Genomic DNA, 57,159 nt, shown 5'->3' on the forward strand with positions numbered 1-57,159 from the left:
CAGGTCGGACGCGCCTTCGTCGGTCGTCGCGGCACCCACCACGTGCTGGACGACGTCACCCTGCGGATCGAGGCCGGTGAGGTGGTCGCGCTGCTCGGCGCCTCCGGATGCGGCAAGTCGACGTTGCTGCGCCTCGTCGGCGGGCTGGACCGACCGAGCGCCGGTGAGATCACCGTGGACGGTCGACCGGTACGCGGGGTGGCGGCGCGTACCGCGATGGTCTTCCAGGACCCCCGCCTGCTGCCGTGGCGGACCCTGGCCGGCAACGTGGCCTTCGGTCTCGCGCCCCGCCACGACCGGACGACCGCCCGCGCCGACATCCGGGCCTGGTTGGAGGTGGTCGGGCTGGGCGCCTTCGCCGAGCATCGCCCCCGGCAGGTCTCCGGCGGGATGGCCCAGCGCACCGCGCTCGCCCGTGCGCTCGCCCGGCGACCCGGTGTCCTGCTGCTGGACGAGCCGTTCGCCGCCCTGGACGCGCTGACCCGGTTGCGCATGCAGGACCTGGTCGACCAGGTCCAGCGCGCCGCCGGCAGCACGGTGTTGCTGGTCACCCACGACGTCGACGAGGCGCTGCGGCTGGCCGACCGGATCGTCGTCCTCGGCCCTGCCGGTCCGGCCGGGCGGGGCTCCACCATCCAGCACGTCACCGCCGTACCGGGGGCGCGACCCCGGGACCTCGGCTCGCCGGCCTCGGCCACCCTGCGCACCGAACTACTCGACCGTCTCGGTGTCTCACCCGAAGGAAGCAGGAGTTCATGAGAAAGACAGTCGCCGTCGTGCTGGCCGCCGCCCTGCTGCTCACCGGCTGTGTCGCCGGGGAGGACAGCGGCGGCTCGGCAGCCGGCGGCACCACCGGATTGCGTCTGGACTACGCGTACTGGAACCCGGCGAGCCTGGTGCTGCGCGAGCAGCGCTGGCTGGAGGAGGAATTGGCCGACGAGGGGGTGTCGGTGAGCTGGTTGCAGTCGGCCGGCAGCAACAAGGCCAACGAGAACCTGCGGGCCGGCGCGCTCGACATCGGCTCGACCGCTGGTGTCGCCGCCCTGGTGGCCCGGGCCAACGGTTCGCCGATCAAGACCGTCGGCGTGTTCAGCCAGCCGGAGTGGGCCGCGGTCGTGGTCGCCAAGGACTCCCCGCTCACCTCGGTCGCACAGCTCAGGGGACGCAAGGTCGCCGCGACGAAGGGCACCGACCCGTACTTCTTCCTGTTGCAGGCGCTCGACGAGGCCGGGCTGGCGCCGGGCGACGTCACCGTGGTCAACCTCCAGCATGCCGACGGCAAGACCGCGCTGGAGCGCGGCGACGTGGACGCCTGGGCCGGCCTCGACCCGCACATGGCCCAGACCCAGGTGGACGCCGGCTCCACCCTGCTCTACCGCAACGTCGCCTTCAACACCTACGGCGTGCTCAACGCCCGCGAGGAGTTCGTCTCCACCCACCCCGAGCTGGTGCAGCGGGTGGTGAACGCCTACGAGCGGGCCCGCCAGTGGATCGTCGCGAACCCGGACCAGGCGGTGGAACTGCTGGCCCGCGAGTCGAAGGTCTCCCCCGCCGTGGCCCGGGTGGTGCTCGCCGAACGCACCCGGTTCGACGTCGACCCGGTGCCCGGCCCGGCGCAACGACAGGTCTTCGAGCGGGTGCTGCCCATCCTGGTCGCCGACGGCAACGTCCGCACCGACACCGAGGTCCGCGCCGCGCTGGACAGCATCTTCGAGCCCCGCTTCGCCCAGGCGCGGGCGCAGCCGTGAGCGCGGGCAGCCCGGTGGCGGTGCAGCCGCCACCGGCCCGCCCGGCCGCACCGCCGGTCCCGGCCACCGCTGGAACCGGTCGGGCCTGGACCTCCCGGGTGGGGTACGCCGTCGCCGGCCTGCTGCTCCCGATGGCACTGCTCGTCGGCTGGCACCTGCTGGCCACCTCCGGCGGTTACTCGCGCGCGCAACTGCCGCCCCCGTACGACGTGCTGCTGGCGCTGCGGGAACTCTTCGCCCGAGGTGAGCTGTGGCAGCACCTGGCGATCAGCGTGCAGCGGGTCCTGCTCGGGTTCACCGCCGGATCCGTCGCCGGACTGGTGCTGGGCGCCCTGGTGGGGCTCTCCCGGGCGGTCCGCTCGCTGGTCGGCCCGACCATCCAGGCGGTCCGCGCCATCCCGTCGCTGGCCTGGGTGCCGCTGCTGCTGCTCTGGTTCGGCATCGGCGAGACTCCGAAGATCACCCTGGTCGCGATCGGGGCGTTCTTCCCGGTCTTCACCACCGTGGCCGCTGCGCTCCGGCACGTCGACCCGCACCTGGTCGAGTTGGGCCGGGCGTACGGCCGCTCCGGCGTACGGCTGCTCGGCACGGTGCTGCTGCCCGCCGCCACGCCGCCGGTGCTGGCCGGGCTGCGCCTGGCCATGGCGCAGTCCTGGCTCTTCCTGGTCGCGGCCGAGTTGATCGCCTCGTCGATGGGGTTGGGTTTCCTGCTCATCGACAGCCAGAACACCGGCCGCACCGACGTGATCCTGCTCGCGATCGTGCTGCTGGCGGTGTTGGGCAAGCTCGCCGACACCCTGCTCGGGCTGTTGGAACGGCGCGTCCTCGCGGTCTGGACGTGACCGGGTGACCCGTCGGCCCGCCAACGACGCGCCGGGCCGGTCAGAGCTGACCGTGACGCGGCGGCGGGGTGCCGTCGAGCAGCCAGCGACCGATGTGCTGGACCTTCCACCGGCTGGGATCGTGCAGCGTGTGGGTACGCGCGTCGCGCCAGTACCGGGAGAGGTTCAGCGCGTCGGCGGCGGAGCGGGTGCCGCCGAGGTCGAACAGCGCCGAGGAGACCTCCACCGAGGCGCGGGCGCCGGCCACCTTCGCCACCGCCGTCGCCACCGAGGCGCGAGCCGCGCTGTCGTCGGTCAGGTCCACCTCGGCCGCGTCGATCGCGGTCGCCGCCTCGCGCAGCAGCGACTCCGCGCCGCGTACCAGGATCTCCAGTTCACCGGCCTGCTGGATGAGCAGCGGCTCGTCGGCGGCCCGCTCGACACCGGACTCGAACCACGGCCGGGCCCGGGCCACCTGCGCCACCGCGGCGTCCAGCGCGCCCCGGGCGATCCCGGTGTCCAGCGCGGCGTGCAGCACCTGGGCCCGCGCTCCGTAGGTGGTCGCCGCACCGAAGATCGACGTGTACGGCACCACCTGCGTCTCGTCCACCGCCACCTGCTCCAGCAGCACCGTCCCGCTGGCCGTGGTGCGCTGCCCCATCCCGTCCCAGTCGTCGCGCACCGTCACCCCCGGGGTGTCCCGGGGCAGGTAGGCCAACACCTTCACGGGTGGGCCGCCGCTCGCAGCCGGGCCGCCGAACGCAGCGGGGCCGTCGGACGCAGCGGGGCCGTCGGACGCAGCGGGGCCGTCGGGCTCGGCCGGGTCGGCCAGTACGGCACGGACCACCAGCCAGTCGGCGAACAGCGCACCGGTGCAGTAGAACTTCTCGCCGTCCAGCACGTACCCGCCGTCGGTCCGGCGGCGCAGCGTGGTGGCGTCGTCGGCGACGGTCCGTCCACCGCGCTCGGACTGGGCGTTGGCGAACCGCTGCCCGGCCAGCGCGGCGGCGAAGTAGCGCCGTTGCTGCTCCTCGGTGCCCTGCAGGCGCAGCGCCTGGAGGAAGACGACGTGGCTGTGCGGGATCTGGGCGAGGCTGGCATCGGCCGCCGCCAGCGTCCGGAACACCTCGGTCAGCGTGGCGACCGAGACCTCGGCACCCCCGAACTCGGCGGGCACCGTGATGCCCAGCAGACCGGAGGCGGACAGCTCGGCCACCTCGGGCTCGGGCAGTCGACGCTCCCGGTCTCGGACGCCGGCCTCGTCGGCGAGGGCGGCCGCCAGTTTCCGGGCGACCTCGACGGCCTCCTCGTCCGTCCGGATCACACGCGTCATCCCGCCGACCACCTTCCCACCGAAGACCGCGAATCCTATCGGTTGAATAGGGTTAGTCTCACCCCCGGCGGCACCCAGCGTCAATTCCGCCGCACCACCGGACCACGCTGCCGTTCCGACGCGATCTCACCGCCGGCCCGGCCGGCGCTCGATCCTGGATCGAGTGGTCTCGTGGTCGCGAGAATGCCACTCGATCCGGGATCGAGCACGATCTTGCGGTGGGCGTGATCTTCAGGGGCGTGATCGGGCGGTTGGCGTGGTCGGGCGGTGGTGCGCGTCGGGGTCGACGAGGCGCTCGCTAGTGCGACGGCGCGAGGGTCGGTTCCTCCGCGCGCTGGACGGGCGCGGTGACAGTGGTGGTGGGGCTGCCCGGGGTGATGCGGATCCGCACCGGCGAGTCGACCTGGATCCCGAGCGCGTGGAACTCGTTGCGGGTGAGGGTCACGATCACCGGCTGGCCGCCGGAGGTGGTCACCTCGACCCGGATCTCGAAGCCGATCCGGGTGACCCGGGTGACCCGGCCGACCACGCCGGCGCTGTCCGCGCCGTCGGCGGAGAGCTGGAGGTCGTGCGGGCGCACCAATTCGTCGCCGAGCTGGGTGACCGGGCCGAGGAAACGCATCACGAACTCGTTGGCCGGGCGGTCGTACAGGTCGTCGGGCGAGCCGATCTGCTCCACCCGGCCCTCGTTGATCACCACGATCTCGTCGGCGACCTCCAGGGCCTCCTCCTGGTCGTGGGTGACGAAGACGGTGGTGACGTGCACCTCGTCGTGCAGCCGGCGCAGCCAGTCGCGCAGTTCCTTGCGGACCTTGGCGTCCAGCGCGCCGAACGGCTCGTCGAGCAGCAGCACCGTGGGCTCGACGGCCAGCGCGCGGGCCAGTGCCATCCGCTGGCGCTGGCCGCCGGAGAGCTGCGACGGCAACCGCTCGGCGAACTGTCCCAGGTGGACGAGGGACAGCAACTCGTCGACCCGGCGGGTGATCTCGTCCTTGGCGCGCTTGCGGATCTCCAGCCCGAAGGCCACGTTGCGCCGGACCGTCAGGTGCTTGAACGCCGCGTAGTGCTGGAACACGAAACCGACGTTGCGCTTCTGCGGCGGCAGGTGGGTGGCGTCCACACCGTCGATCTCGACCCGCCCGGTGTCGGCGCGTTCCAGCCCCGCGACGATCCGCAGCAGCGTGGACTTTCCGCCGCCGGAGGGGCCGAGCAGCGCCGTGAGCCGACCGGCGGGGATGCTGACCGACACGTCGTCGAGCGCGACGAAGTCTCCGAAACGCTTGCCGACCTGGGAAATCTCGATGCTCAACGGTCTTCCTTCGGCCTAAGGACGGATACGACGATGATGCAGGCCACGGCGACGAGGGCGAGGAGGAAGGCGGTGGCGTACGAGCCGCCCTTGTCGAAGTTCAGGTACTTCTCCTCGACCACGAGGGTGGCCGTCCGGGTCGCGCCGAGCACGTTGCCGGAGACGATCTTGACAGCGCCGAACTCGCCGAGCGAGCGGGCCAGGCTGAGCACGACGCCGTAGATCACGCCCCACTTGATCGACGGCAGCGTGATCCGGCGGAACGTCTGCACGGCGTTCGCGCCGAGACTGCGGGCGGCCTGTTCCTGCTCGTCGCCGACCTCCTGGAGGACCGGGACGACCTCCCGGATGACCAGCGGGAGCGCCACGAACACGGTGGCCATCACCATGCCCGGCACCGCGAAGATGATCTGGAATCCGGCCGCTTCGAGCGTCGGGCCGAACCAGCCCTCCCGGCCGCCGTAGACCAGGATCAGCGCGAGTCCGACGACGATCGGTGACACCGACAACGGCATGTCGAGCAGGGCGTTCAGCGTCCGCTTGCCGGGGAAGTCGTAGCGGACCAGCAGCAGCGAGATGCCAACGCCGAAGATGGTGTTGATGACCACCGCGACCACCGCGACGAGCACGGTGAGTTGCAGGGCGTGGGTCACGTCGGGGTCGGTCAGGATGTCGTTGAGGTTGACGAAGCCGTCCGCGAACGCGTTGCGTCCGACCAGGTACAACGGCCAGGCCACCAGGAAGAAGAGGTACGTCGTCACGACGAACCGCAGGACGTACCGGCCGGGACGGCGGCCGACCTGGGTCCGCGCGACGGTGGAACGTTCAGCCACGGCGCATCACCCTCCGCTGAATGACGTCGAGTACGACGATGACGGCCAACGAGACGGCCAGCAGCACCACGGCGACCGCTGCCGCGCTGTCGGGGTTGTCGTTCTCGATGCTGCTGAGGATGCGGACCGAGGCCACCTCGGTACGCATCGGCAGGTTGCCGGAGAGCAGGACCAGCGAGCCGTACTCGCCGACCGCGCGGGCGAACGACAGGGTGGCGCCCGCCGCGATGGCCGGCGTGAGACTGGGCAGGATGATCCGCCGGAAGGTGGTGAACCGGCTCGCGCCCAGCGACGCCGCCGCCTCCTCCGCGTCCGGGTCCAGTTCGGAGAGCACCGGTTGCACGGTGCGCACGATGAACGGCAGCGTGACGAAGAGGAAGGCGAGGAAGACCGCGATCCGGGTGTTGGCGATGTTGACGCCGAGCGGGCTGTCCGGCCCGTACAGCGACAGCAGCACCAGGCCCGCGACGATCGTCGGCAGGGCGAACGGGACGTCGATGAGGATCTCCAGCGCCCGCTTGCCGAAGAACCGGTCCCGCACCAGCACCCAGGCGATCAGCGTGCCCATCACGACGTTGACCAGCGTGACCAGCAGCGCGGTGCCGATGGTCAACCGGAGGGTGGCGGCGGTCTGCTCGTTGGTCACCGTCCGCCAGAACCCGCCCCAGCCGCCCTCGCTGGCGGTGACCACGACGGCGGCGAGCGGGATGAGGACCAGCAGGCTGAACCACACCATCGCCACGCCGAGCCCGAGACCGGAGACCCAGGTGAGCGGGAGGCCGGCCCGGGCCGACCGGCGGTTGCCCGCCGGCCGGTCCGGAACCAGGGTCGCCGAGGTCACTTGGCCTTCCCGGAGGCCGCGATGATCTTGGTCACGATGCCGTCACTCTCGTCGAAGAACTTCTCCGACAGCGCCGACCAGCTCTCGAAGTCCTTCTCCACGGTCAGCAGCTTCTGCGGGGCCGGGAACGGGTTGTTCGGGTCGATCGCGCCCTCGACGCCGCTGGTGTCGACGCCGTCGATGATCGGCCGGAAGCCGGTCAGCGCGAACTGCCGCTGCCCCTGCGGGCCGAGCACGAAGTCCAGCCACTCCTTCGCCTTCGGGTCGGCATCCTTGAGGATCGCACCCGGGTTCTCGATCAGCATGGTGGTCTCCGGCAGGACCCAGTCCAGCTTCTCGCCGTTCTGCCGGGCGAGGATCGTCTCGTTCTCGTACGCGAGCAGCACGTCACCGGTGCCGCCGAGGAACGTGGTGGTGGCGTCCCGTCCGCTGTTCGGCAGTGACACGACGTTGCCGAAGAGCTTGGTCACGTACTCCTGCGCCTGGGCGTCGGTGCCGCCGTTCGCGGCGATGTGGCCCCAGGCGGCCAGGGCGTTCCACCGGGCCGCACCCGAGGACGCCGGGTTCGGGGTGACGATGCCGATGCCGGGCTTGATCAGGTCGTCCCAGCCCTGGATGTTCTTCGGGTTGCCCTCGCGGACCGCGAGCACCACCACCGACGACGAGACGATGCCCTTGGTCGGGCCGTCGTCCCAGGTCTCCTCGACCAGCCCGGCGTCGACCAGACGGGTCACGTCGCTGCTCACCGAGAAGTGCACGTAGTCGGTCTTCAGGCCGGCCACCACGGCACGGCTCTGGTCGCCGGAGGCGCCGTACGAGGTCCGGAACCGGACCCCCTCGCCCGCCTCGGTCTTGTTCCACTCGGCGGCGATGGCCTTGTTGGCCGCCTCGGGTACCGCGAAGCCGACGATGCTCAACGTGGCGGAGCTGCCGCCGGCCGCGTCACCGCCGCCGCAGCCCGACAGCGCCACGCCGGTGACCATGGCGAGAGCGATGGCCGCTCTGATCCGGTGCCTCATCGGAACCCGTCCTCCTCCAGTGCGTGACCGCACTATATAAATCCGACCGATTAGATAGGGAATATGCCCGTTTTGGGCTGCCGTGTACCGAATGCAGTGGTGGACGCGGTCACGAACTGGGCGCCGATGCCCGACCGGCACGACGCCGATCTCCCCGTCGCGCCCGACTCCACATCGGACGCGGCAGATCTGATCGTCCGCGCCGACCGCGCACCGAATATCCCACTAACTCGACAGGTTTTCAAGCCTTGCCGAACGGGGCTGCCCGACCGGCTCGCCGCGCCGATCCGTCACGCCACCCGGGGCGGCCGATCAACGACTTTCCGCCCCCGCCCATCTGCGGGCGCGAGCAGATCGGCCAGAGTGGCGTGGTCGACCACGTCCTCGATCGCCCGGTGCACCGACAGCCACACCTCCCCCAGCCCGACGGCCACGCCGTGATAGGTGGCCACGTCGGCGGGCGCGCCACGAACCGTCGTCAACGCCCCGCCGGTGGCGCGCAGCACGTCTCCCACGGTGATCCCGTCCGGCGCGCGGGTCAACGCGTAGCCGCCGTCCGCGCCGCGCAGACTGTGCAGCAGGCCGGCCCGGCGCAGGTCCAGCAGGATGCCCTGGAGGAACGAGTACGGGATGTCCTGGCTCGCGGCCAGCACCGCCGCCTTCACCACCGCTGGGTGGTGCTGCGCCACCGCCAGCATCGCCCGTACGGCGTAGTCCGATCGCGCTGAGACGTACACGTCACCCCACCCGCACCCTACATAATCCATCAAACATATAGGAATGGTGGACAGTTAGGCGCGGCCCGTCAAGGTGTCGGGCCGGGTGGACTACTCGCCGCGCATCGCCCGTACCGCCTCCCCGGCGAACAGGCAGGCGGCCCGGTGCCCCGGGGCGACCTCGACCAGCGGCGGATCGGTCCCGGCGCACTCCGGCCGGGCCTGCGGGCACCGGGTCCGGAAGCGGCAGCCCTCCGGCGGGTCCACCGGGCTCGGGATGTCGCCGCCGAGGATGACCCGCCGACGGTCCCGCTCGACCTGCGGATCCGCCACCGGGATTGCCGACAGCAGCGCCGCAGTGTACGGATGCGCCGGCTGCTGCCAGATCCGGGCCGGCGTGCCGGACTCCACGATCCGACCCAGGTACATCACCGCCATCCGATCGCTCATGTGCTCCACGGCGGCCAGGTCGTGCGCGATGAACAGGTAGGTCAGCCCCAGGTCCCGTTGCAGTCCCCGCAGCAGGTTCATGATCTGGGCCTGCACGCTGAGGTCCAGCGAGGCGATCGGCTCGTCCAACACGATCAGGTCGGGCTCGCCGGCCAGCGCGCGGGCGATCCCGACCCGCTGCCGCTGACCGCCGGAGAGCTCGTGCGGATGCCGGTCGGCGACGTCCCGGCGCAACCCGACCATGTCGAGCAGCTCCTCGACCCGCTGCCGCCGGGCCGCACCGCGATCGGTGAGCCGGTGCACCACCAGCGGTTCGGCGATGCTCGCGCCCACCGTCCGGCGAGGGTCGAGCGACGCCTGCGGATCCTGGAAGACCATGGCCACCCGGCGACGCAGCGCGCGCAACCGCCGCCGCGACCAGTGGGTCACGTCCTGCCCGGCCACCCGCACCGTGCCCGAGGTCGGATCGACCAGCCGCAGCAACGCCAACCCGGTGGTCGACTTGCCGCTGCCCGACTCGCCCACCAGACCCAGCGTCTCACCCCGGCGTACCCGCAGCGACACCCCGTCCACCGCGCGGACCACACCCGCCGGGGTCGGGAACCACACCGTCAGGTCGTCGAGTGCGGCGACCACGTCGGCCGGCTCGCCGGGACGGTGACCGGTCAGGTGCGGCTCGGTCCGCTCGGCCGTCATCGGGCCTCCCCGTCGTGCCGCTGCGGATAGAACGTGCGGACCTCGTGCCCGGCCGACACCGGCCCCAGCGGCGGCGACTCGTGCTCACAGCGGGCGTCACCCCGCACCGGGCAGCGGGGCCAGAAGGCACACCCGGGCGGCAGGTCCAGCGGGCTCGGCGGGGCACCCCGAATGGTGACCAGCTCGCCGCCGCCCGCCGCCGGGTCCGGCCGCGCCGCCAGCAGCGCGCTGGTGTACGGGTGCGCCGGCCGGCCGAAGACCGCGTCGACCGACCCCTGCTCGACGATGCGACCGGCGTACATGACCGCCACCCGGTCCGCGATGCCGGCGACCACGCCCAGGTCATGGGTGATCCAGACGACCGCCGTGCCGAGTCGCCGCCGCAGATCCGCCACCAGCTCGACGATCTGGGCCTGCGTGGTGACGTCCAGCGCGGTGGTCGGCTCGTCGGCGATCAGCAGGTCCGGCTCGCAGGACAACGCCATCGCGATCACCACCCGCTGCCGCATACCGCCGGAGAACTGATGCGGGTACGCGTCCACCCGCCGCGCCGCCGACGGGATCCCGACCAGGTCGAGCAGCTCGATGGCGCGGGTCCGGGCCGCCCGCCGACTCAGGCCGAGGTGCTCCTCGCTCGCCTCGGCGACCTGCCGGCCCACGGTCAACACCGGGTTGAGCGAGGTCATCGGATCCTGGAACACGAAACCCACGTGCCGCCCACGCATCCGTCGGCGCTCCGCCTCCCGCAACCCGGTGAGTTCCGTACCCAGCAGGTGCACCCGCCCGGTCACCCGGGCCGAGCGCGGCGCGAGCCCGGTCGCCGCCAACACGCTCATGCTCTTGCCGGAGCCCGACTCGCCGACCAGGGCCAGCGTCTCCCCCGCCCGGACCGACCAGTCCACCCCGACGACCGCCCGCGCCGGCCCCCGCCGGGTCCCGATGGTCACGGCGAGGTCCTCGATCCGCAACACCTCGCCCCGCTCGCCCACGCCGGCACTTCGCTCGCTCATGCCGGCACTCCGCTGCGCTCCGCGCCGCCATGAGGCACCACCGCACCGCATTGATGATTCGCTCGCTGACGCTCGCTCATGCCGGCACTCCGCTGCGCTCCGCGCCGCCATGAGGCACCACCGCGCTGAACCTGATGATTCGCTCGCTGACGCTCGCTCATGACGTGCTCCTTCGGGCCTCGGCGACGGTGAGCTGGCGGGGGTCGAGCACGTCCCGAAGCGCGTCGCCGACCAGGTTGAACGCCAGGACGGTGAGGAAGATGGCGGCCCCCGGGAAGACGCCCAGCCACCACGCGTCGGTGACGAACTCCCGGCCGTCGTCGAGCATCCGGCCCCAGGCCGGTTCCGGTGGCTGCACGCCGAGACCGAGGAAGGAGAGTGCCGCCTCGGAGAGGATCGCGAAGGCCAGCGACAGCGAGGTCTGCACGATCAGCGGCGCCGCGATGTTCGGCAGCACGTGCTGACCCATGATGCGCAGGTCCGACGCGCCGATGGAGACCGCCGCCCGGACGAAGACCTGTTCCCGCACCGACAGCACCCCGGCTCGGGTGACCCGGGCGAAGATCGGCGTGTAGACCACCCCGATCGCGATCATCGCGGTGAGCAGCCCGGGGCCGAGCACGGCCACGATCGCCACCGCGAGCAGCAGCACCGGGAACGCGAACAGCACGTCCATGCAGCGCATCAGGATGTTGTCCAGCCAGCCGCCGTAGTAGCCGGCGAGCAGCCCGAGGGTCACCCCGACGGCCAGGGCGATGCCGACGCTGACCAACCCGACCTGGAGCGAGACCCGGGCCGCGATCATGACCCGGCTGAGCACGTCGCGGCCCAGCTCGTCGGTGCCGAACGGGTGCGACCAGCTCGGCGGCTGGAGCATCCGGTCGGTGTCCACGTCGTTGACGCCCGACGGCGCCAGCCAGGGACCGGCCACCCCCACCACGAGCAGCAGCACGAGCACCGCGCTGCCGCTCAGGGCCAGCGGATCGCGCCACAGCGCCGACAGCGCGCGGCGTACCTGCCCGTCGCCGCCGCCCCGCGGGCGGACGCCGGCCCAGGGCGGGACGAGTCGTCCAAGCCGGCCGCTCATCGGACCCTGATCCTCGGGTCGAGGCGGGCGTAGAGGACGTCCACCAACAGGTTGACCAGCAGGAACAGGGCAGCGACCAGCAGCACCACGCCTTGCAGCACCGGGTAGTCCCGGGCCCGGACCGCGTCGAAGGTGAGCCGGCCGATGCCGGGCCAGGCGAACAGCACCTCGATCACGATCACGCCGCCGAGCAGGCTGGCCAGTTGCACCGCCACCACGGTCACCACCGGTATGAGCGCGTTGCGCAGGACGTGCCGCAGCACCACCACCCGCGCGCGTAGTCCCTTCGCCTCGGCGGTGCGGACGTAGTCCTCGGAGAGCACCTCCAGCATCGAGGAACGGATGAAGCGGGTCAGGATCGAGGCGGTGACCAGGCCGATCGTGGCGGCCGGCAGAGCCACGTGCGAGGCCCATCGGGCCGGGTCCTCGGTCAGCGCGACGTACCCCGACGGCGGGAGCCACCCGAGCACCCCGGCGAAGAGCAGGATGCCCATGATGCCCATCCAGAAGTCGGGCACCGAGACCCCGAACTGGCTGAACACGCGTACCGCGTGGTCGACCAGCGAGCCGCTGCGGATGGCCGAGACGATCCCGAGCGGGAACGCCACGAGCACCGCGAACAGCACCGCGGTGAGCGCCAGCGACAGTGTCGCCGGCAGCCGTTCCAGCAGGATCGCGGTGACCGGCCGACCGCTGCGGAAACTGACGCCGAGGTCGCCGGTCAGCGCCCGGAAGAGATAGTCGAAGTACTGCGGGACCAGCGGCTGGTCCAGCCCGGACCGGGCCCGCAGCGCCTCGTACGTCTCCTGGTCGAACCGGGTGCCGAGGGCGACGCGTACCGGGTCACCCGGCACCAGTTGGATCAGCAGGAACACCACCAGGGTCACGCCGATCAGCACGACACCGGACTGCACCAGCCGGCGGATCACGAAGCGGGCCACCTGCGGTCCCCGCCCCGGTCACTTCGCCAGCGCCGCGTCGCGGAACCGGATCGCCCGGTCGGTTCGTACCTCGTAACCGGTCAGACCGCTGGACCAGCCCTGCGCCACGTCCGGGTTGTAGAGGTAGATGTAGCTGGCGTCGTCGACGATCTGCTTGGCCACCTGCTCGTACCGCTGCTTGCGGACGCCCTGGTCGGTCTCGGTGCGGGCCTGGTCGAGCAGCCGGTCCACAGTAGGGTTGGCGTACTTGTGGAAGTTGAAGGTGCCGCCACTGTGGTGCTGGGCGTAGTAGAACTCGTCCGGGTCGATGTTGCCCAGCCAGCCGAGCATGAACGCGTCGAAGTTGCCGTTGCCCTGCTCGTCGAGCCACTGCGCGAAGTCCAGCGTACGGATCTTGACGGTGACGCCGATGCCGGCCAACTGCGAGGCGATCACCTGTGCGGCGGTGACGGTCTCCGGATACTCGGTGGTGACCATCAGGTCCAGGGTCAGCCCGCTGACACCGGCCTGGTCCAGCAGTTGCCGGGCCTGGTTCACATCGTGCGTGTACGGCGCGTACTCGTAGTGGTAGGCGCTGTTCTGCGGGATGGCGGTCTGGTTGACGGTGGCCAGCCCGAACTTGGCGGCCTTGGTGATCGCCTCCCGGTCCAGGGCGAACGCGATCGCCCGGCGCACGGCGACGTTGTCGTACGGCTTACGGGCCTGGTTGAGGGCGAGGTACCAGTAGTCGGTGGACGGCACCGACCGCACGGTCAGGTCGTCGGCGTCGAGCAACCCGGGCACCTGCTGCGGGGGCAGGTTGTCGGTCCAGTGGACCTCGCCGCCGCGCAGGTTCTGCAGGGCCACGGTGGGATCGCTGACGAAGGTGAAGGTGACTCCGTCCACCTTGGGCTTCTCGCCCCAGTAGTTGTCGTTGCGGACCAGCCGGATGCTGTCGCCGCTGCGGTAGGAACCGATCGCGAACGGGCCGCTGCCGACCGGTTTGGTGGTCACCTCACCGGACTCGATGTTGGCCTTCTGCACGATCGCCACGCCCTTGAAGCCGCCCAGGTTGGCGAGCAGGTTCGGGGTGGGCGCGGTCAGCGCGACGACCACGGTGGTGGGGTCGGGCGCGGTCACCGACTTGACGGTGGAGAACTTGTACGCGGTGTTCAGCTTCTCGTCGATGATGCGGGTGTACGAGTAGACGACGTCCTCGGCGGTCAGCGGTGACCCGTCGGAGAACCTGACGCCCTCGCGGAGGGTGAACGTCCAGGTGAGCTGGTCGTCGCTGGTGGTCCATTCGGTGGCCAGCGCGGGCTGCATCTCCAGGTTCGCGTCCGGCTCGACCAGGGTGTCGTAGACGTTCTCCAGGACCTGGAAGCTGTAGTAGGCGGAGGTCTTGTGCGGGTCGAGCTGGTCGGGCTCACCGCCGATGGCGGCGTTGAGGACACCGCCCGCGCTCGCCCCGTCGGCCCCGTCGACGTCGACCCCCTCGCCCGTGGTGCAGCCCGCGACCGCGACGAGCATCAGGGTGAAGGTGGCGCCGGCCAACCGGAATCTGGTGCTGGACATGGTCCTCCCCTGGATTCTTTCCCGGCTACTACTGAAAGATTTTGGCGAGTCTGGCCTGCTCTCCGGCGGTTGTCAACATAAATCGGGGTATATCTGGCAGGACGTGGTTCCGCCGTCTCCCTCCTGGACCTCACGCTAACCGCAAACGGCCGTGACGGCAGGACGCGTACGGCGGCGGGATCAGAGGCAGGACCAGCAGTAGAGGTGCTCGTCGGCGTCCCGGGCCCGTCGGGCGAGCGCGCTGACCTCCTCGATCACCGGCTGCATCTGGTCGTCGGGGAGCGGCCCGTCCCAGGCGAGTTCCTCGCTGCGTCCCCATTGCGCGGACAGCTCGGGCGTCTGCTCGGCGGTGATCGACGCCAGCGTGTCCCGGGTCGCGTCGTCGAGCGCGGTCAACCAGGGGCCGTCCTCGGCTCCGCTCCACACCAGCCGGTCCTTCACCAGGTCGTCGGCGTCCGCCTCACCGCGCACGAGAGCCACCAACTCCGCCAGCGTCACCGACGGGTCGATGCCCTTGCAGTCGATCGCGTCGACCCCGGGTCGCCCGTCAGCGAGGGCCACCGGCCCGCCGTCGATCTCCGCCATCAGCCGCACCGCCGCGGCGTCGTCGGCCGCGCGAAAGTAGTCGTACAGAACACCCATGCCGGTATCCCAGCAGAGGGGTGCGACACTGCCGTCCTCGCAGCTCGCTCAGGACTGCCCGTCGGGGCAGTTGTTGCTGGTCAGCTTCATCGTGTACTCGGCGTCGTCGCTGGTGATGCCGGACGGCACGCCGTCGAACCAGGTCTCCACCTTCTGCCAGCCCACCCGCTGCTCGTAGTGCAGGTGCGGGGCGCCCGAGTTGCCGGTGCTGCCGATCCGCCCGATCTGCTCGCCCTGGGCGACCCGCTGCCCCTCCTCGACCAACGGCGGTTCGAGCAGGTGCAGGTACTGGGTCTCCCACCGACCGCCGTGGTCGATCTTGACCCAGTAGCCCCCGCCCCGGCCCCGGGGACCCTCCGGGTTCTCCGGGGTACGCCCACCCAGCGACCCGTTGATGCCGGACACCGTGACGGTGCCCGCGTACGAGGCGAGCACCGGCTGCCCCCACTGCTCACCCTGGAGGGGGAAGAAGTCGACGTCGTACTCGCCGTGACCGGGGTAGGTGCCCACCTGCCACGTCTCGCCGCAGCCCACCGGCATCTGGAACAGCGGGCGCGGACCCGGCGGCAGCAGTTGCGGCACCACCACGTAGGCGACCGCGCCCAGGGCCGCGACGGCACCGAGCGCGAGCAGGAGTCGCCAGGGACGGCGGGTACGACGATGGGTGCGGGGATGGCCGGTCGTCACCCTGCCAAGCATGGCAGAGCCCGACGAGCGGCCCCGCCGCCGCCGGCACCGGACCGCGACGGCCACGTTCACCAGGGCCGCGTTCGGGTAACGACCCGGCATGGCGCGGTACACGAAACCGGAACTCCGGGAGCAGATCAAGGCCGAGATCATGGCCTCCGACCGGGGCGGCCGACCCGGGCAGTGGTCGGCCCGCAAGTCGCAACTGCTCACCAAGGAGTACGAGCGGCGCGGCGGCGGCTTCCTGGGGCCGAAGGACTCACGGCAGCGGTCGTTGGAGCGCTGGGGTGCGGAGAAGTGGCAGACCAGCACCGGCTCCACCCGAGCCCGCAAGGGTGACGAAACGGCCCGCTACCTGCCGAAGAAGGCGTGGGAGAAGCTCTCGGACGAGCAGAAGCGCGACACCGACGCCAAGAAGCGACAGGCGTCGCGAACCGGTCGGCAGTTCGTCGCCAACACCGGCCCGGCCAAACGCGCCCGCAAGGAGACGACCTCGCCCCGAGGCCGGGCCGCCACCTCGGCCGAACGGCTCACCGAGCTGACGGTTCCCGAGGCCAGTCGACTCGTACCCGGCCTGGACAAGAACCAGCTCCGGGCGGCGCTGCGACGCGAACGCGGCGGCAAGGCCCGCAAGACGCTCCTGCAACGCCTCCAGTCGGAACTAGACCGCCGCTGATGCGCGCTGGCGCCTCGGGCGCCCATTGTTGCAAGGAAGGGTCCCCTGCTAACGCCTGGTGCATAGCAGGGGACCCTTCCTAACATCTCGCCGGTGCAGGGCGCGGGAGTCGGCGCGCGGTGCAGGGCGCGGGAGTCGGCGCGCGGTGCAGGGCGCGGGAGTCGGCGCGCGGTGCAGGGCGCGGGAGTCGGCGCGCGGCGCGGGGCGAGCCGGTGAAGGTGGGTAGATTTGTTGCTGCTGGAGCGACAACAAATCCACCCACCTAGCGCTGTGCCGGCGTGGACGGAGCGCAGTGGGGATGGCTACTCGGATTTGCGATCCGACTCGGCGACATACACGCCCTTCCCGGGATGCCCCTCCACCAGCGCCCTGTCCTTGAGCAGCGACATGACACGGCTGATCGTGGAGATGTGCACGTCGTATTGCTCGGCAAGTTGACGCGTTGACGGCAGCTTCTCGCCCGGGAGCAACACCGGTGCTGCTTGACGCCGATCGCACCGCGTCGGCTGAGGTACGTGACCGGCCCGCAGCCCGGGACGTACTCGCCGACACGATTCGCCATCCCGACGCGCCCGCGACGGTCGTCTCGCTGGCCGTCACCCTCGGGGTGAGCTGAGCCGCGAACCTCCGGTCAGCTACGGCACAGCAGGGCGTCGGGTTCCTTGCCGGGTGACCAGATCCAGGCGCGGTAGGCGACCCCGACGAGGTGTTCGCCGACGGCGCACTGTCCCTTGTGGTGGCCGCTGGCGAAGTCGCCGCCCGGATTGCCGGCCGGCCGGTTGTCGCCACGGTCGAACCAGACCGTTCGGCGGGTGCCGCCGACGGTGGTGCCCGCGTCGCGGCAGAGCACCGACGACAGGTTGGCGCCACGGACGGCGTACCCGACGACGGTCTTGTGCGGCGGGCATTGCAGCTTGGTGAAGCCGGAGGCCCAGTCGACGTCGACGTACGACTCGTCGCGGACCACGACGTGCCCGCCGGCGTCCGGGGCGTCGGTGCACAGGCCCCGGTTACCGGTACGGCTCAGGCCGATCAGCCGCTGGTCGTCGGGACAGACCGCCTTGCGGGCGCCGGAGTCCCAGTCCGGTACGGCGCGCATCCGCGTCGACTGGTTCAGGTCGGCGTGGTCGAGGGTCAGCATCGACCATTCCCGCACCGGGGCGACCGGACCGGTACGGCCAGCGGCGACCAGGCGACGCCACGCGTCGGCCCGCCAGTCGTCGCCGTCGTACAGGCCCATCCGGTGGCCGGTGGCGTCCCAGTGCAGCAGCGCCCAGCCGTTGCCGCGCCGGTTGTCGTGCCACCCGACCAGGGGCCAGTACGCGAAGTCGGCGTCGGTGGCGATCAGGTGGTCGACGAAGTGGTGGAACCAGTCGCGGGAACGCTGGTTGGTGTTGTCCCGGCCACCCACGCCGAACTCGCTGACCCAGACCGGTGCGGTGAAGTGCCGGTCGGCGTCGAGCGCCACGTACGTCGCCTGCCGCCGGACGGTCTCCACGAGCTGGTCGCGGGTGAGGTCCTGGTAGCGGGGGTCGCTGGTCTCGCCGATGCCGGTCGCGCCGCTGTGGTTCGGGCCGGTGTAGCCGTAGAAGTGCGCCGAGTAGACCAGTTTGTGGGAGCGCACGAGGGTGTGCGAGAGCCGGCCGACCGGTTCGAGGGTGGGGCGGCCGTGCGGGAACCCGTCCACCGGCAGGCCGTACCAGTTGATGCCCTCGATGATGATCAGCAGGTGGGGGTTGGCCTCGGTGAGGATCCGGTCGCCGGCACGCTGGGCGGCGGCGTGCCAGTCGTGCCGGTCGCCGAGTCCCCAGTTCGGATCGTCGAGGATGTTGCGGCGTACCTCGTTGTAGAGGTCGGCGCCGACGACCCGGGGGTTGCCGGCGTAGCGGCGGGCCATCAGGAGCCAGTCCTGTTCCCACTGGGCGGTGCTCTGGCTCGCGTTCCAGCGTTCGTTGCCGTCGACGCCGCAGCACCAGCGCGAGGTGTTGGTGTGGTTGTTGAGGATGACCGCGAATCCCTCGGCGGTCAGCGTCCGGACCGTCTCGTCGTACACCTGGATCGGGGTCCGGCCGCGCAGGTGCGGGTTGGCGCGGACGGCGGCGTCCGGCACCGGTCGGGTGTCGCGGATCATCTCGTTGGAGAACGGCAGGCGGATGCTGTTGAGGCCGAGTTCGTGGAAGCCGGCGACGATCTCGGCCATCGGGGCGCGGTCCAGGCCGATGGGGATCTGGTCGGCCATCTCTCCGGCGTGGTGGCTGGCCGGGTCGGCGCGGTCGCCGGTGCCGGTCCAGGTGCCGCTGGCACCGTGCCAGTTGCCGGACCTGAGCTTGAAGCGGTTGCCGTGGGCGTCGACCACGTACCGGCCCCGGGTGCTCAACGGGCCGGTCCAGGAGGCGGACAGCTCGTCGGCGGCCGTCACGCTGCCCGCAGCCGCCGAAGGACGGGCGCTGTCCGGCACGACCGCCAGGACCAGCCCGGCCAGCAGGCCGGAGACGGCGACGAGGCACGGCATCGACCTGCGCATGGCGACCTCCCGACACCGACCTGATCACCGTGGATAGTAGACGGTCGATGGCGGGCGCGCACCGGCCGCGAGCCCGTCCTCCAGACCGAGGCCGGAGGACGGGGCTCGCGGATGCCGGTCGGTCAGGCCGGGTCGAGTCGGGCCAGTTCCTCGGCCGAGAGTTCCAGGTCGGCTGCGCCGACGGAGTCCCGGATCGTCTCCGGGCGCGACGAGCCGGGGATCGGGATGACCGTGGGCGCCTTCGCCAGCATCCAGGCCAGGCAGACCTGCTGCGGGCTGACCCCACGCTCCCTGGCGACCTCGGCGAAGACCGCGAACCGTGACCCCAGCTCGGCGGCGTTGGAGATGCCGCCGAGCGGACTCCAGGGCAGGAACGCGATGCCGAGTTCGGCGCAGAGCGCCAGCTCCGGTTCGCTGGACCGGAAGGCGGGCGAGAACTGGTTCTGCACGCTGACCAGTCGACCGCCGAGGATCTCGTTGGCCTGCCTGATCTGGTCCGGGTCGGCGTTGGAGATGCCGGCCATCCGGATCTTGCCGGCGTCGAGCAGGTCCCGCAGCGCGCCGATGGAGTCCGCGTACGGGGTGTTCGGGTCGGGGCGGTGGAACTGGTAGAGGCCGATCGCCTCGACCCCGAGCCGCTTGAGCGACGCCTCGACGGCGTCCCTGAGGTGCTCGGGCCGACCGTTCAGCGTCCAGAGGCCGTCGCCGGGGCGTACGTGGCCGCCCTTCGTGGCGATCAGCACGTCGGACGTGTCGCCGCCGTAGCTCGCCACGGCGTTGGCGATCAACGACTCGTTGTGACCGGCGTCGGCGGGGCCCAGGTGGTAGGCGTCCGCGGTGTCGATCAGCGTGACCCCGGCGTCCAGCGCGGCATGGATCGTGGCGATCGAGCGCTGTTCGTCGGGACGGCCCTCGATCGACATCGGCATGGCGCCGAGGCCGATCGCGCCGACGGCGACGTCACCGATACGGCGGGTCTGCATACAGGCTCCTCCTCGAAGCGGTGCGGTTCGGCGGGCGGGCGGTGGCCCGCAACGCCCGGATTCCACCTTCTACCCCGATAGCTAAGCTGTCCAACAGAAGAATCTGATTCCGGCAATCGGTGACGGTGATGAATCGTGGAGTTGCGCCAGCTCGAGTACTTCGTGGCGGTCGCCGAGGAACGGCACTTCACCCGTGCCGCCGAGCGGCTGCACGTGGCGCAGTCCGGCCTCTCCACCTCCATCCGCTCGCTGGAGCGTGAGCTGGGCGCCAGCCTCTTCGTCCGCAACACCCGCAGCGTGGAGCTGACCGACGAGGGGCGGGCGCTGCTCACCCAGGCCCGCCACGCCCTGGCGAACGTGGCCGCCGCCAAGGACGCGGTCGCCGCCGTACGCGGGTTGCTGCGCGGCACGCTGGCCATCGGCACCCTGCAGTGTCTCGGCGCGGTCGACCTCGCGGCGACGCTGGCCCGCTTCCACGCCGCCCACCCCGGTGTCGAGATCCGGTTGCGTCAGGGCGGCTCGCCCGACCTGATCGAACGGGTCCGCACCGGCGACCTCGACCTGGCGTTCGTCTCCGCGCCCGCGAGCGTGGTGCCCGGGGTCGCGTTGGCCCCGTTCCGGGCCGAGCCGCTGGTGCTGGCCTGTGGGCCGAACCACCCGCTGCGCGACCGCACCGCGGTCGACCTGCGCGAGTTGCCGGGCGAGACGTTCGTCGACTTCTCCCCCGGCTGGATCAGTCGGGACGCGGTGGACCAGGCGATGGCCGCTGCCGGGGTGGAGCGGCGGGTCGCGTTCGAGGTCAACGACGTGCACTGGCTGCTCGACCTGGTCGGTCACGGGCTCGGCGTCGCCGTCGTACCCCAGGTCTTCCGGGGCAAGCGGACCGCCGCGCGCTTCGTGCCGCTCACCGACCCGCCGCACTGGCAGCTCGCCGTGGCGACTGCGGGCGGCCGGCACCCCAGCACCGCCGCGACGGCGCTGCTCGGCCTCGACGGCATCCGGGCCGCCGCGACGAGCCGACCGGCCTGACCGACGCCGGGTCGGCGCGGCGGTACGCCCGCGCGCCGACCCGGCGCACGCCACCGAACCGGTCCGTACACACTGGATGGTCATGCCTGACGACACCAGGACGACCGGATGCCGCACCCCGCTGCGTTTGTACGCGGAATAAATAATCTCCGCCTTTTCGGCGCGCTGGTACCCGTCCCGGCCATCTCGAACTACCTCCACGAATCGGACATCTGGCCAGCTCAGAGCGGTGTCGTCGGGTGCCCGAGACCAACTCGTTACTTGACGCAATAGTTCGTTCGCCGTAGGAAGGAAGTGTGACTGACGTGGTGACGCCACCAACGAGCCCGGTGAGCCGGGAGCGGTCGAAGGAGATCAAGCGCCTCTCGGTGATCTCCACCGCCCGCCAGGTGCGGCTGCTCTCCCGTGCCGAGCTGACCGAGCTGACCGGGTTGAGCCCCGCCACGCTCACTCCCCTCGTCCGCGAGCTGATCGCCGAGGGCTACCTGCTCGAACGCGGCCCGGGCACCTCCCGGGCCGGTCGCCCCCGGGCCATGCTGGAGTTCAACCCGCGTGCCGAACTGGTCGCCGCGGTGTCGCTGGAGCCCACCCGGATCAGCTGCGAGATCGCCGACAGCGACGGCACCGTCATCGCCCACCGGGCGGTCCGGCTCGCCGGCGACATCGTCGAGACCATCTGCCGCTCCGTACCCGAACTGGCCGGCGACGGGCTGCCCGCACTGCGCGGGGTGGCGATCGCCGCGCCGGGTGTCTCCTCGGGCGGCACGGTCCGACTCGCCCCCTCGGTGGGGCTGGTCGAGGGCCAGGAGATAGGCGAATCGGTGCAACGCCACCTCGGCGTCCCGGTCGTGGTGGACAACGACGTCAACCTGATGGCGGCCGGTGAGCACGCCGCCGGGGCCGGCAGCGACGTGGCCGACCTGCTGCTGCTGCACGTCGCCGACGGCATCGGCGCCGGACTGGTCCTGGACGGGCAGGTCCGTCGGGGCGCCGGTGGCGCGGCCGGCGAGGTCGGCTTCCTGCCGCTGGACCCGAGCGACCAGGGACACGACGGGATCGGCCCGTTCGAGGCCCGGTGGTCGGAGAACGCCGTCGCCGAACGGGTCGTCGCGCTGGCTCCCGGGCGGCGGCCGGACGCACCGGTGGCCGCCCTGGTCGAGCTGGCCCGCACCGACGCGCGGGCGGCGGCGTACCTCGACGAGGTGTTGACCGCCTGGTCCCGGCTGATCGTCTCCTGCGCCTGCGTGATCGACCCGGGCCGGGTCCTGCTCAGCGGCGCCGCCACCCAGCTCGACGACGACGCCGTGGCGCGGCTCCAGACGCTCGTCGACGCCTCCGCACCCGCCGCCACCGAGGTACGCCGGGCGGTCCTCGGCGACCGCGCGGTGCTGCACGGTGCGGTCAGTTACGCCCTCGCCGCCGCGGCGGCCGGCACACCCCAACTCCTACCCACCCCTTGATCCCTTCCCTCGGAGGTACCTCATGAAACGACGACTTCTCCTGGCCGGGGCGCTCGCCTCCGTGCTCGCCGTCGGCACCGCCTGCGGCGGTGGCGGCTCGGACGACGCGGCCGGTGACGTTGCGCAGCTCACCATCTACACCGCCCGGGACAAGAAGGTCACGGACTTCGTGGTGGAGAAGTTCACCGAGAAGTACCCCGAGTACCAGGGCAAGGTCGAGATCCTCAACATCGGCGCCCAGGAGATCCTGGAGCGGGTCCGCGCCGAAAAGGCCAACCCGCAGGCCGACGTCTGGTGGGGCGGCACCCAGCAGGGCCTGTCGGCGGGTGCCGCCGAGGACCTGCTGGCCTCCTGGCAGCCGTCGTTCGCCGGGGACATGGACGCGCAGTACAAGGACGCCGAGGGCCGCTGGTTCGGGGAGATCCTGCTGCCCGAGGTCATCATGTACAACAACGCGGCGCTGACCCCGGAGCAGGCCCCGAAGGACTGGGACGACCTGCTCGACCCGCAGTGGAAAGACAAGATCATCATTCGGGACGTGGCCGCCTCCGGCACCATGCGGTCGATCTACGCCTCGATGATCCAGCGCCTCTCCCCCGACGGCAGCAACCCACAGCCCGGGTACGACTGGCTCAAGCGCCTCGACGCCAACACCGGCTCGTACGCGGCCAACCCGGCCGACCTGTACCTGAAGCTCTCCCGCCAGCAGGGCACGCTCAGCGCCTGGAACCTGCAGGACGTGCTGTTGCAGGCCAACCAGTCGAACATGCCCTTCGGTTACGTGATGCCCACCTCCGGTGCGCCGGTCCTGGTCGACGGCCTCGCCGCGGTCAAGGGCGGCAACTCCGAGGGCGCGCAGAAGTTCATCGAGTTCCTCTTCGACGACGCGCTCCGGGCCGACCTGGCCAAGGACTTCTTCCAGATCCCCGCCATCGAGATCGCCGACCAGCCGGAGTGGCTGTCCCAGCTCGACCTGCGCCCGATGAACGTCGACTGGAACGTGATCGCCGAGCACGAGACCGAGTGGATCAACCACTGGAACAGCCAGATCAAGAACAAGGGCTGACCGCGTCGGTTGCCGGGCCGGGTACGCGTACCCGGCCCGGCCGCCGCCCGGCCGACCGATGTTAGGAAGGGACCCTTCCTATACCGGAGACGTTAGGAAGGGTCCCTTCCTTACATCGCAGGCCGGCAGCACCTTTCTTACCTACGACCGGCAGCACGAGAAGGAGGACATCATGATCGATGTCACGCTGGAGTCGGTGAGCAAGCGATTCGCCCGTGCCGGCGACACCGCGGCCGTCGACGATGTCGACATCAGCATTGCCGCCGGTGAGTTCTTCACCCTGCTCGGCCCGAGCGGCTGCGGCAAGACCACCACGCTGCGCATGGTGGCCGGGTTCTACTTCCCGACCTCCGGCCGGATCCGCTTCGGCACCGAGGACGTGACCCGCCGCCCACCGAACAAGCGTGACACCGGCATGGTGTTCCAGAACTACGCGCTGTTCCCGCACATGTCGGTGGCGCAGAACGTCGCGTACGGGCTGAAGATCCGCAAGGTGGGGCGGGCCGAGTCCCGGCGACGCGTCGAGGAGGCGCTGGGCGAGGTGCACCTCGGCGGGTACGGCGAGCGGCGCATCGACCAGCTCTCCGGCGGTCAGCAGCAGCGTGTGGCGCTGGCCCGGGCACTGGTCATCCGCCCGCGTACGCTGCTGCTCGACGAGCCGCTGTCCAACCTCGACGCGAAGCTGCGCGAGGAGACCCGGACCGAGATCCGCCGCATCCAGAAGGAGAGCGGCACCACCGCCATCTACGTCACCCACGACCAGGCCGAGGCGATGGCCATGTCGGACCGGATCGCGGTGATGGAGTCCGGCCGGGTGCAGCAGATCGGCGCCCCGCAGGAGATCTACCACCGGCCGGCGAACGCCTTCGTGGCTCGCTTTATCGGCCGCAGCAACGTGCTGTCGCTGCCGGTCACGGCGGTCACCGACGAGACGGTCACCGTCGGCCGCCCGGACGGCACCGAGATCGTGGTGGCCGCGCCGGTCGGGCACGGCCTGCGTCCCGGTGAGAGCGCGCTGGTGTCGGTACGCCCGGAGCACATCGGCCTCACCTCGGTCACCGAGGCGGGCGCGTTGCCCGGCCGGGTGACCGAGCTGGAGTTCACCGGCATGGCCACCAACCTGGTGATCGAGGTGGCCGGCGAGTCGGTGCAGGTGGCCGCCATCGACGTGCCGTCCGGCGTCGCCGTCGGCGACCAGATCGGTCTGCGGCTCAACCGCGAACGCATGTGGGTGGTGCACCCGTGACGGCCGCACCGAGCGCCGCCACCGTCCCACCGATCACCGAGGACCCGACCCCGCCCGGACGGGGTCGCCGTCCCCGGCTGGGCGGACGCTTCGCCGGTGGCGCCAGCTCCCGCTGGTTCCCGTACGCGCTGGTGTTCCCGCTGGCGCTGATCCTGTTCGGGTACGTGGTCCAGCCGATGTTCGCCACCTTCGCCGAGAGCGTCGGGGTGGACGGGGTGGCCAACTACACCGAGTTCCTGCGCGGCGGGGGTGTGGCCCGCTCGTCGCTGCTCACCTCGCTGGGCATCTCGGCGGCCAGCGTGCTGCTCTGCGGGATCGTCGGCGTGGCGATGGCGTTCCTGCTCAAGCGCTTCCAGTTCCCCGGCCGCCGGCTGATCGAGGCGATCATCCTGGTGCCGGCCGCGCTGCCGCCGCTGATCGGCGCCATCTCGTTCCAGTTGCTCTACAGCGAGACCGGCATCCTGCCGCGCGGGCTCCAGCAACTGTTCGGCACCGAGAGCCCGGTGCTGCCGTTCACCGGCATCGCCGGTGTGCTGGTGGTGCACACCTTCACCATGTACCCGTTCTTCTATCTCGCCGCCTCGGCCGCCCTGGCCGGGATGGACCCGTCGGTGGAGGAGGCCGCGTACAACCTCGGCGCCGGTCGGGTCCGGGTGTGGCGGACCGTGCTGCTGCCGATGCTCACCCCGGCGCTGGTCTCGGCCTCGCTGCTGGTGTTCATGACCTCGCTGGCGTCGTACACCGCTCCGCTGCTGTTCGGGGTGGACCGCACGATGACCATGCAGATCTACATCAACCGCACCAACGGCGACCTGCCGATGGCCTCCACGTACGCCTCGGTGCTGGCGGTGGTGTCGATCCTGTTCCTGCTCGGCATGCGCTGGTACGAGGGGCGGCGCAGCTACCGCTCGCAGTCCAAGGGTGTCGCCGCGCACCGGCGGGAGATCACCAACCCGTTCGGCAAGTGGGCCGCGTTGGCCGCCTCGATCCTGGCCACGGTGGTGCTGCTGGCGCCGGTGGGCACGATCGGACTGGTGGCGTTCTCCGAGGACGGGTCGTGGACGACCGAGGTGATCCCGTCTGCGTACACCTGGCAGAACTTCGTCACCATCTTCTCCGACCCGAGGGCGTTCCAGCCGATCCTCAACTCGTTGCAGATGAGCCTGATCGCCACGGTCGCCTGTGTGGTGGTCGGCGTGCTCATCGCGTACGCGGTGCGGCGGTTGGACTTCCGGGGTCGGGCGCTGCTGGACGTGGCGGTCATGCTGGCGTGGGCGCTGCCCGGCACGGTGGTGGCGATCAACCTGATCTCGGCGTTCAGCACCGGCAACGCGTTCAGCTTCGGGCAGGTCCTGATCGGCACCTTCTGGATCATGCCGCTGGCGTACTTCGTGCGGTTCCTGCCGCTGGTGTTCCGATCCAGTTCGGCCACGCTGGCGCAGATCGACCCCTCGCTGGAGGAGGCGGCCCGCAACCTGGGCGCCTCGTGGTGGCGGGCGTTCGGCACGGTCACCCTGCGGCTGATGATCCCCGGGGTGGCGGCCGGCGCGCTGCTGGCCTTCGTCAACGGCGTCGGCGAGTTCGTCGCCTCGGTGCTGATCTACACGTCGCAGACGGCACCGATCTCGGTCGAGATCAACAACCGGATGTACTCGTTCGAGGTCGGCACCGCCGCCGCGTACGGCATGCTCCAGGTGGCGCTGATCTTCGTGGTGATGGTGGTCTCCGGTCGGCTCCAGAGCGGCCGGTCGGCGTCCCGGGAGGCGGCGAAGTGGACGGCGTGACGCGTGCCGAGGTGACCGTGAGCTGGCCGGAGTCGGGCCTGCTGCCGATCGGGCGGGTGCCCGGTGGCGAACTGGCGGCGGTGGCCGCCGCCGCGGACTTCGCGGTGCTGCCGGTCGGCGCGGTGGAGTGGCACGGCCCGCACCTGCCGCTGGGCACCGACCTGATCCTGGCCGAGGGGTTCGCCGCCGAGAGCGGCGCGACCGGCGACGGCCCGCGCGGGGTGCTCTTCCCCGCCGTGCCGTACGCGGCCTGCCCGGGGCAGACCCGTCCGTGGCCGGGGACGGTGGCGATCCGCCCGGAGATCGCGGTCGGCTACCTGGCCGATGTGATCGAGGGGATCGTCGCCGCCGGTTTCCCCCGCCTGCTGATCGTCAACGGGCACGACGCCAACATGTCCACCGCGCGGGCCGCGATGGAGTGGGTCTCCGGCCGCCGGCAGGCCAGCCTGCTGCTGGTCAACTGGTTCCAGTTGGTCACCCCGGCGGAGACCACGCAGCTCTACGGCGAGTTGCCCGCGCGCGGGCACGGCGGGGCGTACGAGACCTCGGGCGTGCTCGGCTTCGACCCCGACGCGGTACGCCTCGACGCGGTCGAGGACCTGCCGCCGAAGCCGAAGCTGCCGGTGGCCCACCCGTACGTGCTGGTGGAGTCCCGGCCCGACCCGTGGCAGGGCTGGTCCGGGCACATCTCGCTGGCCGACGTGGCGAGCGGCGAGCGGGTCCGGCACATCGCCGGTGCCCGGTTGCGGGAGATCGTGGCCGCCTGGGTCGCCGCCCCGCCGCCCGCCGCGCCCACCGCCGATCCCCTGCCCACCGGTCCGCCGACCGTGGATCCGCTGTCCGCTGATCCGCCGCTGTCTGCCAGGGAGGGGTGACCGTGGACCGGGGACTGGACGTCGTCGACTTCCACCTGCACTTCCGCATCGGCGCCGACGAGACGATCCATGCCTGCGAGGAAGCCGCCGGGATGCACCCCGGCGGGGCACCCGAACGGGCCGCCCGCGCCGCCGCCTCTGCCCCGTACGCGCGGGCGTGGCGGCAGGCGTGGTCGTTCCCGGAACCGGAGCCGCCCGCCGCGCACTGGCCGGACGAGGCCGACCGGTGGGCCGACGAGTTGCGCCGGGTCGGCGTACGCCGGGCGGTGTTCGTCACCGGTGGCGGCAACGACGCGGTGGCCGACGTGGTCGACCGGCACCCGGACCTGCTGCTCGGCTTCGCCCACCACGACCCGTACGCGCCGGACGCCGCCGCCGAGCTGGAACGGGCGGTCACCGAACGCGGCCTGCGCGGGTTGAAGCTGTTCGCGCCGTTGCTGCGCGGCCCGCTCGACGGGCCGGACCTCGATCCGCTCTGGGGCACCGCGCAGCGGCTCGGGGTGCCGGTGCTGATCCACATCGGGCACTACGGCAGCGCCGGCGGCCTCACCTTCGGCCGGCACGGCGGTCCGGAGGAGCTGGCCCGGATGGCCCGCCGGTTCCCGGAGCTGCCGGTGGTGGTGCCGCACTTCGGCGTGCAGTACGTGCAGGAGCTGCTCTTCACCGCCTGGGGCTGCCCCAACGTGCACGTCGACACCTCCGGCTCCAACCAGTGGGTGCGCTGGATGCCGTACAAGCTGACGCTGGAGGATCTGTTCCGGCGCTGCTACGAGACCATCGGCCCGCAGCGGATCGTGTACGGCAGCGACTCGTCGTGGTTCCCGCGCGGGTACGTCACCCGCTACCTCGACGACCAGCTCCGCATCTGCCGGGAGCTGGGCCTGCCCGACGACCACCTGCGCGCGATCTTCGCCGGTAACGCCGAGCGCCTGCTCGGGCTCGACGACTGACCGGCCGACCGTCCGGGACGGCCCCCGCGCCGACCCGGCCTGGAGAGGAAGTAAGGAACTCCGTCATGAGCACACCCGCGCTGACCACCTACCAGCGGCACCACCTGCGGCCCACCTACGACCACCACGTCGGGCACCTGTTCCCGGCGATGGTACGGGCCAGCCAGGCGCACGTGGTGATGCTGACCGAGCAGGGGCTGATCCCCGCCGAGCGGGGCGCCCGGTTGCTGCGCGGACTGGCCGAGCTGCGCGCCGACCAGGCCGACGCGCCGCCTTTCGACGGCACTTTCGAGGACACGTACTACCTGGTGGAGAAGCGTCTCGCGGCGGCCTGCGGGGTGCCCACCTCGGAGCTGGACGTGCAGATGGCGCGCAGCCGCAACGACCTCGACGCCGGGGTGTTCCGGATGCTGCTGCGCGACCAGCTGACCGGGGTGCTCGACCGGGTGCTGGCCACCGGGACGGTCGCGCTGGACGCCGCGGACCGGTACGCGGACGTGGTGATCACCGGCTACACCCACCGGCGTCCGGCCCAGCCGACCACCATCGGGCACGCGCTGGCCGGGTACGCCGAGGCGCTGGCCGGGGAGGCACTCGCCTACGCCGACGTGATCGAGTCGCTCAACGTCTCGCCGCTGGGGTCCTGCGCGTTCGCCGGCACCGACCTGGACATCTCCCCCGCCCGGGTGGCCGAGCTGCTCGGCTTCGCCGGTCTGGTGACCAACTCGTACGAGGCGGTCGCCGGTGCCGACCATCTGGTGCGGGTCGGCACCCTCAACGCCCAGGCGCTGGCCACCGGGGCGCGGCTGGCGCGCACTCTGATGGACTGGCTGAGCTGGCAGTGGGTGACCACGCCCGGTGACTTCACCCAGGGCAGCAGCATCATGCCGCAGAAGCGCAACCCGGTGGTGTTGGAGCACCTGGTCTCGTACGCCGGGCAGGCCGCCGCCGACGCCGCCTCGGTGCTGAACAACGTGGGCGCGGCCTGGTGGGAGGACTCGAACAACGCCACCACCGACGTGCAGGTGCGGCTCTGGGAGAGCAACGACCGGGCGGACCGGTTCTTCGCCCTGCTCGGTGGCTTCCTCGCCGAGATCGCGCCGTTGACGCCGCCGTCGGCGGCCGAGATCGTCGCCTCCGGGGCCACCACGACCGCCGCCGCCGACGCCCTGACCCGGCACGGTGTACCGTTCCGGGCCGCGCACTCGGTGGTGGGTCGGCTGGTACGCGGCGGTGACCCGCAGGGCTGGACCGCCGACGAGGTGCGGGCCGCCGCCGAGGGGCTGGTGCCCGGCGGGCTCGACGACGCCGCCGTGGACGACCTGATCGCCGCCGCCGTCCGGCCGGAGCTGGTGCTGGGCCGCGCCCAGGCCGACGGGCCGGGCGCCGCCGCGGTACGCGCCCAGGTGGCGACGCTGCGGGGCGGATTCGACGCGGCTCGGGCACGGCTGGCGACGGTCCGCGACCGTCTCGACCGGGCCGACACCGCGCTGGACGCGGTCGCCGCCGAGATGGCGGCCCGATGAGCGTGCAGTTGGCGCGACCCGAGTCGGGCGCGTACACCGACGGGCTGCTGCTCGGCATCGACTTCGGCGGGACCAAGATGGCCGTCGGGGTCGCCGACCGGCAGGGTCGGATCCTGGCCCGGGAGCGGGTCCCCACGTACGCCGAGCGCAGCGCGCCGCAGGCGCTGGAACGGGCGCTGCACCTGGCCGCCCGGCTGGTGGCCGAGGTGGGTGGCCCGCTGCTGGCCGCCGGGGTGGCCTCCCCCGGGGTGATCCGGCCGGACCGCATCGAGCTGGCGCCGAACGTCCCCGGCTGGGAGGGACTGCGGCTGGCCGACGCGGTCCGCGAGGCGCTCGGCGTCACCGAGGTGGCGGTGGACAACGACCTCAACGCCGCCGCCCTGGCCGAACTGCGGCTTGGCGCGCTGCGCGACGCCGACCCGGGCCTGGTGCTGGGGCTGGGCACCGGAGTGGCCGCGGCGATCACCGTCGGCGGCGCGGTGGTCTCCGGCCACCGGGGCGCGGCCGGTGAGATCGGGTACGCGGTCTCCGGCGGCCCGTGGCCGGGCACCATGCTGGAGTTGGACTTCTCCGGCCGGGCCCTGGACGGGCTTGCCGCCGAACTGGGACTGGTCGGCGGCGCGGCGGCCCTCGCCGGTGCGGCCGAACGACCGGGGGCGGAGCGGCAGGCGTTGACCGCCCGGCTCGACGAGTTGGCCCGACACCTGGTCACGAGTTGCCTGCTGCTGGACCCGCAGCGGGTGGTGCTGGTCGGCGGGGTGGCCGGCAGCGCCCTGATCCGGGAGCTGCTGGTCGACCGGCTCACCGAGGTGCTGCCGCATCGGCCGGAGGTGGTACTGTCCCGGTTCGCCGACGACGCCGCCCTGCTGGGCGCGGTCACGCTCGCCCGGGAGGCGGTGGTGGTCGCCGGCTGACCGCCGGGACGACACCCGCTACCGGATGGCGCCGCGCCACGACCACAGGTTAGCCTCACCTAACTTGTGGAGAGTGAGGCGAGATGGCAGAGCCGACGGCGGAGGTCCGCCGCACCGACCGACGGCGGGTGAGGTGACCGTGCGAGTCAGCCCGACCGGCCGGTTGTTCGGCGAGATGTTCTGGCGGCAACGCCGGGACACCGCGCTCTGCACCGCCTTCTGGTCGCTGCACCAGGTGTGCGAGGCACTGGTCCCGGTGGCCATCGGCCTGGTCATCGACCAGGCGGTGAGCACCGGGTCGACCTCGGCGATGCTCTGGTCCGTCCTGGGGATCTTCGCGTTGTTCACCGCGTTGACCATGGGGTGGCGGTCCGGCTTCTGGTTCCTGTCCAGGGCGGTGACCGAGGAGTCGCACGTCCTGCGGATGCGCGTGGTCCGGCGGCTGCTGGGCGGGCAGGGCATCCGCACCAGCCGCCAGAGCGGTGAGCTGCTCTCCATCGCCACCACCGACACCCAGGCCGCCGCCGATTCGCTGGAGCTGGGCAGCCGGGTGGTGTCCGCGTTGCTCGGGCTGGTCGTCTCCACGATCGTCCTGCTGCGGATCGACTGGACGCTCGGACTCGGGCTGGTCATCGGCATCCCGGTGCTGGTGCTCGGCCTGCACGCGCTCGGGCCGGTCGTGGAACGCCACACCTCGGCCCAGCAGCAGGCCATCGGCCGGGCCGCCGCGACCGCGTCGGACCTGCTGCGCGGGCTCCGGCCGCTGCGCGGGTTCGGCGGCGTCGACGAGGCGTCGCGACGCTACAAGACAGCCAGCCGCACCTCGCTGCGCGCCAACGTCGGCGCGGTCAAGGCCGGTGCCGCGTTCGTCGGCGTGTCGACGTTCACCACCGGCCTGCTGATCACCGTCGTGGCCGCCCTGGCCGGCTGGTTCGCTCTGGAGGGGCGGATCACGGTCGGGCAGCTCATCACCATCGTGGGCCTGGCCGCGTTCATCACCGACCCGGTGCTCAACCTGGCCGACTGCGTCTTCCGGCTGGCCACCGCGCGGGCCAGCGCGACCAGGGTCGCCGAGGTGCTGGCCGCGCCCGAGCGCGCCACCACCGGCGTACGGGAGGCGCAGCCCGGTCCGCTGGTCCTCGCCGAGGTGCACACCTCGGGCCTGGAGGGCGCCAGTCTCGAAGTACGGCCCGGCGAGGTGCTCGGGGTCGTGACCGGGCAGACCACCACCGCCGACGACGTCACCGACCTCCTGGCCGGGGCACGGGCACCGGAGCGGGGCGAGGTGACCCTGTCCGGTACGCCGGTCGGCGACCTCGACGCGGCCTCGCTGCGGCAGGTGGTGCTCGTCGAGCCGCACGCGGTCGACCTGTTCGGCGGCACCCTGCGCGAGGTGTTGCAGAGCGGCGACGACCGGGACGACGCGGCGCTGCGGCAGAGCATGGCGGCGGCCTCCGTCGACGACCTGCTCGCCGAGGGCGGCACCGGCCTGGACCGCGAACTGCTCGACCACGGGCTGAACCTCTCCGGCGGGCAACGGCAGCGGATCGCCCTGGCCCGGGCGCTGCTCGCCGACCGGCCGGTCACCGTGTTCCGCGACCCGACCACGGCGGTCGACGCGGTGACCGAGCACGCCATCGCCGAGGGGATTCGCTCCCGCCGGGCCGGGGACGACCGGGCCACCGTGCTGGTCACCACCAGCGCGCCGCTGCTCGACCGGTGCGACCGCGTCGTCTTCCTGGACGCCGGGCGGGTGGCCGCCGTCGGATCGCACCGGGACCTGCTCACCCAGTCCGCGTACGCCGAGGTGGTCCTGCGATGAGCGCGACGACGATGCTGCCGGTCGCCTCCGGCCGGGAGACCCTGGCCGTGTTCTGGCGCAACCTGCGCCGCTATCCGCTGCTGGCCTGGACGTCGGTCCTGACGTCCGTGGCGGCAAGCGCCGCGGCCGTGGTGGTGCCGATCCTGCTCGGCCGGCTGGTCGACCTGGTCGTCGCGGGCGGCACCGTCGACGCGCTGCTGGTGACCTCGGCCTGGATCCTCGGCACCGGCCTGCTGGCCGCCGCGCTGACCGGCGTGTCCCGGTGGTTGGTCACCGAGTGGGGCATGCGGGCCTGCGCCGACCTGCGGGAAGAGGTGCTCGACCGGGCCCTGCGGATGGACTCGGCCCGGCTGGAGAGCGCCGGCTCCGGCGACGTGGCCGCCCGGGTGACCGACGACGTGGAACAGGTCACCGACTCGGTCCGGCTGGCCGCCGGGATCTTCACCGCCCTGGTCACCGTCGTCATCACCTTCGCCGGTTTCGCCACCCTGGACTGGCGGATCGCGCTGGCGTTCCTGGTCGTCTTCCCGGTGCACGTGCTGAGCCTGCGCCGGTTCGTGCCCCAGGCGAAGCGGCTCTACGCCGCCGAGCGCGAGGCGGCGGCGGTGCGTACGCAGAGCCTGCTGACCACGTTCACCGGCGCGCGGACGGTGCACGCCTACGGCATGGCGCAGCGGCAGGGCCAGCGGGTGGACGGAGCGTCGCGCAACGCGGTCACCGCGCGCCTGCGGGCGGTACGCGGATTCCTGTGGTTCGCGAACATGATGAACTACGCGGAGGCGATCGGACTCACCGCCGTCCTGCTCGCCGGCTTCCTGCTGGTCCGCGCGGGCGAGAGCAGCGTGGGTGACGTCACCGCCGCCGCGCTGCTGTTCCACCGGCTCTTCGGCCCGCTCGGCATGCTGCTGATCTCGTTCAACGACGTCCAGTCGGCCGGCGCCGCGCTGGCCCGGCTGGTCGGTATCACCGGACTCGACGTGCCGGAGTCCCGCGCGGGCACCGGCGATCGACCGGCGGGCGGGATCGGCGCCAAGTCGATCGGGCACCGCTACCCCGGCGGGCCCACCGTCGTGCACGACGTCTCGGTGGAGATCGCCGAGGGCGAGTCGCTGGCCGTGGTCGGCGAGAGCGGCGCCGGCAAGACGACGCTGGCGGCCATCCTCGGCGGGGTGTTCCCGGCCGCCGAGGGCGAGGTGCTGCTGGGCGGTCGGCCGATCGCCGACCTGGATCCGGCGGAGCTGCGGCGCACCGTCGGCGTCGTCACCCAGGAGGTGCACGTCTTCGCCGGCACGCTCGCCGAGGACCTGCGCCTGGCCGCGCCGCACGCCTCCGAGGAGGAGCTGTGGGACGCGCTGCGGCTGGTCGGGGCCGACCAGTGGGTCGCCGCGCTGCCGGAGGGGCTGCACACCCCGGTCGGTGAGGGCGACCACCCGGTCACCCCCGGGCAGGCGCAACAGGTGGCGCTGGCCCGGGTCGCACTGCTCGACCCGCCGATCGTGGTGCTCGACGAGGCGAGTGCCGAGGCGGGCAGCGCTGGTGCCCGGCAACTGGAGCTGGCCAGTGCCGCCCTGGTGCGGGGCCGCACCGCCGTGGTGGTCGCGCACCGGCTGACCCAGGCGCAGAGCTGTGACCGGATCGCGGTGATGGCGCACGGGCGGATCGTCGAGCTGGGCACCCCGGCGGAACTCGTCGCCGCAGGCGGCCGGTACGCCGAACTCTGGGCCGCCTGGCAGCGCTGACGTACGCCCACCGGTCAGGGGCGGCGGTCAGTCGGCCGTCGGTTCCGCCCGACCGGCCCACCGGCCGCGTACGTGGCCGATGTGCACGCGCATCAGCCGTTCCAGTCCGGCCCGGTCGCCCGCCTCGATCAGGTCGAGCATCGCGACGTGCTCGCGGGCCGACGGCACCAGTTCCCCGGTCTCGGCGAGCCGGGTCAGGCCGAACAGCCGCGACCTCGCCCGCAGCTCACCGACGAGCGAGACCAGGTGGCTGTTGCCGGCCAACGCGAGCAGTTCCAGGTGGAACCGGCGGTCGTGCTCGATGTACGCGATCAGGTCCTTGTGTTCGGCCACCTCGACGATCCGGTGGGCGATCGGCCGCAGCCGCGCGATGTCCTCGGCGGTGGCCACGCCGATCACCCGCACGGTGGTCGGCACCTCGATCAACTGGCGGATCTCGGTCAGGTTGTCGAGTTCCCGGTCGGACAGTTCGGTGACCCGGAAACCCTTGTTCCGCACGGTCTCGACCAGGCCCTCCTTGACCAGGTCGAGCATCGCCTCCCGGACCGGTGTGGCGGAGACGCCGAGTCGGGCGGCGAGCGTCGGTGCGGAGTAGACCTCGCCGGGGCGCATCTGGCCGGCCACCAGCGCGGCCCGCAGCGCGTGCGCGACCTGCCCGCGCAGGCTCGTACGCGCCCCCAGGGCCGGCAACTCCAAGGCGTCAGTCACCACCACGTCTCCTTCTCGCCGGCGGCGTGCAGCGCCGCCGACCGCCCGGCAGGAGGTGCCGCCGCCCAGCCGCGCTGGCCGGCGCGGGCCGCCTCGGCGGCCGTGCCGACGTCCTCGGTGGTCGCGGCGGGCACCGAGACGACGGTGTCCTCCGGGCGCTGGGGGCAGGCGGACACGACGACGGACATGTGAGAACTCCAGTGCTGGTCAGAGCTGGAAGCCGGCGGGGAACGGGTCGGTGGGGTCGAGGAGGTACTGGGCGGTGCCGGTGATCCAGGCGCGGCCGGTGACCGTCGGGACCACGGCCGGTCGGTCCGCCACGGTGGTGCGGTCCAGCAGCCGTCCGACGAAGCGGCTGCCGATCAGCGACTCGTTGACGAAGTCGGCGCCGAGGGCCAACTCGCCCCGGGCGTGCAGTTGGGCCATCCTGGCCGAGGTCCCGGTGCCGCAGGGTGAGCGGTCGAACCAGCCGGGGTGGATGGCCATGGCGTGCCGCGAGTGCCGGGCGTCCGAGCCCGGTGCGGCGAGGTAGACGTGGTGGCAGCCGGCGATCGTCGGGTCCTCCGGATGCACCGGCCGGAGCTGGTCCGTCACCGCGTCCATGATGGCCAGCCCGGCGTCGAGCATCCGCTGCCGGACCTGCGGATCGGTCGGTGTGAAGGCGATCCCGAGCCGGTCGAGGTCGACGACGGCGTAGAAGTTGCCGCCGAAGGCCAGGTCCAGGGTGACCGGACCGTACCCGGGCACGTCGACCGTGGCGTCCAGCTCCGACACGAAGGAGGGCACGTTGCGCAGGGTCACCGATTCGGCGCGCCCGTCGCGGACCGCCACGTCGACCACCACGAGCCCGGCCGGGGTGTCGAGCCGGATCACGGTGGTCGGCTCGGTGACGGTGACCATGCCGGTCTCCACCAGGACGGTGGCCACCCCGATCGTGCCGTGTCCACACATCGGCAGGCAGCCGCTGACCTCGATGAAGAGCACGCCCCAGTCGGCGTCGGGCCGGGTGGGCGGTTGCAGGATCGCCCCGCTCATCGCGGCGTGCCCGCGCGGCTCGCACATCAGCAGGGTGCGCAGGTGGTCGAGGTGGGCGACGAAGTACCGACGCCGCTGCGCCATCGAGTCGCCGGGGACCACGCCGATTCCGCCGATGATCACCCGGGTCGGCATGCCCTCGGTGTGCGAGTCGACCGCGTGGAAGACCCGTGTGCTGCGCATCGCCCTACCGCCCTTCCCGTCACCGGCCGCCGGCCGCCACCGCCTTCTCGGTGGCCTCCCGGACGATGCGCTCATGTTCCGGGGTGAGGGGCACCCGGGGCGGGCGGCACGGCCCACCGTAACGCCCGACCGCGTCCATCGAGAGCTTGATGGCCTGCACGAACTCGGTCCGCGAGTCCCAGCGCAGCAACGGGTGCAGCGCGCGGTAGAGCGGCAACGCGGTGGCCAGGTCGCCGTCGGCAGCCGCGTCGAAGAGCCGGACGCAGGCCCGGGGCAGCGCGTTGACGTACCCGGCGATCCAGCCGGGCGCGCCGGCCACGGCGAGTTCCAGGGTGACGTCGTCGGCGCCGGCGATCAGGTCGAGGCCGGGTGCCGCCTCGGCGATCCGGTAGGCGCGGCGGACGTCGCCGGTGAACTCCTTGACGCCGACGATCAGGCCCTCGCCGTGCAGGCGGGCGAGCAGCTCCGGGGTGAGGTCGACCTTGGTGTCGATGGGGTTGTTGTACGCCACCACCGGCACGCCGACCTTGGCGACCTCCCGGTAGTGCGCGACCACGGCCCGTTCGTCGGCCCGGTAGGCGTTCGGCGGCAGCAGCATCACCGCCGCGCACCCGGCCTCGGCGGCGTCCTCGGCCCACCGCCGCGCCTCGATGGCGCCGTACGCGGAGATGCCGGGCATCACGGTGAAGCCGTCGGGTGCCGCGTCGACCGCGACCCGGACCAGCGTGCTGCGCTCCTCGGGGGTGAGGGTCTGGTACTCGCCGAGCGAGCCGTTCGGCACGACCCCGTCGCAGCCCTCGTCGGCGAGCCAGCGGACGTGCTCGGCGTACCGGTCGACGTCGACCGCGAGTCGGTCGTCGAGCGGCACCGTGGTGGCCACCAGGACGCCGTGCCATGGTCTCGACCGAGGGGGCATCGGGGTGCTCCTTATTCGTGCCGGCCAGTACAATGTCACACACTACAACGGCGTCCCACCGCTCTCCAGCCCTCGACGTCGGAGGTGCCATGCCTGCGCCCCGCCCCTGCGGCACCGTCCGATCGGGCCGGTGGCCGCGTGCGTAGCGGAGCGGTGGACCTGGTCGTGGTGGGCGCGGGCATCGTCGGCGCGGCCTGCGCCTACCAGGCGAGCCGGGCGGGCCTGTCGGTGACCGTCGTGGACAGTGGACCGATCGTCGGCGGCACCACCGGGGCGGGCGAGGGGAACATCCTCGTCTCCGACAAGGAACCGGGCCCGGAACTCGACCTCGCGCTGCACTCGCACCGGCAGTGGCACGCCCTGGCCGACCTGCCGGTGCGCGACACGACCTTCGGTGAGCTGGTGGAGATGGAGGCCAAGGGCGGCCTGGTGGTCGCCACCGACCGGGCGTCCCTGGACGGCCTGGCCCGGCTCGCCGCGCGGCAACGCGACCTCGGCGTCGAGGCGGTCGCGGTCGACCGGGACCGGCTGCACGCGCACGAACCGCATCTGGGCGACGACCTCACCGGCGGCTACCGATACCCGCAGGACATGCAGGTGCAGCCGATGATCGCCGCCGCCCACCTGCTGCGGCTGGCCCGCCACGAGGGCACCACCGTGCTGCCGCACGAGCCGGTCACCGGGCTGCTGCGGGACGGGCCACGGGTGGTCGGCGTGCGGACGCCGCGACGCGACATCCCCGCCGCCGCCGTGCTCAACGCCGCCGGCACCTGGGCCGGCGAGGTCGCCGCGCTGGCCGACGTCGCGCTGCCGATCGCGCCCCGCCGCGGCTACATCCTGGTGACCGAGCCGCTCCCGGCGCTGATCCGGCACAAGGTGTACCTCGCCGACTACGTCGCCGACGTGGCCAGCGACTCGGCCGCGCTGCGGACGTCCACGGTGGTCGAGGGCACCCGGGCCGGCACGGTGCTCATCGGCGCCAGCCGGGAACGCGTCGGTTTCGACCGGAGCGTCTCGGTCCCGGCCCTGCGGCAGCTCGCCGCCGGTGCGGTACGCCTCTTCCCGGTGCTGCGCGACGTCGCGGTGATCCGCGCGTACCGGGGCTTCCGGCCGTACTGTCCCGACCATCTGCCGGTGATCGGCCCGGATCCTCGCGCACCCGGGCTGCACCACGCCTGCGGTCACGAGGGTGCCGGTATCGGCCTGGCCCCGGGCACCGCGCGGCTGGTCACGCAGAGCCTGCTCGGCACGCCGCCCGAGCTGGACCTGACCGCGTTCCGCCCGGACCGGTTCGACCCGGAGGTGTCCCGGTGAGCCATCCCGACGAGTTCGAGATCCTCCTGGACGGCACGCCGGTGCCCTGCCGCGACGGTTGGACCGTCGGTGCCGCCCTCACCGCCGCCGGGGTGCGGTCCTGGCGGGACACCCGGCTCGGCGGGCGACCCCGGGGGCTGTTCTGCGGCATCGGGATCTGCTTCGACTGCCTGGTGACCGTCAACGGGCAACCGTCGCTGCGCGCCTGCCTGGTACCGGCCGCCCCGGGCGACGACGTCCGCACCCAGCAGGGCACCGGACGATGACCGGCACAGACGTGGACGTGGCGGTCGTCGGGGCCGGGCCGGCGGGACTGGCCGCCGCGCTGGCCTCGGCCGAGGCCGGGGCCCGGGTGGCGATCGTCGACGCGGGCGTACGCCCCGGCGGGCAGTACTGGCGCTCCCCCGCTCCCGGCGTCGGCCGCTTCCGGCCGACCACCCTGCACCACGGATGGACGCGGTTCACCTCCACCCTGGACCGTCTCGCCGCGCTGGCCGACGCCGGTCGGGTCGTCCGGCTGGCCGGGCACCACGTCTGGTCGGTCACGCCGGAGGGCGACGGCTGGGCGCTGCGCTGCCTGGTGGGTGCCGAACCCCGCCAGCACGGCACCCCCGCCCCGGTGACCGTCTCCGCCCGCCGCCTCGTCCTCGCCACCGGCGCGTACGACCGGCAACTGCCCTTCCCCGGCTGGGACCTGCCCGGCGTGCTCACGGCGGGCGGGGCGCAGGCGCTGCTCAAGGGGCACCTCGTCGTACCCGGCCAGCGGGTGGTGGTGGCCGGCACCGGCCCGTTCCTGCTGCCGGTCGCCGACGGTCTGGCCCGGTACGGCGCGCGGGTGGCGGCGGTGCTGGAGGCGCACGGTCCGCTCGCCCTCGCCCGGCACCCCCGCGCGCTGCTCGGCGTGGCCGGAAAGTTCGGCGAGGCCGCCGGGTACGCCGCCCGGCTGCTGCGGCACCGGGTGCCGGTCCGGCACCGGCACGTGGTGCTGCGGGCGACCGGCACGGACCGGCTGACCGGTGTCATCGTCGGCCGACGGGGCCGGGACGGCCAGATCCGCACCGGCTCCGAGCGGTGGATCGACTGCGACGTGCTGGCGGTCGGTTGGGGCTTCACACCGCAGCTCGAACTGGCACTTCAGCTCGGGTGCGCGACCCGGGTCGACGCCGACCGGAGCCTGGTGCTCTCCGTCGACGAGGACCAGGCGACGAGTGTGGCCGGAGTGTGGGCGGCCGGTGAGGCCACCGGCGTCGGCGGCGCCGACCTGGCCACGGTGGAGGGTCGGATCGCCGGTGCCTCGGCGGCGGGTTCGCTCGGCGACGGACCGCCGACCGGGGACCGGGCGGCGCGTCGGCGACGCCGCGCCCTGCGCCGGTTCGCCGCCGCGCTGCACCGGGCCTACCCGGTCCCCGCCGACGTGCTCGCGCGCTGCGCCGACGAGACCGTGGTCTGCCGGTGCGAGGAGGTCGGCGCGGGCGAGATCCGGCAGGCCGTGACCGGGTTGGGCGCCACCGAGGCCCGGACGGTCAAGCTGCTGGTCCGGCCCGGGATGGGGTGGTGCCAGGGGCGGGTGTGCGGCTTCGCCACCGCCTGCCTGACCGCCCGGTACGCCGGTCGGGCGGTCACCGAGGCGGACCTGCGCGCCTTCGCGGAACGATCGATCGCCGCGCCGCTGTCGCTGGGACGGCTGGCCGCGTCCGAGGACGACGGATCCGACGTCGACCACGGCTGAGAGGGCGTCTCCACAGTGCTCGGAATCCCAGTTGACCACGTGTGTGAGCGCTAACATCACCTCGTTCCTCACAGGTGTCGAAGTCTGCACTTTACCGGGTCGTAGGGATTGACGAGCGAAAAGTTAACGCTCACACTCGCTGACAATCCGTCTCTGCGCCACCGCACCGGTCGAGCCGTACCCCACCTGGAAGGACGATCCTAAGTGGCTGAATCCGTTGAGATCCCCGTGAGTCGACGTCAGGTCCTGCAGGTGTCCGCCGCCGGAGTGGCCGCGGTCGCCACTGCGGCGGCGTTCCCGGCCGCCGCAGTGGCGGCGCCGACCCCGGGTTCGAGCCCCGGCTCGCCCGCCCCGGGCAGCGTCGTCGCCGACCCCGGTCCGGGCGGCACCGCACCGGTCCGGCCGTTCCAGCTCCGTGACGTCCGGCTCGGCGACGGTCTGCTCCAGCAGAAGCGGGACCGGATGAAGAACTACCTGCGGCAGCTCGACGAGCGGCGCTTCCTGGTGCTGTTCAACAACCAGGCGGGCCGGCCGAACCCGGCCGGGGTCACCACACCCGGCGGCTGGGAGGACGGCGGGCTGCTCAGCGGCCACTGGGCCGGACACTTCATGACCGCCCTCGCTCAGGGGTACGCCGACCTGGGCGAACCGATCTTCAAGAACAAGCTCGACTGGATGGTCGGCGAACTCGCCGCCTGCCAGGCCGCCATCACGGCCCGGATGGGCACCGGCGATCCGGGCGGGGACCCGCAGGAGCCGGAGCAGCCCGAGATCGGCCGCGTGACCGGCCGGTTCGGCAGCGGCCTGCGACTGGGCGGACCCAGCCGGGCCGAGCACGTGACGCTGCCGCAGGAGGCGATCAGCCAGCTCACCGACTTCACCATCGCCACCTGGGTCAACCTGGCGGCCACGCAGAACTGGAGCCGGCTGTTCGACTTCGGTCAGAACAGCACGGTGAACATGTTCCTCGCCCCACGCGCCGGGTCGACCGGGAACGCGCCCCGGTTCGCCATCACAGTCGGCGGCAGCACCGGCGAACAGCAGATCAACGGCACCACCGCGTTGCCCGTCAACCAGTGGGTGCACCTGGCCGTCACGCTCACCCAGAACACCGGCACGCTCTACGTCAACGGCGTGCAGGCCGGCCAGAACACGAACATGACGTTGAGCCCGGCGAACCTGGGGAACCCCGGCAACCGGTGGATCGGACGGTCGCAGTACGGCGACCCGATGCTCAACGCCACCATCGACGAGTTCCACATCTTCGACCGGGCGCTGAGCGCGTCGGAGGTGGCCTCCCTCCAGGACTCCCCCGCCGGCAGCACCGGTGGCGGCTCGATCGCCTGGTACCGGTTCGAGGAGGAGGGCGGGTCGACGATCCGGGACTCGTCGCCCAACGGCCGCGACGGCGGCATCGTCGCCACCCAGAGCGGAGGCACCGAACTGTGGGTACCGACCCACCCCGGTTACCTCGGCGCCATCCCCGAGGACGCGGTGCTGCGGCTCGGACCGCCCCGGTGGGCGGTGTACGGCAGCAACGCGGCCACGAACACCTGGGCCCCCTGGTACACCCAACACAAGATCATGCGGGGTCTGCTCGACGCGTACTACCACACCGACAACGCCACCGCGCTCGACGTGGTGACCAGGATGGCGAACTGGGCGCACCTGGCGTTGACGGTCGGGGACAAGAACCACCCCGACTACCCGGGGCCGATCACCCGGGACAACCTGAACTACATGTGGGACCTCTACATCGCCGGTGAGACCGGCGGCGCGAACGAGGTGTTCCCCGAGATCTCCGCGCTCACCGGCGACAGTCGGCACCTGGAGACCGCCAAGCTTTTCGACAACCGCGAGTCGCTCTTCGACGCCTGCGTGGAGAACCGGGACATCCTGGTCACCACTGCGGCCACCAACCCGGGGCGGCGCCGGCCGGACCGGCTGCACGCCAACTCGCACGTGCCGCAGTTCGTCGGCTACCTGCGCGTCTACGAGCACAGCGGTGACACCGAGTACTTCCAGGCCGCCAAGAACTTCTTCGGCATGGTGGTCCCGCACCGCGCGTACGCCAACGGCGGCACCGGCGGCAACTACCCCGGCTCGAACAACAACATCGAGCTGTTCCAGAACCGGGACAACATCGCCAACTCGATCGCCCAGGGCGGCGCCGAGACCTGCACCACCTACAACCTGATCAAACTCGCCCGCAACCTGTTCTTCCACGAGCAGGACCCGGCGTACCTGGACTACTACGAGCGGGGTCTGATCAACCAGATCGCCGGGTCCCGCGCCGACACCACCACCGTCGGCAACCCGCAGGTCACCTACTTCCAGCCGTTGACCCCGGGGGCCGCCCGTGGCTACGGCAACACCGGCACCTGCTGCGGCGGGACCGGCATCGAGAACCACACCAAGTACCAGGAGACGATCTACTTCAAGTCCGCCGACGACTCCACCCTCTGGGTCAACCTGTACGTGCCGTCGACCCTGACCTGGTCGGAGAAGGACCTCACGGTCGTACAGGAGACGGAGTACCCCCGCCAGGACCACGTCCGGCTGACCGTCAACGGCAGTGGCCCGCTGGAGATCAAGCTCCGCGTACCGGCCTGGGTGCGCAAGGGCTTCCAGGTCAGCGTCAACGGGGTCGCGCACCAGCACAGCGCCACCCCGGGCAGCTACCTGACGCTGAGTCGCACCTGGCGATCCGGTGACACGGTCGACATCCGGATGCCGTTCAGCATCCAGATCGAGCGCGCCATCGACCGCCCCGACACCCAGGCCGTGTTCTGGGGACCGGTGCTGCTGCAGATCCTCGGCAACCCCGGTGGCGGCGCCTTCCGGGAACTGTCGTTGTACCGCCATCTCAAGCGCGACGGCGACTACACCCGGGCCGCCATCACCCCGAGCAGCACCACGGCCGCCGGTGACCAGCTCTTCGCCACGCACGGGTTCACCCTGCGGCCGTACTACGTCGCCGACACCCAGGCCGTCTCGTCGTACTTCCGACGGGTCGAACCGACGGTGGTGTTCGGCGGCATCGACACCGGCGTACCCAACCACAAGCGCAACGACGGCCTGCCCGCGTACGACGTGCCGGTCACCGGCGTGCCGTCACCCGGCACCGACGGTCCGACCTTCCTCGACCTGGTCTGGGACGAGGCGCCGTTCACCGGCCACAGCCAGTTCGTCACGACCGTCACCCGCATCGCCGACGCGTTCGTCGACGCGGACGTCTTCACCGCCGCGCAACGCGACCGGATCGTGGCCGACGCCACCCGGGCCAGGGCCGAACTCGACCCCGGGACCTCGTTCGACGTCGAGGTCACCGCGAAGACGCAGCGTATCGGCGGCAACGCCTACGTCTCCGTCTCCGCCCGCAACGCCGACCAGGTGCCGCTCACCATCGAGCTGGTCACCGCCTTCGGCTCGCGGACGGTGACCGGTGTCGCCCCGGGCAAGACCGCCTTCCAGCAGTTCAACACGCGCAGCGCGACGGTGCCGGCCGGCACCGCCACCGTCCGGATCACCGGCACCGTCGACGGCGAAGAGATCGTCACAGAGGTCGAGGCCCCGTACCCGGCGCTCGGCTAGCCGCCCGCGTCCCGGGTGGCGGCGCCCTCACCGGCACCGCCACCCGGGACGCCGTCAACGGCCGGCGCGCGCGACGCCGCGTCGCACCAGACCACGGATGCCGGGCAGGGTGATCGCCCGGATGGTCAGGTCGCCCATCCACACGTGGAACCGGCTGGGCGGGGCGTACTGGAGCATCCCCCGTCGCGCCTGGGCCTGACGCTTGACAACCTCGGGGCGAAGGCCCCCCTCCCACTCGGTGAGGGCGGCCGGGACGTCGCCGTCGTGCCGTCGCAGGGCGGATCCGAGCTGGTCGGCACCGGTCATCGCGAGGGCCGCGCCATACCCGGCGAAGAGGGTGGCGCACCAGGCCGCGTCGCCGAGCAGCACCACCCGACCGGTGCTCCACCGGGGCATGACCACCTGACTGACCGAGTCGACGTACGCCTCGTCCGGGTGCCTTTCGAGGTGGCGGAGCGCGTCCGGCACGTCGCCGCCCAGATCACCGAAGGTCGCGCCGAACGCTGCCACCGGCCCACGCCGCAGCTCCGCCGCCGGGTCGGCGCAACGGTAGGTGAAGAACGCCGAGGACTGCTGCCGTCCCGCGTGGAAGATCGCCGCTGTGCGTCCCGGGCCGATGAACGTGGTGACGCGGGGCTCGGCCACCTCGCCCACGGAGGCGTCCAGGGGTACCGCGCCCACCAGATACGGCAGGTCCACCTGGAAGCCGGGGCCGAACAGGGCGGTACGGGTCGCCGAGTGCACCCCGTCGGCACCGACCACCAGGTCGGCCTGCTCCGTCGTGCCGTCACTGATCCCCACACGTACCCGGTCACCGGTGTCCTCGATCGACGTGACGGTGGTGTCGAATCGGACCTCGGCCAGGTCCTTCACCGCGTCGTACAGCGTCGACTCCAGGTCACCCCGGAACACCGTCAGGGTGCGGTCACCCAGAGCGGCCTCGGCGAGGGCGGACGGCACGGTGTACTTGGGCCGCCCGTCGGCGTGCACCAGCACGGTGGTGAACGTGCCGAGGTCGTGCGCGGTCAACGCGTCGAGCAACCCGAGATGCTCGATGGCGTCGTAGCCCGACCCGAGCAGGTTCATCAGGTAGCCGCCGCTCCGTCGGGCGACCGCACGTTCCACCACCAGCGTCTGCCACCCGTCGCGACTGAGTCGCAGCGCCGTGGCCAACCCCGTTATGCCTGCCCCGACGATCACCGCACGCTTCATCCGACGCTCCCGTACCCAAGAATGAACATATGCTCAAATCAGTATGAGCATATGCTCATGCTTCGGCAACGCCGTTTCCGGCAGCGCCTAGACTTCGGGCATGCCGCGCGGAGTCGCCATCCCGGAACCAAGGCAGCACCTATTCGCCGCCCTCGAACGCGTGATCGCCGACGCGGGACCCGGCCGGCTCACCAGTCGCGCGGTGACCCAGCAGGCCGGGGTCGCCACCGGGCTGCTGTACGCGCACTTCACCACCTTCGACGACTTCCTGGCCGGCTACGTGGTCGACCGGGCTTTCCAACTCTCCGCCGAGATGGCCGACCTGCCGCGACGGGCTGGGTCCGGCACGGTCGCCGGAAACCTGACCGCCGCCGTGTCGGCGACCCCACAGGACTCGCTTCGGACACTGACCCGGCTGATGGTCTATCGGCCGGACCTCGCGGAGGCGGTCGAAGCGGTCCTGGGCAGCGGCACCGCCGGGCTGCGCGCCGTCGAACGCGGCACCGCCGACTACCTGGCGGCCGAACGACGGCTCGGCAGGATTCCCCCGGACGCCGACCCGGAGGCGCTGGCACTGGCGGTCGTGGGCGTCGTGCACCACATCGCCCTGACCGGAGACGACGAAGAGACCGCGCGCGCCCGGATCCACCGCACGATGAGCGCGCTCACCACCGGCGCCTCGCCCCGCCCTGCCCCGGGCCGCCGCGACACCGTCCTACGGGACGAACCACCGGGCGGCTGAGGGCACCGACCGGTCCCGACCAAGGCGGTGGTCGTCGCGAAGTTGCCGAACTGCCCGACACGACGGCCGTTCCCGGTGGAGTCTGCCAAGGAGGAGACGGCGGGGAGGCAGGATGCGGCAGCGCAGGCGGGCGGGACTTCTGCTGCTCACCGCCGTGTCGCCGACCGTCGAGGCCACCGTCCTGGTCGCCCTGGGCTTCGTCGCCGCCACCGGGCTCGCGCCGCAGACCTCGGCCGTCTGGCCGTACGACACCTACCACGACCTACGCTGGCTGTACGTCTACCACGATTCCTGGCCGAAGTTCCTGTTCTGGCTCGGCGTGGTGGTGGCGGCGCGCGGCGTGTTCCACACCGTGCTGGTGGTGCTGGCCTGGCCGGACGGGGTGCCCCGACCGCCGGTGCGGTGGCTGTTGCGGCGCAGCCTGGGGCTGGCCGTGCTGGTGGCCGTGATCGTGGCACCGTGGGCGTTGATCTCGGTGGCCGCGTCGGTGGTGGCGCTGTCCTGGGTGCTGCTGGCCTCCCTGCTGCCGATGTTCCTGCTGGCACCGTTCCTGCAACGGGCCGCCGTGGTGGGTCCCTGGTGGCGTGGAGTGCCGTCGCTGTCCCTGGTCGGCTGGTCGCTGCTGAACTTCGTGGTGCTGACCATGGCCGGTGCGTTGTGTTGGAGCGTGCCGGGCTGGTGGACGGTGCCAGTGGCCGCCGCCGCAGGGGTGGTGAACGGGTTGCTGTGGGACCGGACGGTGCACGCCGCGTTGTGCGCGCCCCGGGTCCGGTTGGCGTGGCTGCCGGCGACCCCGGTCGCGGCCGTACTCGCGCTGGCGGTGCCGCTGCTCATCCCGCCGCTGGTGCATGCGGTCCCGGGCAAGGACCTGCGGGCCGAGGCGGTGGTGCTCGACCACCCGCTGCCGCCGGAGGTGCCGCAGGCGGTCATCGTCCTCGCCGGCTACGGCTCCGCGTACGGCGGCGAGGCACCGGCCGACGACCGGGTCGAGCGGTTCTCCTACCGGGGACTGGCCCCGGACGGCACACCCCTGCCGTACGGGCCGTCGGACACCACGATCTCGGTGGCGCAGAGCGTACGCCTGCTCGGCGAGCAGGTGCAGCGACTGCACGGGCGTACCGGGCGGCCGATCGCGCTGATCGGCGAGAGCGAGGGTGCCATGGTCGCCCGCACCTACCTCGACGAGGGGGCCCATCCGGCGGTCGACGCGCTGGCGATGTTCAGCCCGCTGATCAACGCGGGACGCGCCTACTATCCGCCGCCGCACCAGGACCGGGGCTGGGGCGTGGTCACCGGGTGGCAGTTGCGGGTCATGTTCGGCGTGCTGCACAAGGGCGGTGGACCGGGCACCGGCCCGGACGAGCCGTTCATCCGTTCGCTGGTCGACAACGCGCCGTTCTACCGCAACCAACTCATGTGCCCGGTGCCCGGCGTACGGATGGTCGCCTTCGTCCCCACCAGCACCGCGGCCGAGGCGCCACCCGGCGACTACGCCGACATCCCGGTGTTCCAGATGCCCGGGGTCCACGGCGGCCTGCTGAACCGCGCGCTGGTCGAGAACCGGCTGGTCGCCTTCCTCTCCGGCGAGCCGATCCAGCAGGAGCGCGACGAGTACCCGCTGTTGCAGCGGCTCGGCGCCGCGTGGCAGGCGCCGCCGCTGGCCATCGCGGCCAACCCGGCCTGGGCGGCGTTCCGGCAACCCGACCCCGCCTTCACCGGGAAGGTCTGCCTACCGACCCGCTGACCGGGCCGGGTCCGGCGCGGTTCAGCGGGCTGGGCCGGAGCGGTGCAGGAGCACCAGCCGGGCGGCGGCCAGAGCCGGCCCGAGCACCAGCACCGTCTGCACCGGGTGGTAGGTGAACAGGAACAGGTGCAGCACGACGAAGACCGCCACGGCGGCCAGCGCGAGCACCGTCGACCAACGGCGGCCGAGGGGTACGAGCGCCCCGGCCAGTGCCGTGCCCACCGCGGCGACCAGTCGGAGCCAGACCCACCCGGTGATGTCGTGCTGGTGGACGACGCCCTCGCCGATCGAGACGTACCGGTCACCGGTCAGGTCGGCGCCGGCCGCGACCGCGTCGAAGATCCCGGCGGCGCCGAGCAGCACTCCCGCCAGCAGCAGCGCCCGAGCCCGTACGTCGTCCGTCCTCACCGCTCCCCCGTCATCGGCCGACCCGGCGGCGGCCCGTGGCGCGCCGGTCCGGTCGGCCCGTCCCGCTCCGGCGCCGGTCGCCCCCGTCCCGTGCGCGGCGCGCTCAGCGGGTGATCTCCAGGTGGCGGTCGATCATCGCGTTCACCTGTGCCGGCACCTCCAGTTGCACGAAGTGCCCGGAGCCGGCGGTCTGCCCGATGTGCGATTCGGGGACGAGTCGGGTGAGGTGGGCGTAGTCGGCGAAGGGCGCGTCGGTGCCGATCATCAGCAACGGCCGGGCCCAGGTGGTCAACGCCGCCACGTCGGCGCCCTGCCGCACGTACGCGGCCAGGCCGGCGATCGGCTCGTAGGCGATCTCGGTGGCGGGCCGGCCCATCGCCCGGACGACCCGCTCCACCAGGCGCGGCTCGGAGTAGGGCCGGAAGTACGAGCGGACGATCGTCTCCCGGGCCGCGCCCGACGTGTCGTCGCGCAGCGATTCGGCCACCTGGTCGAGCGACTCGGCGGCCCCCGGCGGCCCGGCCACCGCGGAATCGAGCATCACCAGCCCGGTGATGCGACTCCGGTCGGCGGCTGCGGCGGCCAACGACCAGACCCCGCCGAGGCTGTGCCCGATCACCGTGACCCGGCGCAGATCCAGCGCCTCGACCAGGGCGCGCAGGTGACCGCCCATCTGCTCGACGCCGTACCCGTCGGGCGAGGGTGGACTGTCGCCGTGGCCGGGCATGTCGACGGCGACCACCCGGGCCGGTCGGGCGGCCAGGTGACGGGCCACGGGCTCCAGGTACGTGTGGTCGCCGCACCAGCCGTGGACGAGCAGGAACGTGTCACCCCGTCCGGGCCCGTACGTGTGGTAGCGCATCCCTGCCGCGATCCGTCCGTCCACCGTCGCACCTCCCCGGACCCGATGTGTCCGCACTTCCACTGAAGCACGGCCCCGCACCAGAAGACAATTATATGTTGTATGTCCGATTTACCGTGTTACCGGCGCGGCGGGTGGACGGGGAGGGGCAGGTGGACGGACTGCTCGACAGCTTCTTCGCGAGCCTGGCCGAGACACCGCCCGGTCGCCTGCCCACCACGCCCACCGGAGTGCTCCGCCTCGACTTCGACGGGGACGACACCTGGTTCGTCACGCTCGCCGACGGCCGCGCCCACGCGCGCCGGGACGGCAGCCACGCCGACTGTCGGGTGGAGATGAGCCGGGCCTCCTTCGAGCGCCTCCTCGCCGGCCACGACCACTTCGTCTCGATGCTGTTCCGGGGAGTGCTCTCGGTCGAGGGCGACCTCGCCCTGATGCACCTCTTCCGCCGGCTGCTGCCGGTGGCCGCCTACAGTGGCGCCACCGAGCCGGCCGAATTGGGTACGGCCTTCGCCGAGCCCGGCCTGGTCGGACTCCAGCAGGCCACCCGCATCTTCGCCGGCAGCCTGTTCATGATCAGCGAAGCCAACGGGAACGTCGGGACCACACCGACCACGCCGATGGGCCTCTACTTCTTCGACACCCGGTTCCTGTCGACCTGGGACCTGACCCTCGACGGGGAGCAACTCTCGGTGCTCTCCCACGACGCGGTGCACACCTGGGAGTCCCGGTTCGGGCTGGTGCCCGGTGAGCCCACCCACTACGTCAGCGCGACCACCTCGATCATGCGGCGACGCCGGGTGGACAAGGAGTTCCAGGAGGAGATCACCCTGCTCAACCACGCGCCCGCAGCAGTGCGCTACACCATGCGACTGGCGGTCGCCGCGGACTTCGCCGAGGTCCCCGAGGTCCGCAGCGGCCTCCGCCGGGACCGACCGGTGGTCGCCACGGTGGAGCGGGACACCCTGCGGCTGCACTACAAGCGGGAGAGCCTGCACCGGGAGACCGTGGTCACGGCCAGCGAACCGGCCGTCATCGACGAGGACGGGTTGACCTTCACGGTCACGGTCGAGGCGAAGAGCGCCTGGAGCACCAGGCTGCGGGTGCTCACCCTCGTCCGTGACCTGCACAGCCGTGACCTGCGGGAGCGGCTGAACAGCTCGACCGGACGCTCCGACACCCGACTCCTGACCGACATCGCCCGGCTGACCTCGTCGGCACCCCGGCTACGCGCCGACTACGGGCCGTTGCAGCAGGCGTACGAGCGGTCCGTGCACGACCTCGCCGCGCTGCACTACCCCGGCCTCAACTACCTCGAGGGGCTACCCGCCACCGGCCTGCCCTGGTCGATGACCCTGCTGGTCAGGGAGAGCCTGGTCAGCAGCTTCCAGGCGCTGCCCTTCCTGCCGGAACGGGCGGCCCGGACCCTGCGCATCCTGGCGCTGACCCAGGGCGCGCGCGACGACCCGTTCCGGGGCGAACAGCCGGGCAAGATCGTCCAGGAGTGCCGGTACGGCGACTCGGCCGCCTTCAACGACACCCCCGAGTCGGCCAACTTCACCGCCGTCGACACCACCGCGCTCTTCGTCATCCTGCTCGACGAGTACGAGCGGTGGACCGGCGACGCCGACGTGGTCCGCGGCTACGAGTACGAGGTGCGGGCGGCCATCGCCTGGCTCGACGGCCCCGCCGACCCGCATCGCACCGGTTACGTCTGGGCCGGGTGCGAGACCAGCCGCACCGAGCAGGTGGGCGGCACCTGGCGCAGCTCGGCGCAGGCGATCTGCTTCGCCGACGGCCGTCCGGCCGGGTTCCCGCAGGCGACCTGTGAGGTCCAGGGCTACACCTACGACGCCAAACGGCGGGCCGCCCGGATGGCGCGCCTGTTCTGGGGGGACCCGGAGTGGGCCGACAGACTGGACCGCGAGGCCGCCGAGTTGCAGGACCGCTTCGACCGGGACTTCTGGCTGCCCGAGCGGGGGCACTACGCGGTGGCGCTCTCCGTCGACGGCCGACCGGTGGACGGGCTGGCCTCGAACATGGGCCACCTGCTCTGGAGCGACATGGTCCCGATGTCGCGGCGCGACGACGTGGTGCGGCACCTGTTCGGTCCCGGCCTCTGGTCGGGCTGGGGCATCCGCACCGTCGCCGAGGACGAACCCGGCTACAACCCGCTCGGGCGGCACACCGGCGCGGTCTGGCCCTGGGACAACTCGGTGATCGCGTGGGGGCTGTGCCGGGCCGGGTTCCGTGCGGAGGCGGCGCGCATCGCCGAGGGGATGCTGGAGGCGAGCCGCTACTTCGACGGCCGGCTGCCCGCGTACCTCACCGGCTACGACCGGGCCGCCACCAAGGTCCCGGTGCCGTACGGGCTCGCCGACAGCCCGTACGCCCCGTCCAGCGGTACGCCCCTAATGGTGCTGCGGACGCTGCTCGGCCTGGAGCCGTACGCGAACCACCTGGCGGTGGAGGCCGGGGTGCCGGAACAGATGGGCCAGATCGAGCTGCTCGACATCCCCGGTCGGTGGGGATACACCGACGCGCTGGGCCGGGGCCGCGCCTTCCGTCCACGCCGCACGCCCTGAGGTGTAAGGAGGGGACCCCTCCTATACACGAGGCGTTAGTAGGGGACCCCTCCTTACCCGCGGTCAGCCCAGCGGCGGGCGATGGCGGCACAGACGACGAGTTGGATCTGGTGGTAGATCATCAGGGGCAGCACCAGCAGGCCGAGCGCCTCGGGCTGCACCAGCACGGCGGCCATCGGCAGCCCGGTGGCCAGGCTCTTCTTGGCCCCGCAGAACAGGATCGTCACCTGGTCGGGCCGCTCGAAGCGGAGTAGCCGGCCACCGGCGTACAGCAGCCCCAGCACCAGCGCGAGCAGCCCGGCGACGACGGCGATCAGGACGGCCAGCCGTCCCGGCGAGACCTCGTCCCAGACCCCGGCCACCACGCCGGCGCTGAAGGCCGAGTAGACCACCAGCAGGATCGCGCCCCGGTCGACCCGGCCGGTCAGTGAGCGGTGCCGCTCGATCCAGCCGGCGGTCCACCGGCGGGAGAGTTGACCCGCGACGAACGGCACGAGCAGTTGCAGCACCACCGTGCCGATCGAGCCGGCGCTGACGCGTACCTCGCCGGAGCCCTGGAGCAGCAGGGTGACCAGCAGCGGGGTGAGCGCGATGCCGGCGATGTTGGAGAAGGAGGCGGTGAAGACGGCCGCCGGCACGTTGCCCCGGGCGATGGCGGTGAACGCGATCGAGGTCTGCACCGTGGACGGCACCGCGCAGAGGAAGAGCAGCCCCTGGTACAGCTCGGGGGTCAGCACCGCCGGTCGCAGCGGTGCGGCGGCGAGCCCGAGCAGCGGGAAGAGGACGAACGTGGCGAGCAGCACCACCGCGTGCAGCCGCCAGTGCCGGGCACCGGCGAGCGCCGCCCTCGGGGCGATCTTGGCGCCGTGCAGGAAGAAGAGCAACGCCACCGCGACCTGGGCCGCCACCCGCCCCGCCTCGGCGGCCGTGCCCCGCAACGGGAGCAGGGCGGCCAACGCCACGGTGCCGAACAGCGCCGCGATGAACGGGTCGATCGGCAGCCGACGCGGCCAGCGCATCGCCTCTCCCCTCCGGTCGCTCCTGCCGTCCGCCCACCTCGGGGCGGCTGCCCGACCATTGTCGGCCCGGATGGATCAGTGGGAAAGGCGATCATCATGCTGACTGCCATCACACAACGTGATAGCTTCGCCGGGTGTACGACCCCGTTCAGCTGCGCAGCTTCCTGGCGGTGGCCCAGGCTCTGAGCTTCACCCGGGCGGCGGCCCGACTGGGGCTGCGCCAGTCCACGGTGAGTCAGCACGTCCGGCGGCTGGAGGCCGAGACCGGCCGCGCGTTGTTCGTGCGGGACACGCACAGCGTCGGCCTCACCGTCGACGGCGAGGCGATGGTGACCTTCGCCCGCGACATCCTGGACGCGGGCGACCGTGCCCGACGCCACTTCGCCGCCGGACCGGTACGCGGCCGGCTTCGGCTCGGCGTCTCCGACGACCTGATCTCCACCCACCTGCCCCGGGTGCTGCGCGACTTCCGGCACCGCCATCCGCTGGTGCACCTGGAGCTGACCGTCGACCTGAGCGGCACCCTGCACCACCGGCTCGACGCGCAGCAGTTGGACGTGGTCTTCGCCAAGCGCCTGGCCGGGCAGGACCGGGGCCGGCTGGTCTGGCGGGACCGGCTGATCTGGCTGGCGGCCCCCGGTCACCGGCTCGGTCCGGACGAACCGGTGCCGCTGGTCGCGTACCCGCCGCCCAGCATCTCCCGGGCGCAGGCCCTAGACGCGCTCGGCGCGGCCGGTCGCGCCTGGCAGCTCACCTGCACCAGCACCAGCCTCGGTGGGCTGGTAGCTGCGACCCGTGCCGGTCTCGGGGTGATGGCGCACTCTGCCGAGCTGGTCCCGCCCGGGTTGGTGCCGGCCCCGGCCGGACACCGGTTGCCGCCGCTGGGCGAGGTGGAGTTCGTCCTGCTGCACCGCGACAGCGCGCCCGCCGACACGGTGGCCGCGCTGGCCGAGGCGATCCTGACCGCGGGCGCCCGCACCGCACCCGCGTCCTGAGCGGTGCCACAGGGCAGCGGTCCGGCCGACCATGATCACGATGGGCGTCGCCGTACTAGGCTCGCGCCGTGGACGACACCTCGACGGCGTACCGCGAGGCGGTGCGACGGCTGACCGCCGCCGTGCCCGGCGCGCGGTTCGCGGCGGCGCAGGCACTGGTCGCCCTCGGCGCGACCGACCCCGCACGGCGACAGCCGATCGCCGACACGATCTGCGCGTGGTTGCGGTCCGCGCCCGCGCCGGAGGACGTCGACGCCGAGGAACGTCGGGCGGTGCTGCGCCTGCTCACCGACCGACTGCGCGGCTCCGGCCCGGCCCCGAGGACCCCGCCCTGGGACGGGATCGGCGTGGACCTGTCCGGCGCGACGCTGCACGACGCCGACTTCCGCGCCTGTCGACTGCGGGCGGCCCGGTTCGCCGACACCCGGTTCCACGGTGTCACCGCCTTCGAGGGGGTAGTCGTCGACACCGACGCGTCGTTCTCGCGCGCGGTCTTCGCCGACGACGCCACCTTCACCGGCCTGCGGGTCACCGGCGACGCCGCCTTCGGCCGGACCCGGTTCCGGGGACGGACCGACTTCACCGGCGCGGTGTTCGCCGGCATGGCCTGGTTCGGCCGGGGCGCCGAGACCTGGTGGGAGGAGGACGAGGCGTGGGACACGGTGGACGAGATCACCCCGGCGCCGTGGGAGGAGCCCAACGAGGACGACCCGCACTGGCCGGTGGCGGTCCTGGTGGAGGACTACCAGGACTGGGAGGAGGGTGGCGACGGCGCGCGGTTCGTCGGTGACGTGTCGTTCCGGGACGTACGCTTCGACGGCCCGGCCTGGTTCCACCACGCTCGCTTCGGGGCCCGGGCGACCTTCACCGGTGCCCGGTTCGCCGGGCGGGCCCACCTCACCCACCCCGGCGGTGACCTGACCGGCGCCCACTGGTCCGGCGGCACCGACGACGGCGAGTCGCAGTGGCCGTTCGGCTGGACGGTGGACGCCACGGGCGGTCCCCTGACGCCGGACGCCTCGGTCGCGCCGTACACCCGGCAGTTGGCCGACACCGACCCGGTGGTGCGTGCGGCCGGGCTGCGGATCCTGGCCCGGCTCGGGGACGACCGACCCGAGCTGCGGCAGCGCGTCGTGACGGCGTTCTGCGCCTTCCTGCGGGTGCCCGTGCCGTTCCCGCTGGACGCCGAGGGCCGCACCGCCGGGCAGGACGCCCTGCTGCGGGAACGGCGACTGGCGCAGCGGCTGCTCGCCGACCGGCTGCGTCCGGGGCCGGGACAGTGGCGGGGGGTGCACCTGTGGCTCTGCGGCGCCACGCTGGTCGACCTCGACCTGCGTGGCGGTGAGGCCGGACACGTCGACTTCACCGGTGCCCAGTTCCACGGCACCACCCGCCTCGACGGCAGCCGGTTCGACCGCGTCTCGTTCAGCCTGGACGGGCCGTCGGGCCGGGCCGTCTTCCACGGTGACGTGGTGTTCGGCACCGCGCCGCCGGAGCACGTGGTCCTGCACGGCGCGGTGGCCTGACACCCGCATCCCCGGCGGACCCCGTCGGGCCCGCCGGGCCACGGTTCAGCGAGCCGGGAAGCGCAGCACCCGGTCGTCGCCGTCACGGACGTCGCCCCGCCCGTCGGTGTTGGACGTGGTGACCCAGAGCGCCCCGTCCGGGGCCACCTGCACGGTACGCAGCCGCCCGTACCCGTCGAGCCGCGCGGACGGCTCGCCGAGCCGATCACCGTCGAGCGGCACCACCCAGAGCCGCTCGCCGCGCAGCGCCGCGACGTAGGCGTTGCCGGCGGTGATCGCCATGCCGGACGGCGACGCCTCGCGGGTGGACCAGGTGACCAGCGGGTTGGTGTAGCGCCCGCCCGCGGTGTCGCCCTCACCCTCGACCTCGGGCCAGCCGTAGTTGCCCCCGGCCTCGATCAGGTTGACCTCGTCGACGTCGTTCTGCCCGAACTCGGTGGCGAAGAGTCGGCCCTCCGGGTCCCAGGCCAGGCCCTGCACGTTGCGGTGCCCGAGGCTGTAGACCGGAGAGCCGGCGGTCGGGTTGCCGGCCGCCGGTTCGCCGTCCGGCGTGAGCCGCAGGATCTTGCCGGCCGGGCTGGCCGGGTCCTGGGAGCTGCCGGTGTCCCCGGCGTCGCCGGTGCCGACGTACAGCAAGCCGTCGGGGCCGAAGGCGATGCGTCCGCCGTTGTGGAAGCTGGCCTTGGGGATGCCGGAGAAGACCACCTCCGGCTGGCCGCCGTCGAGCCGGAACCGGACGATGCGGTTGTCGTCGGACGCGGTGAAGTAGGCGTAGACCAGGTCGTCGTCGGCGAAGTCCGGCGACACGGCGAGCCCGAGCAGCCCGCCCTCACCACCGGCGCTCACGCCGGGCACCGTGGTGACCTCGTCGGGCGTGCCGCCGCCCGGAGAGATCCGCAGGACCCGGCCGGTGTTGCGCTCGGCGACCAGCGCGTCGCCGCCGGGCAGGAACGCCAGCCCCCACGGCACGTCGATGCCCCGGGCCAGTTCCTCCCCCGCGTCGAGGTCGGGCGCCGCCGACGGGGAACTGCTCGCCGTGCTGGTGGCCACCGGGCCCGGGTCCGGGCCGGGGCCGGTGGCGTCGGTGTCGCCGTTGCCGCACGCGGCGGTCCCGGCCACCAGCAGTACGGCCAGGGCCGATCCGGCCCACACGTGGTATCGCATTCGTCTCCTTCGGCGGTCTGCTGCGTCGTCCGGTCCTGCGAGCAGCGAACCAGGTGGCGGCGAAAATTGAGGAAAAGGCGGGCCGAGCACGCGTCGGCGCACCCCGGCTCAGGACGTCATCGTGGACATGTCGATCACGAACCGGTAGCGCACGTCGGCGGCGAGCACCCGCTCCCAGGCGTCGTTGACCTGGGCTGCCTCGATCACCTCCACCTCGGGGGCGATCCCCCGCTCGGCGCAGAGGTCGAGCATCTCCTGGGTCTCGCGGATCCCGCCGATGGTGGACCCGGCCAGCGACCGCCGGTTGTCGAAGAGCGTGAACATGCGGACCGGCATCGGCTCCGGCGGCGCGCCGACGGTCACCAGCGTGCCGTCCAGGGCGAGCAGGTTCAGGTAGTCCTCCAGGTCGATCTGCGCGCTCACCGTGTTGACGATCAGGTCGAAGCCGTACCGCAGCCGGGTGAAGGTCTCCGGGTCGTTGGTGGCGTGGTAGTGCGTGGCACCGAGGCGCAGCCCGTCGTCGCGCTTGTTCAGCGTCTGGGACAGCACCGTCACCTCCGCGCCCATCGCGGCGGCGAGCTGCACCGCCATGTGGCCGAGACCGCCGAGGCCGACCACCGCGACCCGGCGGCCGGGCCCGGCCTTCCAGTGCCGCAGCGGCGAGTACGTGGTGATGCCGGCGCAGAGCAGCGGCGCGGCCTTCTCGAACGGGATCGACTCGGGGATCCGCAGCACGAAGTGCTCGTCCACCACGATGTGCGTCGAGTAGCCGCCCTGGGTGACCGAGCCGTCCCGGTCGGTGCCGTTGTAGGTGTCGGTGAACCCGCGCAGGCAGTACTGCTCCTGACCGGCCTGGCAGTTGGCGCACTCCCGGCACGAGTCGACCATGCAGCCGACCCCGACCCGGTCACCCACGGCGTGCCGGGTCACCTCCGCACCGACCTCGGTGACGACGCCGACGATCTCGTGCCCGACGGTCAGCGGGTACGGCACGGTGCCCCAGTCGCCGCGCACGGTGTGGATGTCGGAGTGGCAGATCCCGGCCCAGGCGATCTGGATCAGCACGTCGCGGGGTCCCACCTCCCGTCGACGGATCTGACCCGGCGCGAGGGGCGCGGTCGCGGACGAGGCGGTGTAGGCGC

The 57,159-nt window shown here is 72.3% G+C and carries 51 protein-coding genes (2 of these 51 running past the window's edge); 25 read left to right on the forward strand and 26 right to left on the reverse strand.

The genetic code is table 11. From position 1 onward, the window contains the following. The 3 genes in view from ACZ31C_RS18505 to ACZ31C_RS18515 are tightly spaced (each overlapping or abutting the next) and all read left to right on the forward strand, a layout consistent with a single transcriptional unit that may run on beyond the window. Window positions 1-759, forward strand: partial view of an ABC transporter ATP-binding protein gene (locus tag ACZ31C_RS18505; protein WP_465796321.1) — the 3' portion only. 66 nt of this gene lie to the left of the window's left edge; 759 of the gene's 825 nt are visible here — the last part of the coding sequence; its start codon lies off the left edge, out of view; its stop codon occupies window positions 757-759. After that, window positions 756-1,748: an aliphatic sulfonate ABC transporter substrate-binding protein gene (locus tag ACZ31C_RS18510; RefSeq protein ID WP_465796322.1), complete on the forward strand. Its 993-nt coding sequence runs from the start codon at window positions 756-758 to the stop codon at window positions 1,746-1,748. The genes ACZ31C_RS18505 and ACZ31C_RS18510 overlap by 4 nt, the downstream gene beginning before the upstream one ends. Beyond that, the gene (locus tag ACZ31C_RS18515) at window positions 1,745-2,590 is read left to right on the forward strand and encodes an ABC transporter permease (RefSeq protein WP_465796323.1); all 846 of its coding nucleotides are present in this window, start codon (window positions 1,745-1,747) and stop codon (window positions 2,588-2,590) included. Before ACZ31C_RS18510 ends, ACZ31C_RS18515 begins: the two co-directional genes overlap by 4 nt. A 40-nt stretch (window positions 2,591-2,630) precedes the next feature. On the opposite strand, the gene ACZ31C_RS18520 is transcribed toward ACZ31C_RS18515, so the two are convergent. The 13 genes from ACZ31C_RS18520 to ACZ31C_RS18580 form a co-directional block, all read right to left on the reverse strand. Further along, complete coding sequence (locus tag ACZ31C_RS18520; protein WP_465796324.1) at window positions 2,631-3,902, reverse strand: acyl-CoA dehydrogenase family protein; 1,272 nt, start codon at window positions 3,900-3,902, stop codon at window positions 2,631-2,633. Between the two features lie 298 nt (window positions 3,903-4,200). After that, complete coding sequence (locus ACZ31C_RS18525; protein WP_465796325.1) at window positions 4,201-5,211, reverse strand: sulfate/molybdate ABC transporter ATP-binding protein; 1,011 nt, start codon at window positions 5,209-5,211, stop codon at window positions 4,201-4,203. After that, on the reverse strand, window positions 5,208-6,044 hold the full coding sequence (locus ACZ31C_RS18530) for a sulfate ABC transporter permease (RefSeq protein WP_465796326.1): 837 nt from the start codon (window positions 6,042-6,044) through the stop codon (window positions 5,208-5,210). Before ACZ31C_RS18530 ends, ACZ31C_RS18525 begins: the two co-directional genes overlap by 4 nt. Continuing rightward, complete coding sequence (gene cysT / locus ACZ31C_RS18535; RefSeq protein WP_131052162.1) at window positions 6,037-6,885, reverse strand: sulfate ABC transporter permease subunit CysT; 849 nt, start codon at window positions 6,883-6,885, stop codon at window positions 6,037-6,039. The genes ACZ31C_RS18530 and cysT overlap by 8 nt, the downstream gene beginning before the upstream one ends. Next, window positions 6,882-7,904 carry a sulfate ABC transporter substrate-binding protein gene (locus ACZ31C_RS18540; RefSeq protein ID WP_131052161.1) on the reverse strand — a complete coding sequence of 341 codons (1,023 nt, stop codon included), beginning with the start codon at window positions 7,902-7,904 and terminating at the stop codon, window positions 6,882-6,884. The genes cysT and ACZ31C_RS18540 overlap by 4 nt, the downstream gene beginning before the upstream one ends. Window positions 7,905-8,194: 290 nt before the next feature. Continuing rightward, window positions 8,195-8,641 (reverse strand): RrF2 family transcriptional regulator, encoded by a 447-nt coding sequence (locus tag ACZ31C_RS18545; RefSeq protein ID WP_465796327.1) that lies wholly within the window; start codon window positions 8,639-8,641, stop codon window positions 8,195-8,197. 90 nt (window positions 8,642-8,731) lie between these two features. Continuing rightward, entirely contained in the window at window positions 8,732-9,766 is a 1,035-nt protein-coding gene (locus ACZ31C_RS18550; protein ID WP_465796328.1) for an ABC transporter ATP-binding protein, read from the reverse strand. Continuing rightward, a complete protein-coding gene (locus tag ACZ31C_RS18555; RefSeq protein WP_465796329.1) occupies window positions 9,763-10,776 on the reverse strand; it encodes an ABC transporter ATP-binding protein in 1,014 nt (337 codons plus the stop codon). The genes ACZ31C_RS18550 and ACZ31C_RS18555 overlap by 4 nt, the downstream gene beginning before the upstream one ends. Before the next feature lie 157 nt (window positions 10,777-10,933). Beyond that, window positions 10,934-11,863: an ABC transporter permease gene (locus ACZ31C_RS18560; RefSeq protein ID WP_465796330.1), complete on the reverse strand. Its 930-nt coding sequence runs from the start codon at window positions 11,861-11,863 to the stop codon at window positions 10,934-10,936. Further along, the gene (locus ACZ31C_RS18565; protein ID WP_465796331.1) at window positions 11,860-12,804 is read right to left on the reverse strand and encodes an ABC transporter permease; all 945 of its coding nucleotides are present in this window, start codon (window positions 12,802-12,804) and stop codon (window positions 11,860-11,862) included. The genes ACZ31C_RS18560 and ACZ31C_RS18565 overlap by 4 nt, the downstream gene beginning before the upstream one ends. Before the next feature lie 18 nt (window positions 12,805-12,822). Next, a complete protein-coding gene (locus ACZ31C_RS18570; RefSeq protein WP_465796332.1) occupies window positions 12,823-14,358 on the reverse strand; it encodes an ABC transporter substrate-binding protein in 1,536 nt (511 codons plus the stop codon). 180 nt (window positions 14,359-14,538) lie between these two features. Further along, complete coding sequence (locus tag ACZ31C_RS18575; protein ID WP_465796333.1) at window positions 14,539-15,000, reverse strand: hypothetical protein; 462 nt, start codon at window positions 14,998-15,000, stop codon at window positions 14,539-14,541. A gap of 48 nt (window positions 15,001-15,048) precedes the next feature. Further along, complete coding sequence (locus ACZ31C_RS18580) at window positions 15,049-15,687, reverse strand: M23 family metallopeptidase (RefSeq protein WP_465796334.1); 639 nt, start codon at window positions 15,685-15,687, stop codon at window positions 15,049-15,051. A 100-nt stretch (window positions 15,688-15,787) separates the two neighbouring features. Between ACZ31C_RS18580 and ACZ31C_RS18585 the strand changes: the two genes are divergently transcribed. Further along, on the forward strand, window positions 15,788-16,363 hold the full coding sequence (locus tag ACZ31C_RS18585; RefSeq protein WP_465796335.1) for a DUF5872 domain-containing protein: 576 nt from the start codon (window positions 15,788-15,790) through the stop codon (window positions 16,361-16,363). Window positions 16,364-16,665: 302 nt separating this feature from the next. Here the strand turns inward: ACZ31C_RS18585 and ACZ31C_RS18590 are convergent, their stop codons facing one another. After that, window positions 16,666-16,836, reverse strand: coding sequence for a GntR family transcriptional regulator (locus ACZ31C_RS18590; protein ID WP_465796336.1), 171 nt, complete (start codon window positions 16,834-16,836; stop codon window positions 16,666-16,668). A 2-nt stretch (window positions 16,837-16,838) separates the two neighbouring features. Here ACZ31C_RS18590 and ACZ31C_RS18595 point away from each other — a divergent pair, with 2 nt between their 5' ends. Beyond that, the gene (locus tag ACZ31C_RS18595; RefSeq protein WP_465796337.1) at window positions 16,839-16,979 is read left to right on the forward strand and encodes a hypothetical protein; all 141 of its coding nucleotides are present in this window, start codon (window positions 16,839-16,841) and stop codon (window positions 16,977-16,979) included. 15 nt (window positions 16,980-16,994) lie between these two features. Here the strand turns inward: ACZ31C_RS18595 and ACZ31C_RS18600 are convergent, their stop codons facing one another. Together ACZ31C_RS18600 and ACZ31C_RS18605 are read right to left on the reverse strand one after the other, a co-directional pair. After that, entirely contained in the window at window positions 16,995-18,887 is a 1,893-nt protein-coding gene (locus ACZ31C_RS18600) for a glycoside hydrolase family 5 protein (RefSeq protein WP_465796338.1), read from the reverse strand. Between the two features lie 122 nt (window positions 18,888-19,009). Then, window positions 19,010-19,870 (reverse strand): aldo/keto reductase, encoded by an 861-nt coding sequence (locus ACZ31C_RS18605; protein ID WP_465796339.1) that lies wholly within the window; start codon window positions 19,868-19,870, stop codon window positions 19,010-19,012. 135 nt (window positions 19,871-20,005) lie between these two features. On the opposite strand from ACZ31C_RS18605, the gene ACZ31C_RS18610 reads away from it, so the two are divergent. From ACZ31C_RS18610 to ACZ31C_RS18660, 11 genes are all read left to right on the forward strand, one after another. Beyond that, window positions 20,006-20,899, forward strand: coding sequence for a LysR family transcriptional regulator (locus tag ACZ31C_RS18610; RefSeq protein WP_465796340.1), 894 nt, complete (start codon window positions 20,006-20,008; stop codon window positions 20,897-20,899). Window positions 20,900-21,195: 296 nt separating this feature from the next. Then, the gene (locus ACZ31C_RS18615; RefSeq protein ID WP_465796341.1) at window positions 21,196-22,359 is read left to right on the forward strand and encodes an ROK family protein; all 1,164 of its coding nucleotides are present in this window, start codon (window positions 21,196-21,198) and stop codon (window positions 22,357-22,359) included. 22 nt (window positions 22,360-22,381) lie between these two features. Continuing rightward, entirely contained in the window at window positions 22,382-23,425 is a 1,044-nt protein-coding gene (locus tag ACZ31C_RS18620; RefSeq protein WP_465796342.1) for an extracellular solute-binding protein, read from the forward strand. Between the two features lie 172 nt (window positions 23,426-23,597). Continuing rightward, on the forward strand, window positions 23,598-24,671 hold the full coding sequence (locus ACZ31C_RS18625; protein WP_465796343.1) for an ABC transporter ATP-binding protein: 1,074 nt from the start codon (window positions 23,598-23,600) through the stop codon (window positions 24,669-24,671). Next, window positions 24,668-26,455: an ABC transporter permease gene (locus ACZ31C_RS18630; RefSeq protein ID WP_465796344.1), complete on the forward strand. Its 1,788-nt coding sequence runs from the start codon at window positions 24,668-24,670 to the stop codon at window positions 26,453-26,455. Before ACZ31C_RS18625 ends, ACZ31C_RS18630 begins: the two co-directional genes overlap by 4 nt. Further along, window positions 26,452-27,330 (forward strand): creatininase family protein, encoded by an 879-nt coding sequence (locus ACZ31C_RS18635; protein WP_465796345.1) that lies wholly within the window; start codon window positions 26,452-26,454, stop codon window positions 27,328-27,330. Before ACZ31C_RS18630 ends, ACZ31C_RS18635 begins: the two co-directional genes overlap by 4 nt. A 2-nt stretch (window positions 27,331-27,332) precedes the next feature. Continuing rightward, window positions 27,333-28,280: an amidohydrolase family protein gene (locus tag ACZ31C_RS18640; RefSeq protein WP_396746951.1), complete on the forward strand. Its 948-nt coding sequence runs from the start codon at window positions 27,333-27,335 to the stop codon at window positions 28,278-28,280. A gap of 65 nt (window positions 28,281-28,345) precedes the next feature. Then, window positions 28,346-29,806: a lyase family protein gene (locus tag ACZ31C_RS18645; protein WP_465796346.1), complete on the forward strand. Its 1,461-nt coding sequence runs from the start codon at window positions 28,346-28,348 to the stop codon at window positions 29,804-29,806. Next, complete coding sequence (locus tag ACZ31C_RS18650; RefSeq protein WP_465796347.1) at window positions 29,803-30,720, forward strand: ROK family protein; 918 nt, start codon at window positions 29,803-29,805, stop codon at window positions 30,718-30,720. Before ACZ31C_RS18645 ends, ACZ31C_RS18650 begins: the two co-directional genes overlap by 4 nt. 133 nt (window positions 30,721-30,853) lie before the next feature. Continuing rightward, window positions 30,854-32,542 carry an ABC transporter ATP-binding protein gene (locus ACZ31C_RS18655; RefSeq protein WP_465796348.1) on the forward strand — a complete coding sequence of 563 codons (1,689 nt, stop codon included), beginning with the start codon at window positions 30,854-30,856 and terminating at the stop codon, window positions 32,540-32,542. After that, window positions 32,539-34,281, forward strand: a complete 1,743-nt coding sequence (locus tag ACZ31C_RS18660; protein WP_465796349.1) for an ABC transporter ATP-binding protein — start codon at window positions 32,539-32,541, stop codon at window positions 34,279-34,281. Before ACZ31C_RS18655 ends, ACZ31C_RS18660 begins: the two co-directional genes overlap by 4 nt. A gap of 27 nt (window positions 34,282-34,308) precedes the next feature. On the opposite strand, the gene ACZ31C_RS18665 is transcribed toward ACZ31C_RS18660, so the two are convergent. Genes ACZ31C_RS18665 through ACZ31C_RS18680 form a run of 4 tightly spaced genes read right to left on the reverse strand, consistent with a single transcriptional unit; the run spans window position 34,309 to window position 37,123 of the window. Beyond that, a complete protein-coding gene (locus ACZ31C_RS18665; protein WP_465796350.1) occupies window positions 34,309-34,989 on the reverse strand; it encodes a GntR family transcriptional regulator in 681 nt (226 codons plus the stop codon). Next, a complete protein-coding gene (locus tag ACZ31C_RS18670; RefSeq protein WP_465796351.1) occupies window positions 34,986-35,177 on the reverse strand; it encodes an aldehyde dehydrogenase family protein in 192 nt (63 codons plus the stop codon). Before ACZ31C_RS18670 ends, ACZ31C_RS18665 begins: the two co-directional genes overlap by 4 nt. Before the next feature lie 19 nt (window positions 35,178-35,196). Next, window positions 35,197-36,207 (reverse strand): proline racemase family protein, encoded by a 1,011-nt coding sequence (locus tag ACZ31C_RS18675; RefSeq protein WP_465796352.1) that lies wholly within the window; start codon window positions 36,205-36,207, stop codon window positions 35,197-35,199. 19 nt (window positions 36,208-36,226) lie between these two features. Next, complete coding sequence (locus ACZ31C_RS18680; protein ID WP_465796353.1) at window positions 36,227-37,123, reverse strand: dihydrodipicolinate synthase family protein; 897 nt, start codon at window positions 37,121-37,123, stop codon at window positions 36,227-36,229. A gap of 138 nt (window positions 37,124-37,261) precedes the next feature. On the opposite strand from ACZ31C_RS18680, the gene ACZ31C_RS18685 reads away from it, so the two are divergent. The 4 genes from ACZ31C_RS18685 (at window position 37,262) to ACZ31C_RS18700 (ending at window position 43,760) form a co-directional block, all read left to right on the forward strand. Then, entirely contained in the window at window positions 37,262-38,437 is a 1,176-nt protein-coding gene (locus ACZ31C_RS18685) for an NAD(P)/FAD-dependent oxidoreductase (RefSeq protein ID WP_465796354.1), read from the forward strand. Further along, window positions 38,434-38,703: a (2Fe-2S)-binding protein gene (locus ACZ31C_RS18690; RefSeq protein WP_465796355.1), complete on the forward strand. Its 270-nt coding sequence runs from the start codon at window positions 38,434-38,436 to the stop codon at window positions 38,701-38,703. Before ACZ31C_RS18685 ends, ACZ31C_RS18690 begins: the two co-directional genes overlap by 4 nt. Continuing rightward, complete coding sequence (locus ACZ31C_RS18695) at window positions 38,700-40,166, forward strand: FAD-dependent oxidoreductase (protein ID WP_465796356.1); 1,467 nt, start codon at window positions 38,700-38,702, stop codon at window positions 40,164-40,166. The genes ACZ31C_RS18690 and ACZ31C_RS18695 overlap by 4 nt, the downstream gene beginning before the upstream one ends. Window positions 40,167-40,370: 204 nt before the next feature. Continuing rightward, window positions 40,371-43,760: a beta-L-arabinofuranosidase domain-containing protein gene (locus ACZ31C_RS18700; protein WP_465796357.1), complete on the forward strand. Its 3,390-nt coding sequence runs from the start codon at window positions 40,371-40,373 to the stop codon at window positions 43,758-43,760. Between the two features lie 54 nt (window positions 43,761-43,814). On the opposite strand, the gene ACZ31C_RS18705 is transcribed toward ACZ31C_RS18700, so the two are convergent. Next, the gene (locus ACZ31C_RS18705) at window positions 43,815-44,972 is read right to left on the reverse strand and encodes an FAD-dependent oxidoreductase (RefSeq protein WP_465796358.1); all 1,158 of its coding nucleotides are present in this window, start codon (window positions 44,970-44,972) and stop codon (window positions 43,815-43,817) included. Between the two features lie 100 nt (window positions 44,973-45,072). Here ACZ31C_RS18705 and ACZ31C_RS18710 point away from each other — a divergent pair, with 100 nt between their 5' ends. Continuing rightward, window positions 45,073-45,714 (forward strand): TetR/AcrR family transcriptional regulator, encoded by a 642-nt coding sequence (locus ACZ31C_RS18710; RefSeq protein WP_465796359.1) that lies wholly within the window; start codon window positions 45,073-45,075, stop codon window positions 45,712-45,714. A gap of 112 nt (window positions 45,715-45,826) precedes the next feature. After that, complete coding sequence (locus tag ACZ31C_RS18715; RefSeq protein WP_465796360.1) at window positions 45,827-47,458, forward strand: lipase family protein; 1,632 nt, start codon at window positions 45,827-45,829, stop codon at window positions 47,456-47,458. A 21-nt stretch (window positions 47,459-47,479) separates the two neighbouring features. On the opposite strand, the gene ACZ31C_RS18720 is transcribed toward ACZ31C_RS18715, so the two are convergent. Further along, window positions 47,480-47,866, reverse strand: a complete 387-nt coding sequence (locus ACZ31C_RS18720) for a DUF7144 family membrane protein (RefSeq protein ID WP_350696929.1) — start codon at window positions 47,864-47,866, stop codon at window positions 47,480-47,482. A gap of 103 nt (window positions 47,867-47,969) precedes the next feature. Next, the gene (locus ACZ31C_RS18725; RefSeq protein ID WP_465796361.1) at window positions 47,970-48,752 is read right to left on the reverse strand and encodes an alpha/beta fold hydrolase; all 783 of its coding nucleotides are present in this window, start codon (window positions 48,750-48,752) and stop codon (window positions 47,970-47,972) included. Between the two features lie 128 nt (window positions 48,753-48,880). On the opposite strand from ACZ31C_RS18725, the gene ACZ31C_RS18730 reads away from it, so the two are divergent. Next, window positions 48,881-51,313, forward strand: a complete 2,433-nt coding sequence (locus ACZ31C_RS18730; RefSeq protein ID WP_465796362.1) for a glycogen debranching N-terminal domain-containing protein — start codon at window positions 48,881-48,883, stop codon at window positions 51,311-51,313. Between the two features lie 53 nt (window positions 51,314-51,366). Here the strand turns inward: ACZ31C_RS18730 and ACZ31C_RS18735 are convergent, their stop codons facing one another. After that, the gene (locus ACZ31C_RS18735; protein WP_465796363.1) at window positions 51,367-52,332 is read right to left on the reverse strand and encodes a bile acid:sodium symporter family protein; all 966 of its coding nucleotides are present in this window, start codon (window positions 52,330-52,332) and stop codon (window positions 51,367-51,369) included. Between the two features lie 134 nt (window positions 52,333-52,466). Between ACZ31C_RS18735 and ACZ31C_RS18740 the strand changes: the two genes are divergently transcribed. Both ACZ31C_RS18740 and ACZ31C_RS18745 read left to right on the forward strand, forming a co-directional pair. After that, complete coding sequence (locus tag ACZ31C_RS18740; RefSeq protein ID WP_465796364.1) at window positions 52,467-53,327, forward strand: LysR family transcriptional regulator; 861 nt, start codon at window positions 52,467-52,469, stop codon at window positions 53,325-53,327. 68 nt (window positions 53,328-53,395) lie between these two features. After that, window positions 53,396-54,853, forward strand: a complete 1,458-nt coding sequence (locus ACZ31C_RS18745; RefSeq protein ID WP_465796365.1) for a pentapeptide repeat-containing protein — start codon at window positions 53,396-53,398, stop codon at window positions 54,851-54,853. A 45-nt stretch (window positions 54,854-54,898) separates the two neighbouring features. On the opposite strand, the gene ACZ31C_RS18750 is transcribed toward ACZ31C_RS18745, so the two are convergent. Further along, window positions 54,899-56,017, reverse strand: coding sequence for a PQQ-dependent sugar dehydrogenase (locus ACZ31C_RS18750; protein WP_465796366.1), 1,119 nt, complete (start codon window positions 56,015-56,017; stop codon window positions 54,899-54,901). Between the two features lie 108 nt (window positions 56,018-56,125). Continuing rightward, window positions 56,126-57,159: the 3' portion of an NAD(P)-dependent alcohol dehydrogenase gene (locus ACZ31C_RS18755; protein ID WP_465796367.1), read on the reverse strand. 13 nt of this gene lie beyond the right edge of the window; the window shows 1,034 of its 1,047 coding nt (coding positions 14-1,047); its start codon lies off the right edge, out of view; its stop codon occupies window positions 56,126-56,128.

It is taken from the genome of Micromonospora sp. NPDC023869 (assembly GCF_055559695.1).

Bases quoted from the DNA above. Each gene is read 5' to 3' on its own strand.
- ACZ31C_RS18510 (WP_465796322.1), top strand. From the start codon at position 756: ATGAGAAAGACAGTCGCCGTCGTGCTGGCCGCCGCCCTGCTGCTCACC.
- ACZ31C_RS18520 (WP_465796324.1), bottom strand. From the start codon at position 3,902: ATGACGCGTGTGATCCGGACGGACGAGGAGGCCGTCGAGGTCGCCCGG.
- ACZ31C_RS18540 (WP_131052161.1), bottom strand. From the start codon at position 7,904: ATGAGGCACCGGATCAGAGCGGCCATCGCTCTCGCCATGGTCACCGGC.
- ACZ31C_RS18550 (WP_465796328.1), bottom strand. From the start codon at position 9,766: ATGACGGCCGAGCGGACCGAGCCGCACCTGACCGGTCACCGTCCCGGC.
- ACZ31C_RS18555 (WP_465796329.1), bottom strand. From the start codon at position 10,776: ATGAGCGAGCGAAGTGCCGGCGTGGGCGAGCGGGGCGAGGTGTTGCGG.
- ACZ31C_RS18560 (WP_465796330.1), bottom strand. From the start codon at position 11,863: ATGAGCGGCCGGCTTGGACGACTCGTCCCGCCCTGGGCCGGCGTCCGC.
- ACZ31C_RS18570 (WP_465796332.1), bottom strand. From the start codon at position 14,358: ATGTCCAGCACCAGATTCCGGTTGGCCGGCGCCACCTTCACCCTGATG.
- ACZ31C_RS18575 (WP_465796333.1), bottom strand. From the start codon at position 15,000: ATGGGTGTTCTGTACGACTACTTTCGCGCGGCCGACGACGCCGCGGCG.
- ACZ31C_RS18585 (WP_465796335.1), top strand. From the start codon at position 15,788: ATGGCGCGGTACACGAAACCGGAACTCCGGGAGCAGATCAAGGCCGAG.
- ACZ31C_RS18600 (WP_465796338.1), bottom strand. From the start codon at position 18,887: ATGCGCAGGTCGATGCCGTGCCTCGTCGCCGTCTCCGGCCTGCTGGCC.
- ACZ31C_RS18605 (WP_465796339.1), bottom strand. From the start codon at position 19,870: ATGCAGACCCGCCGTATCGGTGACGTCGCCGTCGGCGCGATCGGCCTC.
- ACZ31C_RS18620 (WP_465796342.1), top strand. From the start codon at position 22,382: ATGAAACGACGACTTCTCCTGGCCGGGGCGCTCGCCTCCGTGCTCGCC.
- ACZ31C_RS18625 (WP_465796343.1), top strand. From the start codon at position 23,598: ATGATCGATGTCACGCTGGAGTCGGTGAGCAAGCGATTCGCCCGTGCC.
- ACZ31C_RS18645 (WP_465796346.1), top strand. From the start codon at position 28,346: ATGAGCACACCCGCGCTGACCACCTACCAGCGGCACCACCTGCGGCCC.
- ACZ31C_RS18650 (WP_465796347.1), top strand. From the start codon at position 29,803: ATGAGCGTGCAGTTGGCGCGACCCGAGTCGGGCGCGTACACCGACGGG.
- ACZ31C_RS18660 (WP_465796349.1), top strand. From the start codon at position 32,539: ATGAGCGCGACGACGATGCTGCCGGTCGCCTCCGGCCGGGAGACCCTG.
- ACZ31C_RS18670 (WP_465796351.1), bottom strand. From the start codon at position 35,177: ATGTCCGTCGTCGTGTCCGCCTGCCCCCAGCGCCCGGAGGACACCGTC.
- ACZ31C_RS18675 (WP_465796352.1), bottom strand. From the start codon at position 36,207: ATGCGCAGCACACGGGTCTTCCACGCGGTCGACTCGCACACCGAGGGC.
- ACZ31C_RS18680 (WP_465796353.1), bottom strand. From the start codon at position 37,123: ATGCCCCCTCGGTCGAGACCATGGCACGGCGTCCTGGTGGCCACCACG.
- ACZ31C_RS18695 (WP_465796356.1), top strand. From the start codon at position 38,700: ATGACCGGCACAGACGTGGACGTGGCGGTCGTCGGGGCCGGGCCGGCG.
- ACZ31C_RS18705 (WP_465796358.1), bottom strand. From the start codon at position 44,972: ATGAAGCGTGCGGTGATCGTCGGGGCAGGCATAACGGGGTTGGCCACG.
- ACZ31C_RS18710 (WP_465796359.1), top strand. From the start codon at position 45,073: ATGCCGCGCGGAGTCGCCATCCCGGAACCAAGGCAGCACCTATTCGCC.
- ACZ31C_RS18715 (WP_465796360.1), top strand. From the start codon at position 45,827: ATGCGGCAGCGCAGGCGGGCGGGACTTCTGCTGCTCACCGCCGTGTCG.
- ACZ31C_RS18735 (WP_465796363.1), bottom strand. From the start codon at position 52,332: ATGCGCTGGCCGCGTCGGCTGCCGATCGACCCGTTCATCGCGGCGCTG.
- ACZ31C_RS18750 (WP_465796366.1), bottom strand. From the start codon at position 56,017: ATGCGATACCACGTGTGGGCCGGATCGGCCCTGGCCGTACTGCTGGTG.